Annotated in this window: 53 protein-coding genes, 1 tRNA gene and 1 riboswitch; of the genes, 19 read left to right on the top strand and 35 right to left on the bottom strand. The window is 72.8% G+C overall.

The window, feature by feature from the left end:
• Positions 1–237 (top strand): hypothetical protein (locus R7226_RS15075; RefSeq protein WP_318598003.1); only part of this gene is annotated, 237 nt, incomplete at its 5' end.
• Between the two features lie 3 nt (positions 238–240).
• Here R7226_RS15075 and R7226_RS15080 read toward each other — a convergent pair.
• Both R7226_RS15080 and R7226_RS15085 read right to left on the bottom strand, forming a co-directional pair.
• Positions 241–2,496, bottom strand: a complete 2,256-nt coding sequence (locus tag R7226_RS15080) for a DUF2357 domain-containing protein (protein WP_318598004.1) — start codon at positions 2,494–2,496, stop codon at positions 241–243.
• Positions 2,493–4,727 (bottom strand): MrcB family domain-containing protein, encoded by a 2,235-nt coding sequence (locus R7226_RS15085; protein ID WP_318598005.1) that lies wholly within the window; start codon positions 4,725–4,727, stop codon positions 2,493–2,495. The genes R7226_RS15080 and R7226_RS15085 overlap by 4 nt, the downstream gene beginning before the upstream one ends.
• Before the next feature lie 114 nt (positions 4,728–4,841).
• Here R7226_RS15085 and R7226_RS15090 point away from each other — a divergent pair, with 114 nt between their 5' ends.
• On the top strand, positions 4,842–6,446 hold the full coding sequence (locus R7226_RS15090; RefSeq protein WP_318598006.1) for a Na+/H+ antiporter: 1,605 nt from the start codon (positions 4,842–4,844) through the stop codon (positions 6,444–6,446).
• An 8-nt stretch (positions 6,447–6,454) separates the two neighbouring features.
• On the opposite strand, the gene R7226_RS15095 is transcribed toward R7226_RS15090, so the two are convergent.
• The 4 genes from R7226_RS15095 to R7226_RS15110 all read right to left on the bottom strand — a co-directional run bounded on the left by R7226_RS15095 (position 6,455) and on the right by R7226_RS15110 (position 11,264).
• Complete coding sequence (locus tag R7226_RS15095) at positions 6,455–6,658, bottom strand: hypothetical protein (protein ID WP_318598007.1); 204 nt, start codon at positions 6,656–6,658, stop codon at positions 6,455–6,457.
• A gap of 150 nt (positions 6,659–6,808) precedes the next feature.
• Positions 6,809–7,567: a hypothetical protein gene (locus tag R7226_RS15100; RefSeq protein ID WP_318598008.1), complete on the bottom strand. Its 759-nt coding sequence runs from the start codon at positions 7,565–7,567 to the stop codon at positions 6,809–6,811.
• Between the two features lie 321 nt (positions 7,568–7,888).
• Positions 7,889–7,961 (bottom strand) — tRNA-Thr (locus R7226_RS15105).
• Positions 7,962–8,021: 60 nt separating this feature from the next.
• Positions 8,022–11,264, bottom strand: coding sequence for a sensor domain-containing protein (locus R7226_RS15110; protein ID WP_318598009.1), 3,243 nt, complete (start codon positions 11,262–11,264; stop codon positions 8,022–8,024).
• Between the two features lie 156 nt (positions 11,265–11,420).
• Between R7226_RS15110 and R7226_RS15115 the strand changes: the two genes are divergently transcribed.
• The 3 genes from R7226_RS15115 to R7226_RS15125 all read left to right on the top strand — a co-directional run bounded on the left by R7226_RS15115 (position 11,421) and on the right by R7226_RS15125 (position 13,150).
• Positions 11,421–11,873, top strand: a complete 453-nt coding sequence (locus tag R7226_RS15115) for a MarR family winged helix-turn-helix transcriptional regulator (protein WP_318598010.1) — start codon at positions 11,421–11,423, stop codon at positions 11,871–11,873.
• Positions 11,874–11,972: 99 nt separating this feature from the next.
• Positions 11,973–12,899, top strand: a complete 927-nt coding sequence (locus R7226_RS15120) for a universal stress protein (RefSeq protein WP_318598011.1) — start codon at positions 11,973–11,975, stop codon at positions 12,897–12,899.
• Positions 12,896–13,150: a hypothetical protein gene (locus tag R7226_RS15125; protein WP_318598012.1), complete on the top strand. Its 255-nt coding sequence runs from the start codon at positions 12,896–12,898 to the stop codon at positions 13,148–13,150. The genes R7226_RS15120 and R7226_RS15125 overlap by 4 nt, the downstream gene beginning before the upstream one ends.
• Before the next feature lie 72 nt (positions 13,151–13,222).
• Here R7226_RS15125 and R7226_RS15130 read toward each other — a convergent pair whose 3' ends face one another.
• Positions 13,223–14,488, bottom strand: coding sequence for a cytochrome P450 (locus tag R7226_RS15130; protein WP_318598013.1), 1,266 nt, complete (start codon positions 14,486–14,488; stop codon positions 13,223–13,225).
• Between the two features lie 45 nt (positions 14,489–14,533).
• Between R7226_RS15130 and R7226_RS15135 the strand changes: the two genes are divergently transcribed.
• A complete protein-coding gene (locus R7226_RS15135) occupies positions 14,534–15,163 on the top strand; it encodes a TetR family transcriptional regulator (RefSeq protein WP_318598014.1) in 630 nt (209 codons plus the stop codon).
• A gap of 24 nt (positions 15,164–15,187) precedes the next feature.
• Here the strand turns inward: R7226_RS15135 and R7226_RS15140 are convergent, their stop codons facing one another.
• Together R7226_RS15140 and R7226_RS15145 are read right to left on the bottom strand one after the other, a co-directional pair.
• Positions 15,188–15,649: a MarR family winged helix-turn-helix transcriptional regulator gene (locus R7226_RS15140; protein ID WP_318598015.1), complete on the bottom strand. Its 462-nt coding sequence runs from the start codon at positions 15,647–15,649 to the stop codon at positions 15,188–15,190.
• 3 nt (positions 15,650–15,652) lie between these two features.
• Positions 15,653–17,092 carry an MFS transporter gene (locus tag R7226_RS15145; protein ID WP_318598016.1) on the bottom strand — a complete coding sequence of 480 codons (1,440 nt, stop codon included), beginning with the start codon at positions 17,090–17,092 and terminating at the stop codon, positions 15,653–15,655.
• A 187-nt stretch (positions 17,093–17,279) separates the two neighbouring features.
• Between R7226_RS15145 and R7226_RS15150 the strand changes: the two genes are divergently transcribed.
• Positions 17,280–18,128 carry a class I SAM-dependent methyltransferase gene (locus R7226_RS15150; RefSeq protein ID WP_318598017.1) on the top strand — a complete coding sequence of 283 codons (849 nt, stop codon included), beginning with the start codon at positions 17,280–17,282 and terminating at the stop codon, positions 18,126–18,128.
• 33 nt (positions 18,129–18,161) lie between these two features.
• Here the strand turns inward: R7226_RS15150 and R7226_RS15155 are convergent, their stop codons facing one another.
• Both R7226_RS15155 and R7226_RS15160 read right to left on the bottom strand, forming a co-directional pair.
• Positions 18,162–18,821 carry a response regulator transcription factor gene (locus R7226_RS15155; protein WP_318598018.1) on the bottom strand — a complete coding sequence of 220 codons (660 nt, stop codon included), beginning with the start codon at positions 18,819–18,821 and terminating at the stop codon, positions 18,162–18,164.
• Positions 18,818–19,885: a sensor histidine kinase gene (locus R7226_RS15160; RefSeq protein WP_318598019.1), complete on the bottom strand. Its 1,068-nt coding sequence runs from the start codon at positions 19,883–19,885 to the stop codon at positions 18,818–18,820. Before R7226_RS15160 ends, R7226_RS15155 begins: the two co-directional genes overlap by 4 nt.
• A gap of 122 nt (positions 19,886–20,007) precedes the next feature.
• Positions 20,008–20,067: riboswitch (guanidine-III (ykkC-III) riboswitch) on the top strand.
• A 40-nt stretch (positions 20,068–20,107) separates the two neighbouring features.
• On the opposite strand from R7226_RS15160, the gene sugE reads away from it, so the two are divergent.
• The 3 genes from sugE (at position 20,108) to R7226_RS15175 (ending at position 21,730) form a co-directional block, all read left to right on the top strand.
• Positions 20,108–20,428, top strand: a complete 321-nt coding sequence (gene sugE, locus R7226_RS15165) for a quaternary ammonium compound efflux SMR transporter SugE (RefSeq protein ID WP_318598020.1) — start codon at positions 20,108–20,110, stop codon at positions 20,426–20,428.
• Between the two features lie 39 nt (positions 20,429–20,467).
• Entirely contained in the window at positions 20,468–20,899 is a 432-nt protein-coding gene (locus R7226_RS15170) for a hypothetical protein (RefSeq protein ID WP_318598021.1), read from the top strand.
• A 150-nt stretch (positions 20,900–21,049) separates the two neighbouring features.
• Complete coding sequence (locus R7226_RS15175) at positions 21,050–21,730, top strand: hypothetical protein (RefSeq protein ID WP_318598022.1); 681 nt, start codon at positions 21,050–21,052, stop codon at positions 21,728–21,730.
• Positions 21,731–21,742: 12 nt separating this feature from the next.
• Here the strand turns inward: R7226_RS15175 and R7226_RS15180 are convergent, their stop codons facing one another.
• Entirely contained in the window at positions 21,743–22,747 is a 1,005-nt protein-coding gene (locus tag R7226_RS15180; RefSeq protein WP_318598023.1) for a hypothetical protein, read from the bottom strand.
• 82 nt (positions 22,748–22,829) lie between these two features.
• On the opposite strand from R7226_RS15180, the gene R7226_RS15185 reads away from it, so the two are divergent.
• Both R7226_RS15185 and R7226_RS15190 read left to right on the top strand, forming a co-directional pair.
• Positions 22,830–22,964 (top strand): hypothetical protein, encoded by a 135-nt coding sequence (locus tag R7226_RS15185; RefSeq protein ID WP_318598024.1) that lies wholly within the window; start codon positions 22,830–22,832, stop codon positions 22,962–22,964.
• A gap of 7 nt (positions 22,965–22,971) precedes the next feature.
• Positions 22,972–23,373, top strand: coding sequence for an aminoglycoside phosphotransferase family protein (locus tag R7226_RS15190; protein ID WP_318598025.1), 402 nt, complete (start codon positions 22,972–22,974; stop codon positions 23,371–23,373).
• Between the two features lie 88 nt (positions 23,374–23,461).
• On the opposite strand, the gene R7226_RS15195 is transcribed toward R7226_RS15190, so the two are convergent.
• The 3 genes from R7226_RS15195 to R7226_RS15205 all read right to left on the bottom strand — a co-directional run bounded on the left by R7226_RS15195 (position 23,462) and on the right by R7226_RS15205 (position 25,522).
• Complete coding sequence (locus tag R7226_RS15195) at positions 23,462–24,049, bottom strand: histidine phosphatase family protein (protein WP_318598026.1); 588 nt, start codon at positions 24,047–24,049, stop codon at positions 23,462–23,464.
• Positions 24,050–24,136: 87 nt separating this feature from the next.
• A complete protein-coding gene (locus tag R7226_RS15200) occupies positions 24,137–24,562 on the bottom strand; it encodes a VOC family protein (protein ID WP_318598028.1) in 426 nt (141 codons plus the stop codon).
• Between the two features lie 90 nt (positions 24,563–24,652).
• Positions 24,653–25,522, bottom strand: coding sequence for an AraC family transcriptional regulator (locus R7226_RS15205; protein WP_318598029.1), 870 nt, complete (start codon positions 25,520–25,522; stop codon positions 24,653–24,655).
• Between the two features lie 209 nt (positions 25,523–25,731).
• Here R7226_RS15205 and R7226_RS15210 point away from each other — a divergent pair, with 209 nt between their 5' ends.
• Positions 25,732–26,109, top strand: coding sequence for a hypothetical protein (locus R7226_RS15210; RefSeq protein WP_318598030.1), 378 nt, complete (start codon positions 25,732–25,734; stop codon positions 26,107–26,109).
• Positions 26,110–26,184: 75 nt separating this feature from the next.
• On the opposite strand, the gene R7226_RS15215 is transcribed toward R7226_RS15210, so the two are convergent.
• From R7226_RS15215 to R7226_RS15230, 4 genes are all read right to left on the bottom strand, one after another.
• A complete protein-coding gene (locus R7226_RS15215; RefSeq protein ID WP_318598031.1) occupies positions 26,185–28,923 on the bottom strand; it encodes an HtaA domain-containing protein in 2,739 nt (912 codons plus the stop codon).
• A 110-nt stretch (positions 28,924–29,033) separates the two neighbouring features.
• Positions 29,034–29,675: an HtaA domain-containing protein gene (locus R7226_RS15220; protein ID WP_318598032.1), complete on the bottom strand. Its 642-nt coding sequence runs from the start codon at positions 29,673–29,675 to the stop codon at positions 29,034–29,036.
• 242 nt (positions 29,676–29,917) lie between these two features.
• Positions 29,918–31,387 (bottom strand): glucose-6-phosphate dehydrogenase, encoded by a 1,470-nt coding sequence (gene zwf / locus R7226_RS15225; RefSeq protein ID WP_318598033.1) that lies wholly within the window; start codon positions 31,385–31,387, stop codon positions 29,918–29,920.
• Between the two features lie 19 nt (positions 31,388–31,406).
• On the bottom strand, positions 31,407–32,453 hold the full coding sequence (locus tag R7226_RS15230) for an LLM class flavin-dependent oxidoreductase (RefSeq protein WP_318598034.1): 1,047 nt from the start codon (positions 32,451–32,453) through the stop codon (positions 31,407–31,409).
• Between the two features lie 101 nt (positions 32,454–32,554).
• Here R7226_RS15230 and R7226_RS15235 point away from each other — a divergent pair, with 101 nt between their 5' ends.
• On the top strand, positions 32,555–33,472 hold the full coding sequence (locus tag R7226_RS15235) for a branched-chain amino acid transaminase (protein WP_318598035.1): 918 nt from the start codon (positions 32,555–32,557) through the stop codon (positions 33,470–33,472).
• 49 nt (positions 33,473–33,521) lie between these two features.
• Here R7226_RS15235 and R7226_RS15240 read toward each other — a convergent pair whose 3' ends face one another.
• Both R7226_RS15240 and R7226_RS15245 read right to left on the bottom strand, forming a co-directional pair.
• Entirely contained in the window at positions 33,522–34,922 is a 1,401-nt protein-coding gene (locus R7226_RS15240; RefSeq protein ID WP_318598037.1) for an aminotransferase-like domain-containing protein, read from the bottom strand.
• A gap of 2 nt (positions 34,923–34,924) precedes the next feature.
• On the bottom strand, positions 34,925–35,557 hold the full coding sequence (locus R7226_RS15245; protein WP_318598038.1) for a TetR/AcrR family transcriptional regulator: 633 nt from the start codon (positions 35,555–35,557) through the stop codon (positions 34,925–34,927).
• A gap of 175 nt (positions 35,558–35,732) precedes the next feature.
• Between R7226_RS15245 and R7226_RS15250 the strand changes: the two genes are divergently transcribed.
• Positions 35,733–37,514, top strand: coding sequence for a putative bifunctional diguanylate cyclase/phosphodiesterase (locus R7226_RS15250; RefSeq protein WP_318598039.1), 1,782 nt, complete (start codon positions 35,733–35,735; stop codon positions 37,512–37,514).
• Here the strand turns inward: R7226_RS15250 and R7226_RS15255 are convergent.
• Entirely contained in the window at positions 37,511–39,640 is a 2,130-nt protein-coding gene (locus tag R7226_RS15255) for an MMPL family transporter (RefSeq protein ID WP_318598040.1), read from the bottom strand. The genes R7226_RS15250 and R7226_RS15255 overlap by 4 nt on opposite strands.
• 78 nt (positions 39,641–39,718) lie before the next feature.
• On the opposite strand from R7226_RS15255, the gene R7226_RS15260 reads away from it, so the two are divergent.
• Entirely contained in the window at positions 39,719–40,333 is a 615-nt protein-coding gene (locus tag R7226_RS15260) for a TetR/AcrR family transcriptional regulator (protein ID WP_318598041.1), read from the top strand.
• A 35-nt stretch (positions 40,334–40,368) separates the two neighbouring features.
• A complete protein-coding gene (locus R7226_RS15265; RefSeq protein ID WP_318598042.1) occupies positions 40,369–41,478 on the top strand; it encodes a hypothetical protein in 1,110 nt (369 codons plus the stop codon).
• Here the strand turns inward: R7226_RS15265 and mnhG are convergent.
• From mnhG to ybaK, 8 genes are all read right to left on the bottom strand, one after another.
• Entirely contained in the window at positions 41,430–41,768 is a 339-nt protein-coding gene (mnhG, locus tag R7226_RS15270) for a monovalent cation/H(+) antiporter subunit G (RefSeq protein ID WP_318598043.1), read from the bottom strand. The two genes, R7226_RS15265 and mnhG, sit on opposite strands and share 49 nt — an antisense overlap.
• The gene (locus R7226_RS15275; RefSeq protein ID WP_318598044.1) at positions 41,765–42,034 is read right to left on the bottom strand and encodes a monovalent cation/H+ antiporter complex subunit F; all 270 of its coding nucleotides are present in this window, start codon (positions 42,032–42,034) and stop codon (positions 41,765–41,767) included. Before R7226_RS15275 ends, mnhG begins: the two co-directional genes overlap by 4 nt.
• Positions 42,035–42,047: 13 nt before the next feature.
• Positions 42,048–42,575: a Na+/H+ antiporter subunit E gene (locus R7226_RS15280; RefSeq protein WP_318598045.1), complete on the bottom strand. Its 528-nt coding sequence runs from the start codon at positions 42,573–42,575 to the stop codon at positions 42,048–42,050.
• On the bottom strand, positions 42,572–43,996 hold the full coding sequence (locus tag R7226_RS15285) for a complex I subunit 5 family protein (RefSeq protein WP_318598046.1): 1,425 nt from the start codon (positions 43,994–43,996) through the stop codon (positions 42,572–42,574). The genes R7226_RS15280 and R7226_RS15285 overlap by 4 nt, the downstream gene beginning before the upstream one ends.
• On the bottom strand, positions 43,993–44,403 hold the full coding sequence (locus R7226_RS15290) for a sodium:proton antiporter (RefSeq protein ID WP_318598047.1): 411 nt from the start codon (positions 44,401–44,403) through the stop codon (positions 43,993–43,995). Before R7226_RS15290 ends, R7226_RS15285 begins: the two co-directional genes overlap by 4 nt.
• Positions 44,400–44,864 carry an MnhB domain-containing protein gene (locus R7226_RS15295; RefSeq protein WP_318598049.1) on the bottom strand — a complete coding sequence of 155 codons (465 nt, stop codon included), beginning with the start codon at positions 44,862–44,864 and terminating at the stop codon, positions 44,400–44,402. The genes R7226_RS15290 and R7226_RS15295 overlap by 4 nt, the downstream gene beginning before the upstream one ends.
• A complete protein-coding gene (gene mbhE, locus R7226_RS15300) occupies positions 44,861–47,191 on the bottom strand; it encodes a hydrogen gas-evolving membrane-bound hydrogenase subunit E (RefSeq protein WP_318598050.1) in 2,331 nt (776 codons plus the stop codon). The genes R7226_RS15295 and mbhE overlap by 4 nt, the downstream gene beginning before the upstream one ends.
• A 73-nt stretch (positions 47,192–47,264) precedes the next feature.
• Complete coding sequence (gene ybaK / locus R7226_RS15305) at positions 47,265–47,732, bottom strand: Cys-tRNA(Pro) deacylase (RefSeq protein WP_318598051.1); 468 nt, start codon at positions 47,730–47,732, stop codon at positions 47,265–47,267.
• Between the two features lie 37 nt (positions 47,733–47,769).
• Here ybaK and R7226_RS15310 point away from each other — a divergent pair, with 37 nt between their 5' ends.
• A complete protein-coding gene (locus R7226_RS15310; protein ID WP_318598052.1) occupies positions 47,770–48,228 on the top strand; it encodes a hypothetical protein in 459 nt (152 codons plus the stop codon).
• Between the two features lie 83 nt (positions 48,229–48,311).
• The gene (locus R7226_RS15315; RefSeq protein WP_404827854.1) at positions 48,312–49,340 is read left to right on the top strand and encodes an LLM class F420-dependent oxidoreductase; all 1,029 of its coding nucleotides are present in this window, start codon (positions 48,312–48,314) and stop codon (positions 49,338–49,340) included.
• A 52-nt stretch (positions 49,341–49,392) separates the two neighbouring features.
• On the opposite strand, the gene R7226_RS15320 is transcribed toward R7226_RS15315, so the two are convergent.
• From R7226_RS15320 to R7226_RS15340, 5 genes are all read right to left on the bottom strand, one after another.
• Positions 49,393–49,734: a hypothetical protein gene (locus R7226_RS15320; protein WP_318598054.1), complete on the bottom strand. Its 342-nt coding sequence runs from the start codon at positions 49,732–49,734 to the stop codon at positions 49,393–49,395.
• On the bottom strand, positions 49,722–51,203 hold the full coding sequence (locus R7226_RS15325) for a GMC family oxidoreductase (RefSeq protein WP_318598055.1): 1,482 nt from the start codon (positions 51,201–51,203) through the stop codon (positions 49,722–49,724). The genes R7226_RS15320 and R7226_RS15325 overlap by 13 nt, the downstream gene beginning before the upstream one ends.
• A complete protein-coding gene (locus R7226_RS15330) occupies positions 51,200–51,526 on the bottom strand; it encodes a hypothetical protein (RefSeq protein ID WP_318598056.1) in 327 nt (108 codons plus the stop codon). Before R7226_RS15330 ends, R7226_RS15325 begins: the two co-directional genes overlap by 4 nt.
• A complete protein-coding gene (locus R7226_RS15335; protein WP_318598057.1) occupies positions 51,523–52,206 on the bottom strand; it encodes a FadR/GntR family transcriptional regulator in 684 nt (227 codons plus the stop codon). The genes R7226_RS15330 and R7226_RS15335 overlap by 4 nt, the downstream gene beginning before the upstream one ends.
• A 194-nt stretch (positions 52,207–52,400) precedes the next feature.
• On the bottom strand, positions 52,401–52,759 hold a 359-nt coding region (locus R7226_RS15340), incomplete at its 5' end, for a dihydrodipicolinate synthase family protein (protein WP_318598058.1).

Consider the following 52,759-nt stretch of genomic DNA (forward strand, 5'->3'; position numbering starts at 1 on the left):
CCGGCCGCGGCCGACGGCACGCCCGCGCCGGGTGCCGCGGGGGAGCGCGCCGCCGCGGCGCCGCGCCACGCGCCGGCCAGCGAGGTCGAGCTGACCGCCCGCACCGACCTCTCCGGCTGGCTCGACCGCCTGCTGCTGGCGGCCGGCGGCGCGCACTGGCTGAGACGTTCGCTGGAGCTGACGCTGCGGAATCTCGCATCGACGCTCGGCGATCCCGCGCCGGTCGAGCACCGTTAGGTCCTAATCCGGGTCGGCTGCGCGCAGCACTTCCAGCCAAGTAGTGCACGTCGGGCTCCCGAACAGATGTCTCCCATCGCGATGTGTCTCTTCGATGAGCCTTCTGATGTCGATGCGGCTGAGCCAGGTGGGCTGGTCGGGAAGCCGCTCGATCGCACAGCACAGGTAAGCGTCACCTCTCGGCTGCGGATAACCGCGACTTCTCATCGTCTCTCGGCTGACCGCCTGCCAGTGCGAGACGCGCCGGAACAACGCCGGAGGATGTCTCGCAGACCGACTGCCGTACAACAGCAGAAGTCTTGCGTCCAGTTCTATCGCCCCATCGGCGATCGCGCCGCGGCGTCTCCCCCCGCGAACGTTATAGAGACGCGCCTCCTCGATCCATCTCCGGTGTCTCTTGCCGCGCACATAACCGAGCAGCACAGCGCTGTCAGCCGGAGGTCGCTCGAGAAACTCGCTCGCAGACACCGAAGGAGGGACCGGCTGATCACTCCCGTACGTAACATCGCTCCAGTAGCGTGCCCGGTCGAGGCGGCTTGCACGGTCTGCGACGTGCTCGAACAGGTGGACGAGAAACTCGCGCAGCGCACGAGAGGCGTTTCTGGACCGGTCGGGAACGAGCGGGAACGCTCCCAACGACGGCAGAATCTCGCTCTCCGCAAAGCGATACTCGAGTCGGCCTCTGCCGGGAAAGAGCACGAAGGCGGCCGCGCTGTTTCGGATCCCGTCTCGATACGCGTGCATCTTCAGGAGGTCGGCTGCCACTGCGTCTTCTCTCGTTGACTTACCCCCTTCGCCTCCAGCAGAGCTCGACGCGTCAGACGCGTCGAGACGAACGCGATACTTGGCATCGAAATGCACCCACCATTCCCGTCGGGCGCCTCCGTCCTCCGTCATCGTGCGCAGCAGTAACGAGCAATCGGGATTCATCCGCCGAGTCCACGATCTGAACGTTGGAGACCTAGGCGTGAAGTAGCGGTTGAAGAAGAGCTCCGCTTCGATGACCCGGCCCTGCACAACGTGCTCGAATTTGAGCTGCGATCTCAGTCCGCGTTTGAGCTTCAGCGACATCTCCCCGTCGTCGGTCTGGAACAGCTCGCGGGTCCGCGGCTGCCCGCAGATGTCGCCGACCTGTTCTGCCAACTGCATGAAACACCAGTACTCATAGAGCGTGTCAACGTTTCGCTGAGAGACCACAAACGGGTCTTCAACCGTCATGTCGAGCCCGAGTGACGCCTCAATGATCGCCGCAGCCGCCGCGACCTGACGGTAGCCGTCGTGCTTGAGCAGCACCTGGTTTCCCTGTGGGAACGCGGCAAGCGACCCGACCTCTCGCAACGACGGGTGCGCGAGCAACTCGTCGAGCAGTTCGATGGCGCGAGCGACCTGGGACCGTCCGCGACGTGCGGGAGCTCTCCCCAGTCTCTGTCTTTCGATCGCCTCTCGCGTCGCGACTGCCAGTGCTCGCCAACGCTCGAGCACGAATCTGACGTACCGGTTGGGCACGTTGTCCGAGGTGCTTTCGCTCCGTTCGACGTACATGCCGCGCGGCACGGACGGAACGAGTGCTGACGCAGGCAGCGCAGTGCGTGGGCCAGGGCCGGCGAGGGACGTCCCCAGCCACGCGCCGCCTCGCATCGCCGTTCCTAACGCATGAGGCTCCAGCACCGATCGCCATGAGCGGTGAGGATGCGCGACGATCCGTCTCAGCGCCTCATAGAGATCGCGGTCAAAAAGGTGAAGGCTCAACAGCGCGAACTGCTGATAAAGCAGTTGGGGTTTGCGATCCGCAAGCGGCTTGTAGCGTCCGGCGCTCGGCGCGAATCCCTGGTGCAGAAGCTCGACGGCCACGTCAGCGATGTCTCGCTGCATCGCGAAGAACGCATCTGCGTCGAGTTTGCGCGGCCGCACCGTCAGGCCGGCTCGCGCGGTCCATCGCTCTCTGGCGAGTGTCCGTTCGACGGTGACCTCTACCTCCCCGACCGCCTGGCCCGTGTTCAGCCGTCCGGTAAGCCCGGTCTCGTCATCCGGATCGAACAGCTCCTCAGGACCCACGGAGAAGCCCACACCTTCCAGCTCGAGCTTGTAGCGGTATCTCGCGCCCTCTTCGACCTCGACAGCCGGCGCTGAGCGCACATGGCCGGGTGTTCCGCTGACGTCGAAGATCCTGTGGTTCGAGCGTGGTCGCGTCGAGATCACGAGCCTGCCAACTGACCGGCCCCGCCGATCAAGGAGTCGCAGGACCGCTGAATCGCTCATTCAGTGAAGCTGACGAATTGGTTGATACGAACCGCGGTGAGCATCCGACTGACCTTGGACGCCGTGAACTCGAGCTGAGCTGACTGGACACCGGACGACGCGAGTTCGAGTTCGTCGAATGAACGTGAGGGATCTTCGGCGAAGACGAGCAGCTTTTCGAGCAACGGCTCGACACGCGCACGAGCACCATGAATTCTCGGCAGGATCTTCAAGAGGACGATGTGATCGAGGGTGCGATCGATATCGGCGCCACCGATTTCGTGAAGCGCCGCGCCGAGCCGAAGACTCTCCCGAAACGCACGGTGACCAAATTCGTCACCGGTGTCTGCCAGCAGGCGGTGCAGCGTCTTCAACCGTTCGCTCAGCTCGTCGAGATACGCAGGCGGGTGATCGATGTGCCAGTCGTCGTCACGTGCGACAGAGAGGAGGCCGGCGGGCAGGTCGGGATCCGCTGCGGCCAGCCTGCGCGGTTTGCGACGGGTATGGTCGAGGTCGTCGGTCGCGGTCCGAATTTCGAAGGTGACGGCGCGATCGAGCACCTTGGGCGAGAACAGGTACGTCGTCTCGTCGACGTTCACCGTGCCGATCACGAACAAGTTCGACGGCAGCGGCAGCAGCGTGGTGACGCTGCCGCGCGGTCGCCACTCGTCCCCTTGCGCCCGCTCGAGGTCAGGGATGACGCCTTCGCGGGACTCCACTCCCGACAGGAAGTCGGAGAAGTACCGTTCCACATGGGCGAGGTTCATCTCATCGAGCAACAGCAGGTAGGGCTGTTCCGGCTCCCGCAACGCCGCCAGGATGAACTCGAGCGTCGCGGGCACAGCCCAAGCCGCACGACCGAGCCGGTCGCGCGACTGCAGCGCGTCCTGGTAGCCGAACAGCGCCTCCGGGCCGTTCCAGTCGGGCCGTACGGGCACCACCCGTGTTCGGCCGGGACCGAACCACTCACCGAGGCGCAGGGCGAGCTGGGTCTTTCCGCTCCCGGACAGTCCGGTCAAGATCACGAACGGCTTCGTGACCAGCGCCGCCAAGAGCGCGTGGATCCGATCGCCGCCGCCGGTCGGAACGTGGAGACCCGAGTTGTCGACGGCTACGCGGAAGGCGTCAGCGATCTCGTCGAGCTGCGGCAGGGTACGCACCCGCCTCGCTCTCGCGGCTGTTGACGGCATGTTCGGTTGGGACGCGCGAATCGGCGCTGACGCGAGCGCGAGCAACGGAGAGTCGTCATCGACGACAGCGACCGGACGGCTCTGCGCGATCGAGGAGCGGCGGAAGGCGTCCACCAACCGCTCCGAGATGCGCCCCTCGGAGAACTCGATGTCGTCCGCCGCCCCCACCTCTTCGAAGCGCACGCGGTATGGGTAGAGATCATCGGGCCAGAGAGGCGTTTGGTCCTCGAAGACCCCTGACGAGAGCCGCGCGAAGATCACACGTTGCAAGCCGTGCGGCAGCCACTCGTCAAGCTCTCTTCGCGGACTTCCACCCGTGTACCCGCTTCCGAACAGCAGCAGCGATCCGGCCGAGAGCTCTTCCAGGCCTTTCGGCCAGGTCTTCCAACCCCAGGTCTTCTGCTCTTGGCCGATGGTCAGATTCGGCAGCGCGTCCCGGCCGACATATACCGCTGCGATCGCACGCGTCTGATCGCGTTCGATGTGGCGATTGACAACGTCAAGAGCAGTCTTAAGGTCCTTCACCAACTCACCGTCCTGCGGCACCGAGCCTCGTTCGTAGAGCTTGAATGCCGCCGTCGCACGCTCGTACCGCCTGCCAAGTTGTGTGCTGGCGTGCAGGTCGAGTTGCTGATCGAGCACAAATCCGGCGGCGTCGAGCTCGCGCTTGCCGGCCTGCAGGAGCGCGTCAATCGTCCAATCGAGCTGTGCCGGGCCGTTTCCCGTTCTGGAGAGCGCGACCGTCGTACCTTGGGTCACGCAGAGCGCCACTGCGCTGCCATCGCCCCGGAACAACAGCGCGACGTACGCTCCATCTTGGGTGGTCTCAGTCTCACGCGGATCAAGAAACGTCACCCACGGGACGCCAGCCCAGTTCCCTCTCCCGATGGAACTGACGATCTTCAGCGGCGGCGAACGCATTGTGACCGGTCCCGATTCCGCCAGTGCCTGCTCAAGTCTCTGGAAGAGCTGTTTGATCGGTGGATTTCCACCGAACGTCCCCGTCGCAGCACGCGGGTAGTCGCCGAGGATCCGCTCAAGCAGCTCCTGGATTTCGCTCATCCGACAAACCCCGCACCGGCGGGACCGACGCCCGCACGATCCAGCCGATCACTGTGATTTTGCCCCATGATCGGCAGCATACGTTCCGGCGCGGCTGGCACATTGCCGCGCACGGTGCCGAGGCTGTCACAGCCCATCCGCGATGATCTGCCGATCCTCGACGCGATCCTCATCGGCCTCGGCGGCCTGCTGATCATCCTCGCCGTGCGGGTCGCCGCCGATCGCACCGGGATGCCGGCGGCGGTCCTCTTCGTGCTCACCGGGACGGTGCTGTCGGTGCTGCCCGGGCCGACCGACCACCTCGACCCCGACGTCGTGCTCGAGCTGCTGATCCCGCCGCTGCTGTTCGCCGCGGCGTTGAACGCGAGCCTGTTGCAGATCCGCTCCCACCTGCGGCTGATCGCGTCGCTGTCGATCGGGCTGGTGCTGGCGACGGCGGTCGCGGTCGGCGTGACGCTCGACCTGCTGGTGCCCGGCCTCGGCTTCGCGGCGGCGCTGGCGCTCGGCGCCGCGGTCGCGCCACCGGACCCGGTCGCCGCGCTCGCGATCGGGCGCCGCGCGCGGATGCCCGAGCGGCTGACGACGTTGATCGAAGGCGAGGGACTGCTGAACGACGCGACCGCGCTGACGCTCTACGGGATCGCCGTCTCGGCCGCGGTCGGCGGCGGCTTCGCGGCGCCGGAGGGCGTGGGTCGGTTCCTGTGGGCGGTCGCCGGCGGCGTCGCGGCCGGGCTGGCCGTCGCGTGGGCGGTGCGGCTCGTGCGCACGCGCGTCGAGGACCCGCTCGTTCAGAACGCGCTCTCGCTCGCGACGCCGTTCGGCGCCTTCGCGCTGGCGCAGTCGGCCGAGGCGTCCGGGGTGCTCGCCGTCGTCGTCGCCGGGCTGTGGGTCGGCCATCAGTCGTCGCGGATCGACACGAGCGAGACGCGCCTGCAGACACGTTCGGTCTGGCGGCTGATCGAGTTCCTGCTGGAGGGCTACGTCTTCCTGCTGATCGGGCAGCAGGCGCCGGAGGTCGTCGACGGCCTCGGCGAGTACGCGACCTCGACCGTCCTCGCGGCCGCGCTCGGCACCGTCGGCGTCGTGCTGCTCGTGCGGCCGCTGTGGCTGCTGTGGCTGCGGCGGATCACGCGCGTCTCCGATGGAACGACGCTGTCGCTGCGCGAGGTGGTCGCGCTCTCGTGGGCCGGCACGCGCGGCGTGATCACGCTCGCGACCGCGTTCGCGCTGCCGCTCGACTTCCCCGACCGTCACCTGCTGCTCTTCTGCGCCTACCTGGTCGTGCTCGTGACGCTCGTCGGCCAGGGGCTGACGTTCGCGCCGCTGCTGCGCTCGCTGAGGCTGAGAGCCGACGAGAACGAGGAGCGGCGCGTGCGCGCCGAGGCGAGGCTGGCGTCGATCGAGGCCGGCATCCAGCGGCTCGACGAGCTGCTCGCCGACGAGCGTGTCCCGCCCGACGTCGCCAGACGCCTCCGCCGCGCCTACATCTCGCGCCGCGACCGTGCCGCCGCGGGCCTGCGCTCGCTGACCGACGATGACGACGAGGCGCTCGACCGCGTCACCGCCGGCGTCGAGGCGCTCGGCAGGCTGCGACGCGAGATGATCGACGCCGAGCGCGACGAGCTGATCCGCTGGCGCGACGCCGGCCGCCTCCCGGACGCGAGCCTGCGCGTGCTCGAGCGCGAGCTCGACTACCAGGAGGGCTCGCTGCCGGGGTGAGGCGCGCGCTACGCCCGCGGCTCGCGCACGAAGACGACCTGCGCGGGGACGAGCGCGACGCGCGCGCCGTCGTGCTGCTGGGTGACCTCGGCGAGACCACCGGCGGCGGCCGCCGCGCGCAGTCGCTCGACGACCTCGTCGTACTGCTCGGCGACCATCAGCTTGACGCTGTCACCGGCGTTGGTCGCGGTCGTGTGGATCACTGCGCCCATCTCGCCGGCAACGCTACTACGCGCGATCAGGAGACGCCGAAGCGGAACTGGACGTGCAGTCGCGCCGACCCGGCCCGCCCGGTGTAGACGACGACGCGCCAGCGGCGACCGGTCGCAGGGCCGGATCACCATCGCGTCGCGCGGCTCAGTTCATCTGCGCAGCCGGAAGGCGAACGAGCTGCCCGTCCGTGTGCAGCCGACGCGCGCGACGGTCGCGCTGACCGTCCGGCGCGAGCAGCTCCAGCCCGGCGTGCTCCAGCGGGCGCCGCCGGCCGTGCCGGCGCGGATCGCGCGGCGCGCCGCGTCGCAGCCGACGCCGACCGTCTCGATCGCCGATATGCCTGCGCCCGCTCCGCGCGGCGAGCAGACCGACAGTGTCGGCGGGACCGCCCCCGAGCCGCGCACGCCGGCGGTTCGCGGCGAGACGGTCAGCTCGCCGTAATAGCCGGCGCCGGGCGTCTTGCCGTTGTCCCTCCACGACAGCCCCAGCAGACTGCTCGGCGAGACCGTGGCGGTCGTCGAGCGTGAGTAGTCGAAGGCGCAGCCGACGTTGCAGATCACCTTCACCTCGTAGCTCAACTCGCCGACGACCGGCCCGCCGCCCGCTCTGCGCACCTCCCAGACGACGCGCGCCCAGGTGTCGCCGAAAGGCGTGTTCTGCTGGTACTTGATCGGGACCGACGTCGTCAGCGGCGGGATCGTCGCGGCGCTCGCCGGGATGTCGGGCGCCTGGATCCAGCGGTCGACGTTCTTCGCGTGCGTCGTCTTGTACGTCAGCTCGTACTGCGTTGAGTTGTGCACCCTCATGCCGAGCAGCCAGACGCCGGCGGAGGCCGGCGCGGCGCAGAAGGCGAGCCCGACGGCAGCGGCGAGGGCGGCCGCAGCCGCGGCGAGGATCGGACGACGCATCTTGACTCCGTGGGTCGACGAGGACTTACCGAACATCCCTCGGTAAATCGGCACGGAGCGGCTCGCCGTTGAGCGAACGGACGGACGTACGAGCTACGGAGCGCCGCGCTTCAACAGGGGACGTTGGCGTAGAAGGAGACGCTGCGCTGCCCGTTGCGGCAGACCACCGTCAGCCCGCGACATCGCCTACGAGGCCGGCGACATCCGCTGTACTGGCTCACGGGGACGTGTCGTCCACTGGCAGACCGCCTCGTGAGCAGCTCGCTCCGTCACTCCCCCCGAAACGACGAAAGCCCCGCCGTGGCGGGGCTTTCGGAGAGAAGCCCTCTGACGGACTCGAACCGTCGACCCCTTCCTTACCATGGAAGTGCTCTACCAGCTGAGCTAAGAGGGCAGCGGATGCCAGCGTAGCGGACGGGGCCGTCCGCCGCATCGCCGAGCGGGCCGGAGCGGGTCAGCGCGTCGCGGCGGAGGCCCGCAGCAGCGCGGTCGCCTCGGCGGCCGCGAGCGGGCGCGCGAACTGGAAGCCCTGCGCCAGCGGGCAGTCGCGCTCGACGAGGAAGCGGCGCTGCGCGTCGCTGGTGACGCCCTCGGCGACCGTCACCATCCCGAGCGCCGCGCCCAGCTCGATGATCGCGGTGATCATCGACGCCGCCTGTCTGTCGTCGGGGACGCCGCGCAGGAACGACTGGTCGATCTTCAGCGTCTGCACCGGCACGTCGCGCAGCCGCACGAGCGAGGAGTGGCCGGCGCCGAAGTCGTCGATCGCGAGCCTCACGCCGAGCGCGTGCAGCGCCAGCACGACCGGGTTGGCGCGCTCGGCGTCGAGCATCGCGGCCGACTCGGTGATCTCCAGCGTCAGCGCCGTCGGGTCGAGCCCGTGCTCGGCCAGCGCCGCGCGCACCGTCGAGGGGAAGTCCGCTCTGCGCAGCTGGCGCGGCGAGACGTTGACGTGCACGTGGCTCGCGAGCCCGTCGGCGGACCAGGCACGCTGCTGGGCGCAGACCGCGTGCAGCACCCAGCCGCCGATCGCCTCGATCAGGCCGGCGTCCTCGGCCAGCGGGATGAACTCGTTCGGACCGACGACCCCGCGCTCGGCGTCCTGCCAGCGCACGAGCGCCTCGAAGGCGCGCAGCGAGCCGTCGGCCGGCGCGACGATCGGCTGGTAGTGGACGACGAAGTCCTCGCGCTGCAGCGCCCGTCGCAGCTTGCTCGTCAGCGACAGCCGCGCGAGCGTCTGGCGCGAGTCGCCGCCATAGCTGGCGATCCCGCCGCGGCCGGCCTGCTTGACCTCGTACATCGCGGCGTCGGCATGGCGCAGCAGCGTGTCGGCGTCGGCGGCGTCGTCGGGGTAGATCGAGATCCCGATCGAGGCGCCGACCTCGAACTCGGCGTCGGCGAGGTGGAACGGCTCCAGCAGCGCCGTCTCGACCTGCTTGGCGACCGCCTCGGCGCTGAGACGGGGATCCTGCGCGAGGTCGGTCAGCAGGATCAGGAACTCGTCGCCGCCCTGGCGCGCGATCAGGTCGCTGGAGCGCACGACCGTCTTCAGCCGCACCGCGATCCGCTTCAGCAGCTCGTCGCCCGCGGCGTGACCGAGGCTGTCGTTGACGGCCTTGAAGTCGTCGAGGTCGACGTACAGCAGCGCGACCGCGCTGCCGCCGCGGCGCGCCCGTGCCAGCGCCAGCGCGAGGTGCTCGTCGAGCAGCGCTCGGTTCGGCAGCCGCGTGAGCGAGTCGTGGTAGGCGAGGAAGGCGATCTGCTCCTGCGCGCGGCGCCGCTCGGTGACGTCGGTGAAGACCGACACGACCCCGTACGGCCGCGCCGCTCCCTCGCGGAAGATCGGGTGGCTGCTGACGGTCGCCCACACCTCCCAGCCGTCGTCGCGCTCGAAGTGGACGACTCTCTCAGGCTGCCGCAGGCCGCTCTCCAGCGCGCGTGCCGAGGTCGTGTTCTCTCTCGTGACCTCGGTGCCGTCCTCGAAGGTCATGCGGATCCCGCGCTCGACCAGCCTCCCCTCCTTCAGCTCCTCCTGCGAGCTGGCGCCGAAGATCCGCACCGCCGCGTCGTTGCAGCTGATCACGCGACCGTCGGGGCCGTAGATCAGCAGCCCCTCCTCGAGCGCCCCGATCACCGCGCGGCCGCGCTCCTCGCTCTCGGCCAGCGCCGCCTCCGCGATCCGCGTCGCGGTCACGTCGGTGATGATCCCCTGCGTCAGCCGCGGCCGCCCGTGCTCGTCGCGGATCACGGTGTCGTGCTCCCACACCCACACGACGCGCCCGTCGGCGGCGATCATGCGGTACTCGCAGTCGAACGCCTTCTCCTCGCGGAAGGCGTACCGCGTCTCGGCCATCACGCGGTCGAAGTCGTCAGGGTGGATCTGGTCCTCCCACAGCGTCGTCTCGCCGACCCAGGTCGCGGCCGGGAAGCCGAGCAGCGCTTCGATCTGCGGGCTGACGTAGACGAACGTGCCGAGCTCGTCCCACTCGGCGATGTAGGTGACGGCCGGGATCGTCTCGATCAGCGTGCGGTAGCGCGACTCGGTCTCGGCCAGCTCGACGGCGGCGCTGACGCGCGCGGTGACGTCGTGGAGGATCCCGATGTAGCGCCGCACGACGCCGTCCTCGTCGACGACCGGCATCAGGAAGATCTCGTTCCAGAACGGCGAGCCGTCGCGACGGTAGTTGCGCACCGTCACCCAGCACTCGTCGCCGGCGCGCAGCGCGGCACGCATCTCGGCGACCGCCTCGGCGTCGGTCTCCGCCCCCTGCAGCAGCGACAGGTTGCGGCCGAGCACCTCGTCGGAACGGAAGCCGGTCAGCTGCTCGAACGCCTCGTTGACGAAGGTCGCGGGCCAACCGCCCGCGCCGTCGGCGTCCGCGATCACGATGCCGTTGTTGGTCGCCGCGAGCGCCCGCTGGTGGAGGTCGAGCAGCGCCGCGCCGCGGCGGTAACGCAGGTGCAGCGCGACCTGGCCGGCGAGCGCGGCGACGTCGGCGACGAGCTGCAGGTCGGCCGGCGCCGTCGGCGGCAGGTGCAGCTCCAGCACGCCCTCGCAGGCGCCGCCGGCGACGAGCGGGATCGCCAGCGTCGCGCCCTCGACGACCGCCTCGCGCGCGGCGCAGGCGCGCGCGGCGACGTCGTGCGCCGGCTCGGAGGCCGTCGCGGTCCCGTGAGTGCGGCGGTCGCGCAGCTCGCCGCGCGCGGCCGCCTCCCAGGCGATCCCGCCGTGCGCGCTGAAGACCTCCGCCAGCACGCTGAGCGCGTCGCCGAGCAGCTCCTCCGGCGAGGGCTCGGTCGCGAGCCGGTCCGCGAGCGCGCGCTGCGCGTCGAGCAGCCTGCGCGCACGGCGCGCGGCGCGGCGGTCCTCAGAGCTGCGGCGCTCGCGCGCGACCGCGTCCGCGAGACGATGGCGCTCGGGCTCGTGCGCGACCGCTCTGTCGTCGGGGCGGTGGGCGTCGGGCGCCGTCAGCACGAGCGCGATGTCGGCGGCGCGCGCGGCGGCGAGCGCCGACTCGACGTCGGCCCGCTGCGCCTCGCCGTAGACGATCGCGTGGTAGCCGCCCTCGCCGAGCGCCGCGGTCAGGGCGTCGGGGTCGTGCAGCGTCACCGCCTCGATCGGCCCGCTCGCGCCCTGCAGGGCGTCGACGAGCTGAGAGGCGACGGTCGGGTCTCGATGGACGACGAGCGCGCGCACTGGAAGGGGGTGGTGAGGCGGCCCCGGGCAAGGTCCCGGGTACCGGTCACTCGTACGGGGTCTGACGCAATTCTCCTGCATGGAGAGTGGCGCAAAGCGGGCGGTCGCGCGGCGGTTGCGCCGTCGCGCCGGGGGCGGGGCCTACCATCCAGGACGATGACCGACGACCGCGACGCCGCCCTCGACGCGCTCAAGGACCAGCTGTCCGAGCTGCTCGCCGCGCAGCGACGGCTGCGCGGCCGTGACGCCGGGCAGCGCAAGGGCGGGCTCAGCTTCCCGCAGTATCGGCTCGTGCGCGAGCTGGCGAGAGCGCCCGGCGGCGAGCTGGCCGCCAGTCAGCTGGCCGCGGCCGCGGAGCTGTCGCCGCCGACCGTGACGCAGATGCTCGACCAGCTCGCGGCGTGCGGGATCGTCGAGCGGACGCGCTCGGAGAGAGACCGCCGCGTCGTCACCAACCGCCTCACCGACGAGGGCCGCCGGCGGCTGGAGGAGAAGGACGCCGCGCACGCGCAGAAGTGGCGCGAGACGTTCGCCGCGCTCGACCGCGACGAGCTGCTCGCCGGCGCCGCCGTGCTGGAGCGGCTGAGCCGCCTCTACGACGACCTCTGAGCGGCGCGCGGGCATCCGCTCGCGTGGGGTCGGGCACACTCTGAGCGAGCGTCTGCGCGTATCGTTGAGTCCAGCTCCCCCGACCGAGGAACCGCCCGCATGCCCAGCACGATCATCGTCGGATTCGACGGCCGCGACCACGCCTCCGACGCGCTCGCGCTGGGTCAGCTGCTCGCCCGCACGACCGGTGACAGGCTGCTCGTCGTCTGCGCCTACCCGGAGGATCCGCTCGGCCACGGCGGCGCGATCGCCGACATCGGCACCTCGGTCCGCCACGACGCCGAGGCGGCGATCGAGAAGGCGCGCGCGCAGGCCGGCGACGGCGGCGGCGTGACGATCGAGTTCCACGCGATCGCGGGCGCGAAGCCGTCACAGGTGCTGCACGACCTCGCCGAGGAGCGCGACGCGGCCGCGATCGTCGTCGGCGCCACCCACCACGGCGCCGCCGTGCGGCTGCTGACCGGCTCGACCCCCGAGCGCGTGCTCGACGGCTCGCCCTGCCCGGTCGCGGTCGCCCCGACCGGCTTCGCCGCCGCCAACGCCGACCACGCCACCAGCGGCACGCTCGGCGGCAGCGGCGGCAGCTCGCTGCAGGTCGCCGTCGCGTACGACGACTCGCCCGAGGCGGTCCACGCGCTCGACGCGGCCGCCGCCTTCGCGCGCCGCGCCGGCGGCAGACTGCGCGTCGTGACCGCGGTCAACAGCGCCGTCGGCCTCTACCCGCCGCTCGACCCGACCGCCTACGCCGAGATCGCCGACCTCGCGCGCGACGCCGCGCGCGAGCGGCTCGACGACGCCGTCGCGAAGCTCGAAGGCCTGACGGTCGACGCCGCCGTCGTCGACGGCGACCCGGCCAACGTGCTGCTGGAGGACTCCGAGCACGACGACCTGCTGTTCACCGGCTCCGGCGGCAAGGGCCCGTTCCGGCGCGTGCTGCTGGGCTCGGTCTCGACGACGCTGCTGCGCGAGGCCGCCTGCCCCGTCGTGATCGTGCCGCGCGGCAGCGGCGAGGCGGCGCCGTCATGAAGACGGCGCTGGTCGCGACGCGCTACGTGCTGCCCGCCGTCGTCGTGCTGGTCGGGCTCGTCTTCGTCGCGATCGATCCGGCCGGCAACTGGGAGGGCGCGGCCTGCCTGATCGGCGCCGGCCTGTCGATCTCGCTGCTCAACATCCTCCACCGCGTCGGCGTTGACGGCGACAGAGACCGCGACCGCGAGAGCGCTCAGCGCCGTTACTTCGACAAGCACGGGCACTGGCCGGACGAGCAGAGACGCTGAGCGAGCGGCCCCGCCACGCGAGTTCCCGCCCGCGGCGGTCCCACCACGCGCTGACGTGGAACTCGCAATGCGTCACCAGACGCACTCCATCCGCTTCACCGCATGGATGAAGCCGGGGGTGCGGAACAGCGCCGGCTCGCCGACCTCCAGCGTCGGGAGCGTGCGCAGCAGCTCGCCGAACAGCGCGCGCAGCTGCGTTCTCGCCAGCGACGAGCCGAGGCAGTAGTGCGGCCCGCCGCCGCCGAAGCCGAGGTGGTGGTTGGGATCGCGCGTGACGTCGAACGTCCACGGCCGCTCGAAGGCGCGCTCGTCGCGATTGCCCGAGTGGTAGAAGAGCAGCACCTTCTCGCCGGCCGGGATCTCGACGCCGTGCAGCTCGACCGGCCGTGTCGTCGTGCGGCGGAAGGTCAGCACCGGCGTCGCCCAGCGGACGAACTCCTCGACCGCGGTCGGCAGCCGGCCGTCGAGGTCGTCGAGCAGCAGCGCGCGCTGGTCGGGGTTGGTCGTGAGCGCGCGCATCGCGTGCGAGGTCGTGTGGCGCGTCGTGTCGTTGCCGGCGACCGCGAGCAGCACGAAGAAGGCGGCGATCTCGGCGTGCGTCAGCCGTTCGCCGTCGACCTCGGCCTGCACGAGCGCGGTCATCAGGTCGTCGCGCGGCCTGGCGGCGCGCTCGGCGGCGAGCGCGGTCGAGGTCTCCGTCAAGGTCCACAGCGCCTCGCCCAGCTTCTGCAGCGGCGGCACGTCTGACCAGCTGTCCTCGTCGAGCGCGGTCACGAGCACATCGGCCGCCTCGACGACGCGCTCGCGATCGGCCTCCGGCACGCCGACCATCTCCGAGATCGTCATCAGCGGCAGCCGCTTTGCGATCAGCTCGACGAAGTCGCCCCCGCCCCCGGCCTGCGCCGCCTCCTCCACGACGACGCGCGCGTTGGCCCGTATCCCCTCCTCTATCCGCGCGACCTGGCGCGGGCTGAAGGCGGCCGAGACGAGCTTGCGCAGCGACGTGTGGCGCGGCGCGTCCATCGCGAGGAAGGAGAGCGACGCCTCCAGCATCTCCGGCGGCGCGTCGCCGAACATCACGCCCTGGCCCGAGCAGAAGGTCTGCGGATCGCGCGAGACACGGCGGATGTCCTCGTGGCGGACGAGCGCCCAGAAGGGCCGGTCGTCGCGCTCGCCGATCCCGAGCATGTCCTCCGGCGCGGGGTGGCGCGAGAGCGGCCGCTCGCGCCGCAGCTCGGCGAAGACGACGTCGCGCTCCTCCGCCGGGAGCTGCCAGAAGTCGGCCGTTCCGATGCGGTTGTCCTCGACCGGCGGGGGCGCGGCGTTGGGCGGTGTCATGAGCCCGACGCTAAATCAGGAACCGTTGTGTGTCAACATTGAGGGATGCCCGTCGAACGCCCCTACCGCGGGATCCCCGCCGACGCGCGCGTCGCCGACCGCCGCGAGCGGCTGCTCGCGGCCGCCCGCGCCGAGATAGCCGCCGGCGGCGTCGCCGCGCTCAGCGTGCGCGCGATCTGCACGCGCGCCGGCCTCACGCGCCGCTACTTCTACGAGAGCTTCAGCGACCTCGACGCGCTGCTGCTGGCCGCCTTCGACGCGCTCCACGCCGAGATCGCCGACGCCGTCGTCGGCGCGCTCGCACAGGTGCGCGAGCAGCCGTTCGACGTGCGCGCCCGTGCCGCGATCGGCGCCGGGCTGGAGGTCGTCGTCGCCGAGCCGGCGAAGGCGCGGCTGCTGGTCGCCGCCGGCGGCGAGCACGGCGCACTGGCGGCCCGCCGCGCCGAGGCGGTCGACGCCTTCGCGACGCTCGTCGCCGCCGAGTTGCCCGGCCCGCCGGAGGCGCGCTCGCCGATCGCCGCGCGGATGGTCACCGGCGGTCTGATCGAGACCGTCGACGCGTGGCTGCGCGGCGTGGTGCCACTGGACGAGGAGGGCCTGATCGCCGAGGCGGCGCGGCTGGCGAGCGCGCTGGCGGGGGCAGCCGGAGGAGCAGCGGAGAGTTCTGGTCGCTGAGCGACCAAAACTCTCCGCTGCTCGCTAGATCTCGTCCATCAGCTGCGCGAGGCGGTGCAGCAGCCGGGTCGCCTCGCGGCGCTCGTCGTCGCTCAACGACGCGCTCGCTCGCACGAGGCCGGCGTGCAGGTACGACCAGCTCTCGTCGAGCACGCGGCGCCCCTCGTCGGTCAGCGAGACGAGCACGGCGCGGCGGTCTCTCACGCACTTGCGGCGCAGCACGAGACCGTCGCGCTCGAGCGTGTCGAGCATCCGCGTCGCGGTCGGCTTGGCGACCATCGCGGAATCGGCGAGCGCGCCGACCGTCAGCTCGGACTCGTGCAGCAGGCCGCTCAGCAGCAGCGCCTGCGGCAGCGACAGCGCGCCTTCGCCGTCACCGCACTTGCGCCGCGCCTTCGCGCGCTGCGACGCGCGCGAGAAGCGGCGCCACGCCTCGATGAACGCCTCGTGCCCGGCGGTGAGCGGGGTGGCGACCGCGACGGCCATCGCTCACGCCTCCGCTCCGACGAGCGCCGCGTGCTCGGCGGTCGCGCCGCTGGCGGCGGCGCGGCGGCGCGGGATCCGAGTCGCGATCAGGCCGGCGAGCAGGCCGGCGGCGCCGGCGATCAGGAACGCGAGCGTGAAGCCGCTGTCGCTGGAGGCGCCGGTCGAGGCGAGCACGTGGCTGGCGAGCACGGTGCCGGCGATCTGCGAGCCGATCGCGGCGCCGACGTTGCGCAGCAGCGTGTTGACCGCGGTCGCCTCGCCGGTCTGGTGCTGCGGCACGACCTCGATGATCAGGTTCGGCATCGCGGCGAAGGCGGCGCCGATGCCGGCGCCCTGGAGCGCGCCCCACAGCAGCAGCAGCGGTGCGCTGCCGTGCGCGGCGGCGTAGGCGAACAGCGCGACGCTCGTCATCAGCGCGCCGACGATCAGCGGGCCCTTCGAACCGTGGCGGGCGCCGAAGCGGCCGGAGAACGGCGCGGAGAACAGCATCAGCAGCGTCGAGGGCAGCATCAGCAGGCCGGCGACGGTCGCGTTGGTGCCGAGGCCGAAGCCGGTCGACTCGGGCAGCTGCGCCAGCTGCGGGACGAGCACGAAGCCGGCGAACATCGCGAAGCCGACGAAGATCGTGGCGACGTTGGTCAGCAGGACCGGCTTCAGCGCGAAGGTGCGGATGTTGACGAGCGGCTCCTTCTGGCGCAGCTCGAACCAGCCGAAGATCGCGAGCACGGCGAGGCCGACGAAGATCAGGCCGAGCGTTCTCGGATCGCCCCAGCCCCAGGCGCCGCCCTGGCTGACGCCGATCAGCGGCAGCGCGAGGCCGAACGCCAGCAGCGCCGCGCCGCCCCAGTCGATTCTCGCGGGGGTGCGGACGGGCGACTCGGGCACGATCAGCTCCGTCGCGACGATCGCGATCGCGGTGATCGCGAGGCCGAGCCAGAAGATCCAGTGCCACGTGGCGTGGTCGACGAGCAGGCCGCCGACGACGAGGCCGAAGCCGGCACCGACGCCCATGATCGAGCTGATCAGGCCGATGCCGCCGGCGACTCTCTCGCGCGGGAACTCGTCGCGCACGATCCCGAAGGCGAGCGGGAAGAGCCCGCCCGCGGCGCCCTGCACGATCCGCCCGACGACGAGCATGCCGATCGAGTTGGAGACGGCGCAGATCGCCGAGCCGATCCCGAACGCGATCAGCGTGATCACGAGCACCCGCTTCTTGCCGAAGATGTCGCCGAGACGACCGATCACGGCGGTCATCACGGAGGCGGCGACGAGGTAGGCCGTCAGCGTCCACGCGACGGCGGAGGTGGTGATGCCGAGCGAGTGCTGGATGTCGGGCATCGCCGGGGCGATCATCGTCTGCGAGAGGGCATAGGCGAGCACGCCGAGCGCGAGCACGGCGAGCGTCGTTCCAGGATTTCGGCGGGCGTTGTCTGCGGGTGGCACGGGCGGGGGCTCCGGGGGCTCGAAGTAATTCGTAGGTACCTAAGTATTAGCACGCTAACGACCCTTCGCAAGGCATCTGTGACGAGGCGCACGGAGCGGCGCCGACGCGGGCGGGCGGCGCTCGCGCGCGCCGTGCGGGGCGAGCGCCGCACGCGCCGGACGGCCGGCGCCTAGACTCGGCCGCGCCATGCCGAACGAGCTGCACGAGCGCAACCGCGCCTCCTGGAACGCCGCGACCGAGCGCCACCTGACGCACAGACGCGACCTGCCCGCGCGTCTGCGCACGGGCGCGCCGATCCTGTTCGCGGAGGAGCTCGAGCTGCTCGGCGACCTCGCCGGCCGGCGGCTCGCCCACCTGCAGTGCAACGACGGTGCCGACACGCTCGCGCTGGCGCGGCTCGGCGCCCGCGCGACCGGCGTCGACATCTCCGACGTGGCGATCGCGGCGGCGCGCGCGCACAGCGTCGCGAGCGGGATCGCGGCGAGCTTCGAGCGCGCCGACGTGCTCGACTGGAGCGCGGCCGCGACCGCGCGCGGCGTCAGCTTCGACGTCGTCTTCGCCTCCTACGGCGCGCTCCCCTGGATCGCCGACCTCGACGCCTGGATGCGCGCCGCGGCGGCGGTGCTGGCGCCGGGCGGCCGGCTGGTCGTCGTCGAGTTCCACCCGCAGCTGTACGTCTTCGAGGAGGGCTGGCGGATCGAGCGCTCCTACTTCGGCGCGCCCGGCGGCAACGTCTGGCAGGAAGGCGTCGAGGACTACGTCGGCTACACCGGCGGCGGCGCCGGCGAGGCGGCCGCGGCGGCGCGCGGCTGGGTCAACCCGCACCCCTGCGTCGAGTTCCAGTGGACGATCGGCGAGGTGATCGGCGGCGCGCTCGCGGCCGGCCTCGCGCTCGAGCGGTTCGCCGAGCATCCGCACTGCAACGGCTGGCAGCCGTTCCCCGACATGCGCGGCGACGAGCAGCGCCGCTTCCACCCGCCCGCGGGCAGAGAGCAGCCGCTGATGTTCTCGCTGGCGGCGCGCAAGCCGGGGTAGGCGCGGGCGGCGCGGCCGGGCGCGACGCGTGGCCTACGGCTGCACGAGCCCGCGGCGGATCGCATAGCGCGTCAGCTCGACGCGGTCGCGCATGTGCAGCTTGCCGAGGATGTTCGCGCGGTGGCGTTCGACGGTCCGTCTCGCGATCCCCAGCTCGAGCGCGATCTGGTCGTTGGTGTGCGCCTCGGCGATCAGCTTCAGCACCTGCAGCTCGCGCACGGTGAGCGGGTCCTCGGGCGCGTCCTCGCCGGCGCTGGCGCGCTCCAGGTAGTCGCGCACGAGCGCGGTGATCGCGGCCGGGTAGAGGAACGACTCGCCGCGCATCGCCGCGCGCACCGCCTCGACGAGGTCCCTGTCGGCCGCCGTCTTCAGCACGTAGCCCGAGGCGCCGGCCTTCAGCGCCTCGAACAGGTACTGCTCGTTGTCGTGCATCGACAGCATCAGGATCCGCAGGCGCGGCGCGCGGCGGCTCAGCTCGGCGGCCGCCTGCAGGCCGGTCAGCCGCGGCATCGCGACGTCGAGGATCGCGAGGTCGACGTCGTCGGCGGCGCCGCGCTCGACCGCCTCGGCGCCGTCGGCGACCTCCGCCACGACGCGCAGGTCGGGCTCGCCGTCGAGCACCAGCCGCAGCCCCGCGCGCACGACCGCGTGGTCGTCGGCGAGCAGGATGCGGGTGATCAGCGGGGTGCTCATCGCGCACCGTCCGCGCCGCCGTCTGCGTCATGCGCGCCGCGATCTGCATCGGGCGCGCCACGGTCTGCGTCGGACGCGCCGCGGTCTGCGCCATCTGAGCACGGCACCGTCAGCCGCACCGTCGTGCCCACCCCGGGCGCGCTGTCGAGCTGCAGCCGCGCGTTGACCAGCACTGCCCGCTCGCGCATGCCGCGGATCCCGCGCTCGCCGCCGCGCTCGACCGCCGCCGGGTCGAAGCCGGCGCCGCGGTCGCGCACCGTCAGCGTCACCGCCCCGGGCGGCTGCGCCTCCAGCCGCAGCTCGGCCGTCTCGGTGCCGGCGTGGCGCGCGACGTTCGTCAGCGCCTCCTGCGCGACGCGGTAGACGACCAGCTCCTCGTCGTCGCCGAGGCGTGGCAGCCCCGGGTCGATCTTGTGCGTCACGCGCACGCCGCTGTGACGGCCGCTCGCGGTCGCCAGCGAGACGAGCGCGCTGGCGATGCCGAGGTCGTCGAGCGCCTCCGGGCGCAGCCGGCGGGCGATCTCGCGCACCTCCTCCGCCGCGTGCCGGGCCAGCTCGCGCGCCTCCTCGACGTGCTCGCGCTGCTCGGCGCGGCCGGCGTCGGCGTCGCGCACCGCGCGCTCCAGCTGCAGCACGACGGCGGTCAGCGTCTGTCCGACCTCGTCGTGCAGCTCGCGCGCGATCCGGATCCGCTCGGCCTCCTGCGCGGAGAGCGCGTCGCGTGCGGAATCGCGCCGCTCGCGCTCCAGCCGCTCGATCATCTCGTTGATCGCGCGCGTGACGGCGGCGACGTGCGGGTCCGAGCCGCGCTCGCCCGCGACCCGCTCGCCCGGTCGCAACGGGTCGACGCCGCGCGCGAACGCGGCGAGCTGGTCCAGCGGCGCGAAGGCGCGCCGCAGCAGCAGCCAGTCGAGCACCAGCAGCACGAGCACCCCGAGCAGCAGGATCGCGATCTCCCAGGCGGTCGGGTCCTCGCTGACGGTCACGGGCGTGAGCACGAGCACGGCGACCGCCACGGCGAGCACGGCCGCGTTCGTCGCCAGCACACGCCAGATCAGCGGCATGCCCGTGAGCGTAGTGGTGCTTCGCATTTGGAAGTTCCACGGCGTCGCCCCGGCGGGCCATGCCGTGATGGGATCTTCCGCCACCCTGCGGGGCGTGCTACGCTAAACGCGACCGTGGTCTCACTTAGTCGATCCGGTCCCGGACGAGACGCGCCGTACCCGGTCAGCCAAGACGACGCGCATCAGCCTTGCCCCCCACACGTCCGCAGGAGCGCATCACTCATGCCCTGGCTCATTCTGTCCGCCGCCGCCATGCTCGAAGTCGCCTGGGCGATCGGCCTCAAGTACACCGACGGCTTCACCAAGCTCGCCCCCTCGATACCGACCGTCGCCGCGATGATCGCGTCGCTGCTGCTGCTCTCGCACGCCTCCAAGACGCTGCCGATCGGCACCGCCTACGGCGTCTGGGTCGGGATCGGCGCGGCCGGCGCCGCGACGCTCGGGATCTTCCTCTTCAACGAGCCGGCGAGCGTGGCGCGGATCTTCTTCCTCGCACTGCTGCTCGCGTCGGTCGTCGGGCTGAAGGTCACCTCCGGGCATTAGGATCCGGCGCCTCGACGCACCGATCCACGGAGGAACTCGATGTCACGCACCCGCTGGACGCTCGCCGCGGCGATCGCACTGCTCGCCTGCCTGCTCAGCACCGCGCCGGCCGGCGCGGCCAGAAAGGCGACGAGAGCGCAGACCGCCGCGCTCGCGAAGGCCGTCTTCGCGTCGCCGCTCGGCGGCGGCGACCCCGACTTCAAGGCGAGATACCGCGTGATCGACGCGAAGATCTCGACGATCAGCAGATCGTGGGCGACCGCGACCGTCGCGCCGAAGCCGAGATGGCAGGACAGCCTCCAGGGCGGCTACGTGATCGCCGTCCAGCCGGCCGGCACCAAGAGCTGGGTCGTCGTCGACTTCGGCAGCGCCGACGTCGGCTGCGGGATCGCGCCCAACAGCGTGATCGCCGACCTGCTCGGGATCAAGACGATCAAGTCCGTCTGCCCGACCGGGACCGGCGTCGAGTAGCGACGCACGGCTGGCGCGTCGCCGCTCGTTAGGCAGCGCGAGAAAAGGCCGCACGTTGCGGACGAGCCGGCCCCGTTGGGGCCGGTTCGGTCCGAAGCCCCGGTTAGGGTCTTCCTCCCGATGCTGGCCCCCGCCGAGATCATCCACACCGTGAGCGAGATCGAAGAGCTGCTCGCCTGCAACGACGGGCTGATCGGCGTCTCGACCGGCTACATGATCGGCGCGCGCGGCGACTGGCCGCGCCTGGCGGCCGCCGCCGAGGTGCTCTCCGACGACGTCGTCGAGCTGTCGGCGCTGAGCGCCCGCGAGCTGCCGAGCCTTCTCTCCTTCCTCGACAACGTCGCGGAGCTGCCGTTCCGCCACGTCTCGGTCCACGGCCCGTCGAAGGGCTGGGACGACGCCGCCGAGCCGCTCGCGCGGATGCTCGCCGAGCTGCCCGCGTCGGTCGAGGGGATCGTCATGCACCCGGAGACGCTCGGCGACGCCGGCGCCTTCGCCGCGCTCGGCAGCCGGCTGCGGCTGGAGAACATGGACCCGCGCAAGTCGGACGCGCGCACCGCGGCCGAGCTGGCCCCGTACTTCGAGCGACTGCCGCGAGCGCGCTTCTGCTTCGACATCGCGCACGCCCAGCTGCACGACCCCTCGATGGCGCTCGCGCACGAGCTGGTCGACGCCTTCGGCGACCGCCTCGCCGAGGTCCACGTCAGCTCGATCGAGCGCAGCGGCGCGCACGTCCCGCTGCGGCCGGAGGACGCCGAGGCGTTCCTGCCGGTGCTCGAACGGTGCACGGGTGTGCCGTGGGTGCTCGAAGCGCCGCTGCCTCCGCGCTGACGCTTTCCGGTCTCAGAAGATCGCGTAGTCCTGCGTCGTTCTGCGCAGCCCGTCGCCGAACAGCAGGCTGATCAGGCCGCGATCGATCGCGTGGCCGAGCTGGGTCACCTCGGCGAACCGCTCCGAGGCGTCGGCGGCTTCACGGCCGTCGATCGCGTGCAGCTCGGCGCGCACCTGCTCGTCGCCGATCAGCCGCAGGAAGCGATCGTAGGCGCCGAAGACGGCAGCGCCGGGGATCAGCGCCTCGTAGTGCAGGAAGGCGGCGGCGACGCGGTCGGCCGGCGGCAGCGCGAACTGCGCGGCGAGGAAGTCGGGGATCTGCCCGGCGGTCAGCTCGTGGCAGCGCAGCACCGGCAGCAGGCCGCTCGCGAACAGCAGCTTGCGCGAGGTGCGCAGCTTCGCATTGCGCAGCCCCCACCCCTCGCCGGCGCGCTGACGATCCTTCGCGACGAAGTCGACGCCGATCGTGCGCCAGTAGCGGACGAGGTCGTTGAGCAGGAAGCGCGGCGGGCGGAACTCCTTGACCGAGTCGCTCAGGTAGTCCTCGATCACGTCGCGACGAGTGCCTTCGAGCACCGCCGGATTGCAGGCCGCGACCGACTCCAGCATCAGCAGCATCCGCCGCGTCAGGTTGGTGTTGGAGTCGTCGTCGAGGCCGATTCTCTGGACGAGGTCGGCCGAGTAGACGACCTTCGCGAAGATCCCTTCGCGCCCTGGGCTGCTCGACCCCGACGGATCGGCGGCGAAGGCTCGCCCGACCGCCTCCGGCAGCGGCCGCGGCGGCGCGCTTCTCTTCGCCCCGCGCACGAGCACCATGTAGTCGTCGTCGGAGCGCGGCGTCAGCTCGCGGCGGCCCCACGAGCCCATCAGCACGACGGTCGCGTCGTCGTCGACGGCGAGCGCGGACAGCAGCTCGCGACGCCTCGCGATCCGCTCCGCCGTCCGTTCGCGGGCGCGCAGCAGCTCGGCGACGTCGGCGCCGGTCACCTGCTGGAGCTGCTCGAGCGAGCTGGCCATGGGGCGCTCATCCCATTCGAGCGCAACGGCGCCGATCCTGCCAAGCGCCGCCGCGACGGGCGCGCGGTGGTTTGATGGCGCGATGCTCGACGAGGCGATCCGCCGCCGCTTGACCGAGCGCTTCGGCGCCCGCGCGATGCCGTGGCTCGACGGACTGCCGGCGCGAGCCGCCGCGCTCGCCGCGCGCTGGCAGATGGCGCTCGCGTCGCGCCGCTGACGCTGCCATGCAGCGGGCGGTCCCGGCCGGCATGCTCGAGCGCGGTCACGCGCTGGCGCGCCAGCTCAGCGACGACCGCGCCGTCCCGCCCGCGCTCGTCCACGGCGACCTCCATCCCGGCAACGTGCTCGACGGCGGGAGCAGACGCGGCCTCGTCGCGATCGACCCGCGCCCGTGCGCCGGCGATCCGCTCTTCGACGCCGTCGACCTGACGCTGTGGGACGTGGACTCGGTCACCGCCGCGCACGCGCGCGTCGCCGCGGTCGCCTCGGAAGCCGGCGCCGACCGCGAGCGGCTGGCCGCGTGGTGCGCAGCGCTCGCGGGAATGGCGGCGGCGAGCCTCGCGACGCGCGCGAGCGGCACCGCGGCCCCAGCGCAGATCGCCGCGCTGCTCGCGCTCGCGGCGTGAGCAGCGCCGCGCGCGCACGAGTGCAGGTCTGCTGCTGCTGAACGACAGCAGAGCTGCAGTCGTCGCCGCGCGCGGCGGCTGGCGGCGCTCAGCTCGCCGCGGTCTCCGTCGCGCTCGGCGGCTTCTGCGCCTCGGCGGGGTCGCCGTCGAGCGGGACGAGCGCGCCGTTGGCGAGCGGCGCTCTGATCGGGCCGGGCTCGCCGCGCCGGCGCGCGAGCGCCATCCGCGCCGTGACGCCGTGACAGACGACCAGCGCCGGCTGCGGCCCCTGCTCGATCTCGGCGATCGCGGCCATCACGCGGTCGCCCTGCTGCTGAAAGGACTCGCCGCCCGGAAAGGCGAACGACTCATCGCCCGTCAGCCACGCGTCGAAGGCCGCGGCGTCCTCAGCCCGCACCTCCTCGAAGCTGCGATCGGTCCAGTCGCCGGTGTCGGTCTCCATCAGGCGGTCGTCGAAGCGGATCTCCAGCCCGGTGAGGGCGGCGACCGCCTCGGCCGTCTGACGAGCGCGTCTGAGCGGGCTGGCGTACAGCGCGACGAAGCCGTATGGCGCCGCGTTCTGCGCCAGCTCCTGCGCCTGCTGGAGGCCGGTCTCGTCGAGCGGGACGTCGCCCTGCCCCTGAAAGCGCCCCTCGTGGTTGTAAGGCGTGCGGCCGTGCCGTGCGAGATAGATCACCCGCCTCAGGCTACAACGGCGCCGCTCGCGGCTCGGGGCGGCGCCGCCGCGACGGCGCCGCACGCGGGGCGGCGCCGCCGCGACGGGCTACGCCGCGGGCACCTCCGGCACGTAGCTGCCGAACGTCCACAGGTTGCCCTCGGGGTCGCGCGCGGTGTAGTCGGTGCCGCCGTACTCCTTCTCCTCCAGCTCGAGCACGATCTCCGCCCCGGCCGCGCGCGCCCGCTCGCAGTGCTCGCGCACGCCGCCGTCGAGCGCGACGTACAGCATCGCTCTGCCGGGCGGATGGGAGATCCGCTCGTACGGTGTGCCGCTGCCGGCCGAGCCGCCCATCACGAGCTGACGCCCGAGCGCCAGCTCGCAGTGGCCGACATGGCCGTCCTCGCCGGCGACCACCATCAACGGCTCGAAGCCGAACGCCTCACACAGCCAGTCGATCGTTCTCCGCCCGTGCGCGAAGTTGAGGATCGGCACGATCGCCGGTGTCGTCATCGCCGTCTTCGTCGCGGCCATCTCGTCAGCCCTCCTGCTCGCGGGTTCGTGCCGACGACGCTACGCCCCTCGCCGCGTGCCGTCTTGGACGAACGTGACCCGCGGACCGCGTCAGGCGGCGAAGCCGGCGCCGTCGGGCAGGCGACGGGCGAAGAAGGCGCTCGGCGGGTCGCCGGCGAAGGCGCGGAAGTCGCGGTTGAGATGAGCCTGGTCGTAGTAGCCGCAGTGCAGCGCGATCTCGGCCAGGCGCGCGCCGTCGTCCTGCTGCAGCAGCCCGACGACGCGGTTGAAGCGAACGATCCGCGCGAGCGTCTTCGGCGGCAGGCCGAGCTGCTCGCGCATCTGCGCGACGAGATGCCGGCGACTGCAGCCCAGCTCCTGCGCGAGCGCGCCGATCGCCAGCCGGCCGCCGCTCTCCTCCAGCCGCCGCCACGCCCACGCGACCGACGGCAGCGGCGGCGGCGCGTCGGCCAGCCGCGCGCAGATCGCCACGTCGAGCAGCGCAAACCGCTCGCGCCAGCCGGGCGCGGTCGCGAGCCGCTCGACCAGCTCGCCCGCGGCGCGCTCGCCGAGCACGTCCTCCAGCGCGACGACGGCGTTGGCCAGCTCGCGCAGCGGCTGGCCGAGCACGCGGCGGGCGCCGAGCGGCGTGAAGTAGATCTCGACGCCACGGCTGAGGCCGTCGTGCTCGACGATCGCGTACTCGTCGTGGAGGCCGGCGACGAACGAGACGCGCCGGCGCCGCGTGCCGCCGTCGGGGTCGGCCGGGTCGAGCAGGTCGAACGGCAGCCCGAAGCTGACGATCACGGGGACCGCGCCGATCGGCATCTGGCGCCGGCGCAGCGGCAGCGGCGTGCGCTCGTCCCAGCCGACGTAGTGCTGCACGACGTCGCGCAGCAGCGGCGCCGGGCCGCGGTAGGCCATCTCCCAGGAGCCCAGCGGCGAGCTGTGTCGCGCGGTCTCGATCGCCGGCACCGGCATGCCGTCGAGCCTAGCGCGGAATGCACCGAAGGACGAAGCACTGTGGACCGCGACGCGCCGAGGGAGCGCGCCGCGGCCCCGAGCGGTTCGCTCCTCACGGCGCCCCGCCTCGTGCTTTGCCTGCCCTCTGCGGCGGCTGCCGACACACCAGCAGTCCGCGCACGCCATACAAACTAGACATTGTCAGTCGGGTTTACTAGGATTAGGTCATGGCAACCCAGACGAAGGTCCCCAACGACACGCAGCCGGCCCTCGACCTGCTGGCGGCGGTCTGGTGCCAACTGCAGGACGGCCGCGGCATCGTGGACGACCTCTCGGGTCGGCCGATCCGCGGGATCGAGCACTACGCCGATCTGCTCGACCTCGACAATCCGGTGCCGCTCTCGGCGATCCCGCACGAGCTGCCGGACCTGCCGTTGCCGCGTTACGCCGACCTCGAGGCGGAGACGCGCGAGCTGGTCGCGCGCGAGGGCGATCAGGCCAGCAGCGTCGACGCGGCGCGCACGCGCGAGCGCCTGATCAAGGCGACGGCGCTGATCGCGCGGCATGCGCTCGACATGCACACCGCGCGCAGCCGCGGCGCCTAGACCTGGCGCACGCGCGGCCGCGGCGGCGCGCGGCCGACCTCCTCGGAGGCCGGCCGCGCCGCCTTCCCCCTGGCGCTAGCGCGCCCCCTTCGGCTTCGATCTCGGCGCGGTCCCCCTCGCCACGCCAAGCGATCTCGGGACCGAGATCGTCACGGTGACCGTCTTTGCGACCCGTCTGCCGCCGGCGCGCAGCACGAGCGGGATCCGCAGCCGCACCGTGCGCCCGGCGAGCGCCCGCAGGTCGGCGTGGTCGAGCACCAACGCGACCGCTCCTCTGCGCCCGCTCGCGAGCTGCTTCGGCGCTCGCACCGCGATCACGACGCGTCTCGCTCTCCGCCCTCTGCCGAGCTTCAGCGTCACCGCTCTCGGCGCCCCGACCGTGCAGGCCGCCGTGCCGCAGCGGAGCGTCGCGGCGAGCACGCTGCCCGCTCTGCGCAGCGTCGCCCTGCCGCTGCCGCTGCCCGCGATCGACGGCGGCACGACGACCGGCTTTCTCGGCGGGACGAGCGGCGGCGGTCTCGGCGCGTCCGGCTGCCTCTCCCCCGGCACCGTCGGCTCGTCCGGCAGCTCGCCGAGCGAGCGCGGGATCGTGATCGTGACCGGGTCGACCTGCGCGCCGGCCGACAGGAAGGTGCCGTTGGCGAGCGCCTGCGCGGCGGTCGCGTTGATCTCGCCGGGCTCGGTTCTCCAGACGACGCGGCCAGGCGTCACCTGCGCCGGCTCCGCCAGTCCGAAGGTCGCCAGCGTCATCCGCACGTCGGTCGATCTGCCGCCGCCGAACGACGGGTCGACATCGAGGTCGAGCCGCGCCCGCACCGACACCGTGTCACCGACGATCACGAACCACGGGTCGCTCACCGCCAGCGTGAAGAAGTGGGTCGGGTAGCGGAAGGTGACGCGGCCCTGCGCGGCGATCGTCGCATCGCCGCCGTTGGTCGCGCTGGCGCCGACGAGTGACCAGCGCAGCGCGCGCGTCGGCAGAGGGTCGGTCCCGAGCTGCTTGAGGCGCGGATCGCAGCCGCCGTGGACGGTGTTCGGGTTGGCCTCGCAGATCGCTCCGCGGCTCGCCGATATCGGGACTGCCGGCTGCGCCGGATTGAAGCCGTTGGTGACGTAGCGGCGGAAGTTCTCGCGGAAGCCCCAGTCGACCTCGTCGTAGATCTGCGGCGCGGGCGGCTCCACCTCTCTGCTGCACGATCTCGGCACGTCGGCGAGCGGGATCGCGCGCACGAAGTTGCCGTTGCTCGTGACGCCGGTCGCCGCGCCGACGAGCAGGTGCTGGTCGCCCGAGCTGAATGATCCGCCGGCGGCGACCGCCGCGCCGAGGCCGGTGATCCGTCTGGCCCCGATCGCGCGCGCCCCGTCCTCGCAGGTCATTCTCGTCAACGAGAGGCTGCCCTCGGCCGCAGTGCGGCCGTAGACGACGTAGGCGGCGCCGGTCGAGGCGGCGCCGGTCAGCTCGCCGTCGAGCGGGTCATAGCCGGGCGCGCCGATCGAGAGGTCGTCGCGATCGTCGCCGTTGACGTCGCCGAGCGCGGCGATGGACGTGCCGAGCGCGTCGGTCGCCGTGATCAGCGGCGCGCCGTCGAGCGCGTAGCCGTCGTCACCGAGCGCGCCGAGGTCGACGGCCGTGCCGTCGCCGCGGCCGTAGACGACCCATGCGCTGCGGCGCACTCTGCCGTCGGGCGCGGGCAGTCTCGCGTTGTTGCCGAGGCCGATCGCGAGGTCGTCGAGACCGTCGCCGTTCGCGTCGCCCGCAGAGGCGACGGTCGCGCCGACGGTCGCGCCGGCGCGCGGCCCCCAGATCGGGAAGATCACGTCGCTGCCCGGGTCGTCCCAGTTCCTCACGTCGACCGTGCCGCGGGCGGCACCGCTGACGACGAAGGCGGCACCCGAGTCGGCGCCCCCCGGGCCGTCGAAGTCCGGCGCCCCCACGATCAGGTCCGGGATCCCGTCTCTGGCGCCGGCGGCGCCGCCGCCGAGGTCGCCGACGGCGGCGACGCGGGTGACCGCGTCGCCGGGCCCGCCGGTGACCGTCAGCAGCTCGTTGCCGGGCGTGTTGAGGTCGACCGGGTCGGTGCCGTCGCGGCCGGCGACGACCGCGACGGCGCCGCTGCCGACGCCGCCGGGCTCGGCTTCGGCGGTGCCGATCGCGAACTCCTCCTTGCCGTCGTCGTTCAGGTCGCCCAGTGCGGCGAGGTGGGTGCGGTAGAAGCCCGGCCCGGAGACGGTGAAGCCGTCCGTGCCGAGCGCGTCGACGGAGATCGGGGCATGCGCGCCGAGGTCGGCATCGCCGTGGATGACGTGCACCATCCCGCCGAGATCGCTCCCGATCACCGCGTCGTCGAGACCGTCGCCGTCGACATCGGCGCAGGCGACGACGCTGCCGACCATCCCCTCCGGCGCAGCGCTGGAGATCTCGACCGTGCCGGCGCTCGGCGGGTCGACCGAGGCGTTCGGGAGCCCGTACCTGCCGGCTCTGCGGGCTGAGTCGCCGAAGACGAGGTAGGCGCGGCCGTGGTAGGGCGCCCCCGGCGCGGACGCGTACGGCGCGCCGACGACGAGATCCGCTCTGCCGTCGCCGTCGAGGTTGCAGTCGCCGGCGACGGCGCTGCCGGCCCCCTCGCCGTCCGCACTTTCGGCGCCGACGGAGCTGTTGAGCCCGTCGAAGGTCAGTGAGGTCGCGTCGTAGGCGCCGAGGTCGAGCGGCAGCTCGGCGGCGGAGGCGGCGACGGGCGCGAGCAGCAGCGTCAGCAGCGCGCCGGAGAGCGCGAGCGTGCGACGGCGCGGCGGCGGGGGGACGGGATGCTTCATGGCGTCGGGCTTGCTCCTGTGCTTCGTGGGGGAAGGTCGTGAGCGGGCCGGGGGTGCGGCCCGCTCACGACGGCGGCCCTGGCAGGCCGCCGCCGGGTCGGTCCGCTCGGCTAGAGCGAGACCCACCAGTTGATCGATCCGAACGCATCGCCGACTCTGTAGGCGCCGTTGGTGCCGCCGTTGAAGATCAGCGCGCCATCGGTCGTCAGGGCCAGCGGCGCGTTGCTCCAGCTGTGTCTCAGCGGCCCGGTGGAGCCGGTGAAGGTGCCGGAGAGGTTCACGGTCGCTATCTGCGTCAGTCTGTAGCCGGTTAGCGTGCCGGTGGCGATGTCCTGGTAGTCGGCTAGCGCCCAGACCTGCGCGACAGTGCTCGTCGGCGACGTCGTCGTGACGTAGAAGTCGTCGAGCTTCACGGAGATCCCGTGCGAGGGGACCGTGTATTCGATCCCGCCGTCGAAGCCTGCGCGGCCGCTGCCGATGGAGGTCGACACGAGGTTGTACGTGGTCGACGTTAGCCCGCCGAGACCGGCGGTCAGGACGTTCGTCGTCGCGTTGACGGAGCCCGGCGAGATCGCTCTTATCGTGCCGCCGAATCTCGCGACGTACGTCACCCACGAGGGACGCGGTAGCAGCTCGAACGAGCCTCTGCTGACCACTGTGGCTTGAGCGGCGGCGGGGACGGCGGCCGTCATCGCGCCGAACGCGAGCACGGCGAGGAGCAGGCGCAGGGGCCTGCTGAATGACCGAAGCATCGGTCCTCCTGATTAGGTGAATTCAGGCCGCGCGCGTAGGGAACGGCTGCCCGCCCGGTCCGGTCGGCCCCTTTGATGAACGTTAGGGTTCCCTAACGAGAATGAGGGTAGCCTAACGGCGCCAGGGGCGCAACCAGGAATGCGGTCGAGCGGGCGACCGGTTTCAGGAGCCGCAGGAGCCGGCCGGCTGGCGCCATCCCGCTCGGCCGGCCTGCGCCCTGCTCAGCCGGCCTGCGTCCTGCTCAGCAGGGCTCGGCTTCGGGCAGCCGCCAGCCGCGCTTGCCGGCGAGCGCGATCGCCTCGTCGGGGCCCCACGAGCCGCGCCGGTAGGTCCGGATCGCGGGCGGGTCCTGCAGCAGCGGGTCGCTGATCTCCCACAGCCGCTCGATCTCCTGCGAGCTCGTGAAGAGCGTGTGGTCGCCGCGCATCACGTCGAGCACGAGCCGCTCGTACGCCTCCAGGCCGTTGCCCTCCTTGAAGGCGTCGGCGAAGTCGAGCGTCAGCGGCGCCGCACCCAGCTCCAGCGCCGGGCCGGGCACCTTCGCGCGCACGTCGACCGTTATCCGCGGCGTGTCTGCCAGCTCGAAGACCAGCTCGTTGGGGCGCTGGCAGTGGGCGAAGTCGCCGTCGTCGGCGAACATCCGCAGCGGCGGCTCCTTGAAGCCGATCGTGATCGAGCGGCGGCCCTCGGCCATCGCCTTGCCGGTCCGCAGCAGGAACGGCACGCCCTCCCAGCGCCACGTGTCGAGCTTGACCTCGATCGCGGCGAACGTCTCGACCTGCGAGTCCGGGTCAACCCCCTGCTCGCCGCGGTAGCCCTCGTACTGGCCGAGGATCACCTTGTCTCTACGCAGCGGGCGCATCGCGTCGAAGACCTTCGCCTTCTCCTGGTGCAGCGCCTTCGGCGTCAGTCTCACCGGCGGCTCCAGCGCGACGAAGCCGAGCAGCTGGAAGAGGTGGGTGACGACCATGTCGCGGAAGGCGCCGGTGCCCTCGTAGAAGTTCGCCCGCCCCTCGACGGTCAGCGTCTCCGGCACGTCGATCTGCACGTGCGAGATGTGGTTGCGGTTCCAGGCCGGCTCGAAGAGGCCGTTGGCGAAGCGGAAGGCGAGGATGTTCTGCGCCGCCTCCTTGCCGAGGAAGTGGTCGATGCGGAAGATCTGATCCTCCTCGACGACCTCGCGCAGGACGGCGTTCAGCTCGCGCGCGCTCGCCAGATCTGTCCCGAACGGCTTCTCCATGATCAGCCGCGCGCCGGCGACGAGACCGGTCGCGCCGAGCATCCGCACCATCGGCTTCATCGCCGACGGCGGCACCGACAGGTACAGCAGCCGCCGCGTCGCGTGGCCGATCGCCTGCTCGGCGCGGCGGACCGCCGCGGCCAGCTCCTCGCCGTCGCCGGCGCTGGAGGCGGTGAACGACAGCCGCTTGGCGAACGGCTCCCATATCTCCTCGCGCACGTCGCGGCGGCCGAACTCCTCCAGCGCCTCGCGCACCAGCTCGCGGAAGTCGTCGTCATCGCCCGGCGCGTTGCGGCCGGAGCCGATGATGCGGAACTCCTCCGGCATCAGCCCGGCGGCGAAGAGGTGGAACAGCCCGGGGAAGAGCTTTCGTTTCGCGAGGTCTCCGGTCGCCCCGAAGATGACGATGACGTGATCCTCCAGCGGCGGTGTCTTGCGGGTGGCGGGCGCGGGGGCGACGGTGGTGCTCATGATCGGGAATTCTCCCCTCTCAGCTCTGCATGGCAACACCCGGATGGGTGTGATTCGGGCTTGCGGAGAGACCGAACTGCTCCGCGATCAGCTCATAGGAGCGGCGACGCGCCGCGTGGTCGTGGGTGATCGTGATCACGACGACCTCGCCGGCGCCATATTCCTCGGCGACCTGCTCGATCCCCTCCCGCACTCTCGCGGGCGTGCCGACGATCGTGCGGCGACCGGCCGGCGCGCCGGCGATCTCGCTCCCCTGCGACTCGAGGAAGCGCACGGCGCGCTCGACGGTCGGGACTTCGATCAGCCGCCCCTGGCGCAGCATCGCCATCGCCATGCGGGCGCTGGTCGACAGCAGCTGCGCCTCCTCGTCGCTGTCGGCGGCGAGCGCCCAGACGCCGACGTTGACCTCCGGCGCCTCACTCCGCTTGCCCGACTGGAAGCGCTCGCGGTAGTCCTGCGCGATCGCGGCGCCGCGCGGGTTGATGAAGTCGGCGAACGAGTACGGCACGCCCAGCTCGGCGGCCCACAGCGCGCTCTGCGGCGAGGAGCCGAGCAGCCACACGTCGGGCCGCTGCGGGCGCCCCGGCAGCCACTTCGAATAGCGCGCGAACGGGTGGCCGCGCGGCAGGTCGTCCTCGAAATAGCCGAGCAGCTCGGCGAGCTGCTGCGGGAAGTCGTCGGGCGCGGCCTGGCGGCGGTCGCGCTGAAGCGCCAGCATCGTGTGGCCGTCGGAACCGGGCGCGCGGCCGATCCCGAGGTCGATCCGCCCCGGCGCGAGGCCGGCCAGCATCGAGAAGTTCTCGGCGACCTTGAGCGGGCTGTAGTGCGGCAGCATCACGCCGCCGGAGCCGACGCGGATCCGCTCGGTCGCGGCCGCGAGCGGCCCGATCAGGACCTCGGGGCTGGGGCTCGCGAGCATCGGGCCGCCGTGGTGCTCGGCGACCCAGTAGCGGTGGAAGCCGAGGCGGTCGGTCAGGCGCGCGAGGTCGAGCGTGTTGTGCAGCGCCTCCGAGCCGTTGGAGCCTTCGACGATCGGTGACTGGTCGAGGACGCTGATGCGGAGCATGCCAATGATTGTTGCACGTGCATAGATCTGCTCTGTGACGGCGGTCCACGACCGGCCCGTTGGACCGTTGGTGACCCGCCCCGCGCGCATACCGTCGTTCCATGCAACCGACCGAGCAGATCTGGATGAGCGGTCGCTTCGTGCCCTGGGCCGAGGCGAACGTGCACGTGCTGACCCACGGCCTCCACTACGGCACCGGGGTATTCGACAGCCTGCGCGCGTACGCGACCTCGTCCGGTCCCGTGCTCGTCCACCACCGCGCCCACCACGAGCGGCTGCGCGACTCGGCGAAGCTGTACGGGATGGAGCTGCCGTTCTCCGTCGACGAGCTGGTCGACGCGACGCGGACGCTGATCGCCTCGAGCGGGCTCGCCGAGTCGTACGTGCGCACGATCGCGTTCCGCGGCTCCGGCGCGATGGGCGTCTCGCCGAGAAACTCACCCGTCGAGGTCGCGATCGCGACGTGGGGCTGGGGCGCCTACCTCGGCGAGGAGGCGATGACGCGCGGCATCCGCGCGAAGATCTCCTCGTGGCGGCGGATCGGCCACGGCACCCACCTGCCGGGCGCGAAGGCGACCGCCCACTACCTCAACTCGGTGCTTGCGCGGGTCGAGGCGGAGGAGCTGGGCTTCGACGAGGCGATCCTGCTCGACGAGAACGGGCTGCTGGCGGAGGGCTCGGGCGAGAACCTCTTCCTCGTCAAGGACGGCGTGCTGCTGACGCCGCCTCTGTCGAGCGGCGCGCTCGGCGGGATCACGCGGCTGGCGGTCCTGGAGCTGGCCGGCGTGCTCGGCCTGCCGGTCGCCGAGCGGGCGCTGACGCGGGGAGAGCTGTACCTCGCCGACGAGCTGTTCATGACCGGCACCGCCGCCGAGATCACGCCGGTGCGCGAGGTCGACGGCCGGGCGATCGGAAGCGGTTCGCGCGGGCCGGTCACGCAGGCCGTGCAGACCGCCTACGACGACGCCGTCCACGGGCGCGATGAGCGCTTCGCCGGGTGGCTGGACGTCGTGCGCTGAGCGAACACCGTGAAGTTGCTGGTCTGTGGGACCAGCAACTTCACGGTGTTCAGGGGGCCAGCTCGGCCCAGGCCGCCGCCAACCGCTCCGCGCCCTTGGTCAACAGCGGCTCCGGGGCCGGGTAGGCGATGCGGATCGCGCTGACGCGCTCTCTGCCGGCGACGTGGGCGGAGCCGGCGGCGACGTCGACGCCGTGGCGGGCGGCGGCGGCCGTCAGCGCGTCGCCGTCGACGCCGGCATCGGGCGGCAGTTCCGCCCACAGCGACCAGCCGCCCTGCGGCCTGTCGATCCGCCACGCCGGGATCCGCGCGGCCAGCTCCCCGCGCAGGTGCTCCATCCGCGCGCGGGCCTGCTCGACCCGCGCGACGCGCAGCGTGTCGACGTCGCGCAGCAGCCGCAGCGCGGCGAGCTGACCGAGGATCCCGCTGCCGAGATCGCGCGCCGCCTTCAGCGCCGCCAGCCGCGCGATCGTCGCGCGCGGCCCGCACACCCAGCCGACGCGCAGCCCCGCCCACGCGAGCTTGTCGAGCGAGCCGACGCGCAGCACGCGCTCGGGCGCCAGCGCCCGCAGCGACGGCAGCGGGCCGTCGAAGCGCAGCTTGTCGAGCGCGGCGTCCTCGACCACCAGCAGGTCGTGACGGGCGGCCAGCTCCAGCAGCGCCGGGCGACGGCCGAGCGCGATCGAGCGGCCGGTCGGACTGTGGCAGCCGGGCATCAGGTAGAGCAGCGCGACGACCTGTCTGTCGAGCAGCGCGGCGAGCGCGTCGGCGCGCATGCCGGCGGCGTCGCCGGCGACCGTCAGCGGCCGGCCGCCGGCGCGCTCGAACAGCTCGAGCGCCCCCGGGTAGGTCGGCGCGTCGACGGCGACCGGCTGGCTGCGGCCGACGAACAGCGCCGTGATCAGGTTGAGCGCCTCGTGCGCGCCGGAGGTGATCAGGACCTCGTCGGCGCGCGCGTCGAGGCCGTCGCGCGTCAGCCGCTCCGCGATCGCCTCGCGCAGCGCCGGCATCCCCTGCGGGTCGTAGCCGTGCGGCTGGACGAGCTCGGCCGCCTCCCCCAGCTCGACGGCGATACCGGCGACCAGCTCGTCGAGCGGCGGCGCGGCGACGGCGAGGTCGACGCGCTCGGCGTCGGGCGCCAGCAGCCGGTGCAACTGCGGCAGCTGCGTGCCGGGCGCGCGGCCGCGCCGGCCGACTGACCGCACGACCGTCCCGGAGCGCTCGCGCGAGAGGACGAGGCGGCGCTCGCGCAGGCGCGCGTAGGCGTGCACGACGGTCGCGCGGCTGACGCCCAGCTCGCTCGCGAGCCGTCGCTCGGCCGGCAGCCGCACGCCATCGAGGCCGCCGCGCTCGATCACCGCGGCAAGCGCGTCGGCGAGCCGCTCGACGAGCGCGCCCGGCCGCTGCCGCCAGTCGCCGAGCTGCGCGGTCAGGCGCGTCAGCTCCGACATTTTCACGCTGCTCCGCCCGCGGGCGCGGCGGCGCCGGGCGAGACCGCTCCCACGAGCGCGCGCAACGCCGCCTCGTAGCGCGCGAACGGGATCCCGCGGCCGTCGCGCAGGTGCGTCACCAGCTCGCCGGCGAACGGCGCCAGCAGCAGGTCGGCGAGCAGCTCGGGGTCGGCGAGGTCGGGGCGCGCCTGCGCCAGCAGCAGCGCGACGTGCTGCTGCCAGGCGACGTAGGAGCCGGTCATGTAGCGGGCGCCCGGTCTGGAGATCTCCGAGGCGAGCAGCACGTGGCGATGGCGCTCGCAGAAGGCGGCCAGCGCGGTGACGAAGGCGGTCAGCCGCTGCTGCGGCGGGGCGCCGGGACCGAGCGGCGGCGGGCCGCTCAGCAGCGCCTCCTGCAGCTCGCGCTCACGTTCGCCGAGCAGCTGGTCGAGCAGCGTCGCCTTGTCGCCGAAGCGGCGGAAGACGGTCGCCTTGCCGACGCCGGCCGCGGCGGCGACCTCGGCCATCGTCACGTTGCCGACCCCGCGCGCGTCGAACAGCGCCTCGGCCGCGGCGAGGATGCGGCGGCGGTTGCGGGCGGCGTCGGCGCGCTCCGGCAGCGGCGCGCCGGCGATCGGAAGCGGAACCGGATCCATTGCGAACGAGTCTAAGCGGACCCCGTTCTCGCATCTATTTCGATCACGCCCGACCGCGAACGACCGCGTTTCTGAGCGCCCTCGCGCCACGACCGGTTTGAATCGGGATGAAATGGCACATCCACGGTTCAAGCGCCAGCGAAGTGGACCGATGTCTGAGGTCGTGATCCCCCTCGTGTTGCTCCTCGCACTCTCCGCGGCGGCGGCCATCGTGGTCGCGTTCCGGCTTCACAAGCGCGCCGTGCGCCGCGCCGAGGCCAACTTGCGGACGATCTTCGACACCGCTCCGATCGGCAACGCCGTCGTCGATCGCGAGGACCGCTTCGCCGACGCGAACCACGCGCTCGGCCAGATCGTCGGCTTCACGCCGAAGGAGCTGATCGGGCGGCCGCTGACGCAGCTCGTCCACCCCGAGGACGTCGCCGTCCTGCGCGAGGCGCTGGCGCAGCTGCGCGCCGGCGAGCGCGGCGGCCTGGAGACCGAGCTGCGCTGCGTCCACGCGACCGGCCAGGTCGTGCCGGCCGCCGTCCACGCCGCCGCGCTGCGCAGCCCCGACGGCCGCGGCGCGCGGGTGCTGCTGCAGGTGCTCGACATCACCGAGCGCAAGCGCGCGGAGGCCCACCTGCAGCACATGGCCGACCACGATCCGCTGACCGGGCTGCTGAACCGCCGCCGCTTCGAGCAGGAGCTGGAGCGCCACGTCGCGCAGGCGCAGCGCTACGGCAGCGAGGGCGCCGTCATCATGCTCGACGTCGACCGCTTCAAGCAGGTCAACGACGCCTACGGCCACTCGACCGGCGACCGCGTCATCACGAGCGTCGCGCGCGTCCTGCGGCGCCGCCTGCGCACGACCGACACGCTCGCCCGCCTCGGCGGCGACGAGTTCGCCGTGCTGCTGCCGAAGGCCGACCGCAGAGAGGCCGCGATAGTCGCGCGCAGACTGGTCGAGGCCGTCCGCGCGCAGGCCGACCCCGCCGGCGAGCGCGCCGAGGCGGTCACGATCTCCGTCGGCGTGACCGTGCTCGACGAGCACGGCGAGCTGACCGCCGAGGGCGCGATGGTCGACGCCGACCTGGCGATGTACGACGCGAAGGACGCCGGCGGCGACGGCTTCGCCTTCTTCGCCGCCGACGAGCACGCCGCCGCCCGCGCCCGCACGCGCACCACCTGGCGCGACCGGATCGTCGACGCGCTCGCGCACGACCGCTTCGCGCTCGTCGCCCAGCCGGTGCTCGACGCGCGCAGCGGAGCGACCGTCCAGCACGAGCTGCTGCTGCGCATGACCGGCCCGCACGGGACCCTGATCCCGCCGGCCGCCTTCCTCTCGATCGCAGAGCGCGACGGGCTGATCGTGGCGATCGACCAGTGGGTCGTGCGCAACGCGATCGCGCTGCTCGCCGAGCTGGAGCAGCGCGGTGCCGCAACCCGCCTGGAGATCAACATATCCGGCCGCTCGCTCGGCGACGCGACGCTGCTTGCGCTGATCGCCGGCGAGCTGCGCCGCACCGGCGTCGAGCCGAGCAACCTGCTGTTCGAGATCCCCGAGACGGCCGCCGTCGCCGACGTGCAGCTCGCACGCACCTTCGCCCAGCACGTGCAGGGTCTCGGCTGCCAGTTCGCGATCGACGACTTCGGCGCCGGCCTCGGCTCGCTCTACTACCTCAAGCACCTGCCGTTCGACGCGCTCAAGCTCGACGGCGAGCTGGTCGAGCACTGCGCCCGCAACCCCGCCGACCGCCTGCTCGTCGAGTCGGCCGTGAAGGTCGTCCACGGCCTCGGCCGCACCGCGATCGCCGAGCAGGTCGGCGACGCCGAGACCCACGCGCTGCTGCGCGAGCTGGGCGTCGACCTCGTGCAGGGCCACCACTTCGGCATGCCGCTGCCGCTCAGCGCCGCGTTCGGGATCCGCGAGCTGCCGAGAGCCGCCGCGCCAGCGCAGGATCTGCTGGCGGCTTAGCGGCGCTCGCCCTCGCCGCGCTCCCGCGCGAGGCGGGAGGGCCACCAGACGCGCGGGCCGACGTCGTGGACGAGCGCGGGGACGAGGACGGAGCGGACCAAGAGCGTGTCGAGCAGGACGCCGAACGCGACGACGGTGCCCAGCTCGGTCAGGACGACGAGCGGCAGCACCGCCAGCGCGGAGAAGGTGCCGGCGAGCACGACGCCGGCGCTGGTGATGACGCCGCCGGTGACCGCCAGCGCCGCCAGCACGCCGCGGCGGGTGCCGCGCCGCCGCGTCTCCTCGCGCGCCCGCGCCATCAGGAAGATCGTGTAGTCGATCCCGAGCGCGACGAGGAAGACGAAGGCCAGCAGCGGCAGCGCCGGATCGACCGCCGGCAGGTCGAGCACGTGCTCGAAGATCAGCACGCCTGCACCGAGCGCGGCGGCCGCGGAGAGCGCGGTCGCGGCGAGCAGCAGCAGCGGCGCCACGACCGCGCGCAGCAGCGCGACGAGCACGACGAAGACGACCAGCAGCGTCAGCGGCGGGATCACGAGGTTGTCGCGCTCGGCCGCCTCGCGCAGGTCGAACGACTGCGCCGTCTGACCGCCGACGAGCGCGCCGGGCGCGGCTTCGTGGACGAGCCCGCGCAGCCGCGGGATCGCCGCGACCGCCTCCTCCGAGAAGGGATCGCTCGCGAGCACGACGCTGATCTGCGTGCCCGGCTCGCCCTCCTCGACGCGCTGCACGCCGGCCGCGACGTCGTCCGGCGCGTCCTCGATCGCGGCTCTGACGGCGGCGGCATCGCCGCCGGCCGGCACGATCACGCTCGCGGGCGCCGACGACCCGGCCGGGAAGTGGTCGCCGAGCAGCGCCTGCCCCGCGACCGCCTCGGGGTTGCCGCGCAGCTGCTGCTCCTGCGTCAGCGAGGTGTCCATTCCCGTCAGGCCGAGCGCGAGCACGGCGAGGACGGCGGTCGCGCCGAGCCACAGCCGCCGCGGGCGGGCGGCGATGCGGCGGCCGAGCGCGTGCCAGGCGCGGTGGGCGCCGGGGTCGTCCGCGTCGTTGGCGGGCACGTCGGCGTCCGCGCGCGCGGCGCCCGCGACCACCTGCGGCACGTACGGCCAGAACGCTCGCCGCCCCGCGATCACGAGCGTCGCGGGCAGCACCGTGAGGCTGAGCACCAGCGCGAGCGCGACGCCGACCGCGCCGAGCGGGCCGATCGAGGCGGTCGAGTCGACGTCGGCGAGCACGAGCGTCAGCAGGCCGGCGATCACGGTCCCGCCGGAGGCGAGGATCGCCGGCGCGGCTCCCCTCAGCGCGGCGCGCATCGCGGCGCCCGCGTCCTCCTCGCGCCGCAGCTCCTCGCGGTAGCGCGCGACCAGCAGCAGCGCGTAGTCGGTCGCGGCGCCGAAGACGAGCACCGACAGGATCCCCGCGTTCTGGCCGTTGATCGTCAGCCCCGCCTCCCCCAGCAGCGCCGCCATCCCGCGGCTGGCGCCCTCGGTCAACAGCACGGTGAAGAACGGCACCAGCCAGAAGATCGGCGATCTGTAGATCACGATCAGCAGCACCAGCACGAGCAGGCCGGTGATCGCCAGCAGGCGCGTGTCGGCCCCGGCGAACACCTCCTTCAGGTCGGTCGTGAAGCCGGCCGGGCCGGTCACCGCCGTGGCGAGCCCGGCGGGCGAGCTGACGGCCAGCTCGTCCCGCAGCCGCGTGACCGCCTCCGCGACCGCGTCGCCGTCGGTCGCTCTCAGCGGGATCGCCAGCAGCGCCGCTGCGCCGTCGTCGGAGAAGGTCGCGGGCGGGAGCCTGTCGACCGCGAGCGGGAGGTCGAGCGCGCCCTCGCCGCCCCCGCCGGCCTGCTCGCGCAGCCGCGCGACCGCCTCTCGGTCGGTGGCCGTCAGCCCGCCCTCGCGCGCGACCACGACGACCGCCGGGCTGACGTCGCCGGAGGGGAACTGGCGCGCCGCCTCCAGCGCCGCGACCGACTCGGCCTCGCCGGGCAGGAAGTCGGCCGTGTCGCTCTTCTGGACCTCCTCCAGCTTGCCCGACTGCGAGGCGAGCCCGCCCGCGATCAGGATGCAGAGGAAGGTGACGAGGAACTTCGAGCGGCGGCCGGTGACGATCCGCTGGGCGAACATGACGGTGAAAAGGCTCCGACTGTCGAAATGGCAGTGACTGACATCTTACGCGTTGGTCCTACGCACTACCCTTCGCGCGTGGCCGCCACACGCCCGACGCTGCGTGACCGCAACAGAGCCCGCGCTCGCGCGGAGATCGTCGCCGCCGCGCGCCGCCTCTTCCTCACGTACGGCTATGCGCGCACCTCGGTCGAACAGGTCGCCGCCGAGGCCGGCGTCGCCCCGCGCACCGTCTTCCGCCACTTCCCGCGCAAGGAGGACCTCGTCTTCCACCGCCACGCGGAGGAGCTGGGCCGCTTCCGCCGCCTGCTCGCCGAGCAGCCGCCGCAACGGCCCGCGCTCGACGCGCTGGTCGACGCGCTGCTGGGACTGCTCGGCCCAGACGCCGGCGACACCGGCGACACGACCGGCGACCGCGGCGAGATGCTGAAGCTGCTCGAACGCGAGCCGGAGCTGCAGCGGCGCGACGAGGCGCTGATCGCCGACCATCACGCCGCCGTCGCCGACTTCCTGCGCGAGCGCGGCGCCGATCAGCAGCATGCCGAGCTGCTCGCCGGCGCCTTCATGGGCGCGATCGGATCGGCCCGCAAACTCGTGCACGTGCAGCCGCAGCGGCCGCCGCGCGAGCATCTCACGGCCGCGATCGAGCTGCTGCGCGGGCTCGACTGGCCCGCCGCGCCGATGCAGGACTGAAGCTCGCGCCCCGATCTGCCGATCTCCCGGCAGAGATGTCAGCCCCCTCCCGCCTCCAACGCCTCTCCGGCCCCCTCCTGCGCTCCAGCGACTTCGGCCCGCTGCACGAGACGCTGCTGATCACCGCCGTCGCGACCGTGCTGGTGATCCGCACGCAGCTGTGGCTGACGAACTACCCGCAGCTCGGCGGCCACGGGCTGCACATCGCCCACCTGCTGTGGGGCGGCCTCTTCATGCTCGTCGCGATCGGCCTCTCGGTGACCTTCCTCGGCCGGCCGGTCAAACGGCGCGTCGCGATCATCGGCGGCGTCGGCTTCGGCTTCTTCATCGACGAGCTGGGCAAGTTCGTCACGTCCGACAACAACTACTTCTACCAACCGGCCGCGGCGCTGATCTACCTGATCTTCGTCGGCCTCTTCCTGCTCGCGCGCTGGATCCAGAACCGCGGCCTGCTGACGCCGCGCGAGAGCCTCGCGAACGCGATCGAGCTGGCCGGCGAGGCGACCCGCCACCCGTTCGACGACCGCACCCGCGCCCGCGCGCTCGAGCTGCTCGACCGCTCCGATCCGGCCGACCCGCTGGTCGCGCCGGTGCGCCGGCTGCTGGAGGAGATCGAGACGATCCCGGCGCCGCCGCCGAGCCGCGTCGAGCGCCAAGTGCGGCGCGCCAGCGCGGCCGTCCACCGCTTCACCGCCCGCCCCTCCTTCCCCACCGTCCTGACATGCGTCTTCGCCGTCTGGGCGCTGCTGTCGTTCATCTCCGCCGCGGAGCTGGCGCTGGCGCTCGTCGTCGACCTCGGCGGCGCCCACCCCGGCTTCGTCGGCGACGGCTTCGGCAACCTCCACGTCGCCAACATCGCGAGCGTCACCGCCAGCTTCGTCGCCGGCGTGATGGTCGCGCGCGGGATCGTGCTCGTCCGCCGCGGCGGAATGGACGAGGCGGTGCGCTGGTTCGAGCGCGCGCTGCTCGTCTCGATCCTGATCGGCCGCGTCTTCGACTTCTACGAGTCGCAGTTCGGCGCCGTGATCGGGCTGCTCGTCGACCTGCTGTTGCTGTTCTTCGTGCGGCGGCTCGGGGCGCAGACCGCGGGCGGCGCTCAGCGCGCGGAGTCGTCGGCCGGCCCGCTGCCGGCGCCGGCCGTCTGAGCCTCGCGGTCGCGGCGGTAGGCCGCCTGCGCGATCGCGTGGGCGGCGACCGGCGTCGTCAGCAGCAGGAACAGCGCGACGACGACGGCGCGCGCGATCGTCGCGCCGTCGCGAGTGCCGATCGACGCGGCGAGGATCGCGACCGCGCCGAGCATCGACGCCTTGCTCGCCGCCTGCAGCCGCGTGTACAGCCCTCTCATCCGCACGACGCCGTAGACGGTGATCGCGGTCGTCGCGATCCCGAGCGCGATCAGCGCCACGCCGAGCACCTCGAGCACCGTCGCGATCACCGGAACGGCCCTCCGCCGCCGTCGGACTTGACGGCCGCCAGCGTCGCGACGAACGACAGCGCGGCGAGCGCCAGCGCCGCGTCGAGGTAGTAGGAGACCTCGCGCAGGTAGCTCAGCAGCGCCAGCAGCATCACGCAGATGACGGTCAGCAGGTCGAGCGCGACGATGCGCTCCAGCACGTCGCGAGCGCGCAGCAGCACGGCGGCGCCGACGGCCAGCATCGCGACGACGCAGACAAGCGCGACGACGATCACGATCTCGGGCATCGGAGGGCCTCCTTCACGGGATCACCTTTCGCTGGTAGCGCTCGTAGAAGTCGTGGTGGCGGGCGCGGATCGCCTCCGGGTCGCTCGCGTCGAGCGCGTGGATCACCAGCACGCCGCGCTCCTCGTCGACGTCGAGCACCAGCTCGCCGGGCGAGATCGTCGAGATGAAGGCCCACGCCGCGACGCCCTCTTCCGAGATCCCCTCCAGCTCGATCTCGACGATCCCGTCGTGCTCGACCTCGCGCACGCCGAGCGAGTACTGCGCGACCTCCCACGTGCCGCGCGTGATGTCGACGAGCACGGCACCCACCAGCGCGGGCAGCGCCAGCAGCGCGCGGTGCAGCGGCGGCCGCTGCAGCTCGCCGTCCGCGGTCCCGATCGTGCCGCCGCGCGCGACGCGCCGGCGCCAGCCCAGCTCCAGCATGATCGCGAGCACGAGTCCGACGAGCAGGTCGCCCCACGCGAGCGAGCTGAGCGTCAGCAGCCAGATCGCCAGCAGCACGACGATCGCGAGCAGGCGGAAGCCGAGACCGGTGGTCACCGTGGGGCTCCTCCGTGCAGGACGGCGGCGGCGTCGGCCGACAGCGACAGCAGCGGCTCCGGCCAGATCCCCAGCCCCAGCACGACGAGCGCGAGGACCACGCTCACCGCGCGCACGGCGACAGGGCTCGCCGGGTGCAGGTCGGCGGTCGCGTTGATCTGCGCCTCGTCGGTGCCGGCGTGGACGCGCCCACCGCGCCAGAACTCGTGCTGGTAGAGCTGGAAGGCGTAGACGAACGAGAGCGCGCCGCCGACGAACAGCAGCACGACGAGCGCGACGCTGCCGAGGTCGACGCCGCTGCGGAAGAGCGCGAGCTTGCCGAGGAAGCCGGCCGTCGGCGGCATCCCCGCCAGCGACAGCGCGCCGACCGCGAAGGCGGCCGCGACGAGCGCGCCGCGCAGCGCGCCCGACAGGAACAGCAGCGCCTTGGAGAGCGCGTTGAGGATCGCGTACAACACCGCCGCCGCCAGCCCGATCGGGCCGCCGACGCCGAGCGCGACGAGCACGTAGCCGGCCTGGCCGATCGCCGAGTAGGCGAGCATCTCCGCCGGGTCGCGGCGGCTGACCGCCAGCAGCGCGCCGTAGATCACCGACATCGAGCCGATCACGATCAGCACCGTCGAGCCCAGCTCCAGCTCGTTCGGCAGCAGCCCGGCGCCGAAGCGCAGCAGCCCGTACGCGCCGATGTTGGCGAGCGCGCCGGAGAGGATCGCGGCGACCGCCGGGCGCGTTCCGGCGTAGACGGCCGGCAGCCAGAAGTGGAACGGGAAGAGGCCGAGCTTGGTGCCGAAGGCGACGAAGAAGGTGACGGCGATCAGGATCGCGGCGTTCGGCTCGACGTCGGCCATCCGCGTCGCGACGTCCTCCATCGCGAGCGTGCCGGTGACGTGGTAGGTCGCCGCCACGGCGATCAGGAAGAGGAACGAGCCGACGAGGTTGACGACGGCGAAGATCAGCGCGGCGCCGAGCTGGTGGCGGTCGTCGCCATACGCGGTCAGCACGTAGGCGGCGATCATCGCCAGCTCGAAGAAGACGTAGAAGTTGAAGACGTCGCCGGTCAGGAAGAGGCCGGTGAGACCGGTCGCCAAGAGCACGACGAGCGCCGGGAAGGTGCGCGAGCGGACGCCGTCGAGCACCTCGTGGACGAGCGCGGCGAGCACGACGAACGACGACAGCAGCGCGAAGACGACGCCGAGCGCGTCGGCTCTGAGGACGATCCCGACGCCGCCCTCCCAGCCGCCCGTGACGATCGTGCGCGAGCCGTCGGGCAGCACCTGCACGGCCAGCACGACGAGCGCCGCGAGGTTCGCGACGAGGCCGCCGACGGCGACCCAGCCGAACAGCTTTCGTCTGCCGTCGGCGAGCAGCAGCAGGACGCCGACGACCCACGGCAGCAGCAGCGCGAGCGCGAGCGCGGTCACTGCTCCTCTCTCTCCTCGGGCGACTCGAGCCGCTCGTACATCTCCTCGAGCGACTGCTCCAGGTCGGCGGTGTGCTCGGCCTCGTCGCGCGCCAGCTCTCTGACCTCCAGCGAGCGCAGCGTCGCGCGCACGCGCGCGACGATCGCCAGCAGCAGCGCAGTCACCGCGAGGCCGATCACGATCGCCGTCAGCGCCATCGCCTGCACGAGCGGGTCGCTCGGCTGCTTGTCGCCGGTCGGCAGGATCGGGGCGTCGCCGCGCGTCAGCCCGGAGGCGATCACGACCAGCACCGCCGACTGCGAGATCAGCACCATCCCGGCGACGACGCGCACGAGGTCGTTCGTCAGCACGAGGAAGGCGCCGGCGCCGAAGACGATCGCGGCGGCGAGCGCGAAGATCAACGTCATCTGGCGGCCTCCGCTTCCGCGTCGGCTTCGGCTTCAAGCTCCGGCGGCTCGGCGAGGTGGTGGATCAGCGCGATCAAGGCGCCGCCGACGAGCATGAAGACGCCGACGTCGAACAGCACCGGCGTCATCAGCTCCAGTCTGCCGACGTGCGCGACTCTGTCGCCGGGGCCGGGCGCGTGGCTGAAGAGCGGGTCGCCGAACAGCAGCGGGAAGAAGCCCGAGGCGAGCGCGATCAGCAGCCCCGCGATCGCGACGCGCGGCGCGTGGCGCAGCAGCGGGATCTCCTCCTCGGTCCGTCTGGCGCCGAGCACGAGGTACTGCAGCGCGATCGCGAGCGTCACGACGACGGCGGCGCTGAAGCCGTCGCCGACGTCGACGTAGCCCTTCACGAGGATCGCCGCGGCGACGATGATCGACGGCGCCAGCAGCAGCCGCGCGACGGTCTCGGTGAGGATGCTCACCACGTCCTCCCGCGTCGCAGCAGCGCGATCACGCCGAAGACGGCGACCGCGATCACGGTGATCTCGACCATCGTGTCGAGGCCGCGGAAGTCGGCCAGGATCACCGTCACGACGTCGAGGCCGTGCGCCTCGGGCGTCAGTCTGACCTGCTCGTTGACGACCCGCTCGGTCGCGGCCGGCCGCGACAGCGACGCCCACACGACGAGGAAGGCGGCGGAGCCGGCGACCGCGCCGATCAGCGGGTCGCGCCAGCGGCGGCTCTCGTGCTGACGGCGGTGCGGTCTCGACGCGGCGCCTGCCAGCTCGCGTCTGGTCGGCCGCTCGCCGCGCGGCGCGTAGGCGACGATCGCGAGGAAGACGAGCGTCACGACCGTCTCGACGAGCACCGCGACGAGCGCGACGTCGGGCGCGCCGAGCAGCGCGTAGACGGTCGCGAGACCGAGGCCGACGACGGCGAGCGAGAGCACGATCGCGACGTGCTCGTGCGCGCTCGTGACGACGATCGCCGCGACCGCGACGAGCGCCAGCATCGCGACGACGAGCAGGTCGGTGCCGCTGATCGGGCCGACGCTGAAGGCGCCGGCCGTCGGCGTCGCGATGAAGCCGAGCGCGACGAGGATCCCGCCCGGCACGAGCACGGCGGCGACGCGGCTGCGGAGGTCGCGCACCTCGATGTCGTGGAAGGCGGTCGAGAGGTGGTTGAGGAAGTTGAGGCCGGACTCGTAGATGCGCGCGGGGCCGACGCGGTCGCCGGCGCGCGCGAGTGCCCGCGCCGCCCCGCCCCACGCGCGCGGCGTCGCCAGCAGCAGCGCGCCGAGCGCCCAGGCGCCGAGCGCCATCAGGTTCTCGGTGCGCGTGTCGAGGTGGTAGGCGACGTGCACCTCGGCGGGGTGGCCGAGCGTCGCGGCGGCGGCGTCGCTGGCCAGCTCGGCGAACGGCGCGGTGACCAAGCCGCCGACGAAGGCGAGCAGCGCGAGCACCGCGATCGGCGCGACGAGCAGCAGCGGCAGCGGGTCGAGCGGCTGGCTCGCGCCCTTCTCGCACGCTCTGCGCGGGCCGAGGAAGAGGCCGCTCCAGAAGCGCCACGTGTACGCGAAGGTGAGGCCGGCGGCGACCACGGCGGCGATCCCGAGCGCGGTCGAGCGACCGGCGGCGGCGTGGAAGAACAGCTCGTCCTTGAAGAAGCCGATCGTCAGCGGAAGCGCGGAGAGCGTCGCCGCCGCGACCGCGCTCGCGGCGGCCAGCGCGGGCAGCTCGCGCCACAGCCCGCTGACCTGCGAGAGCTTTCTGGCGCCGGTCGCCATCGTCACCGCGCCGGCGGTCAGGAACAGCGCCGACTTCGCGAGCGCGTGCGCCACGACGTAGAAGGCGGCGGCGCCGGCGCCCGCTCTGCCGCCGATCCCGTAGAGCGCGACGACGTAGCCGTACTGCGAGATCGTCGAGTAGGCGAGCACCTGCTTGAAGCCGTCGCGCGTGAGCGAGATCGCGCCGCCGATCGCGATCGAGAGGAGGCCGACGACGAGCAGCCCGTCGAGCACGACCTGGCTGACCTCGATCAGCTGGTAGACGCGGCCGATCACGAGCACGCCGGCGGCGACCATCGCGGCCGAGTGCAGGTAGGCGGAGACCGGCGTCGGCGCCGCCATCGCGCGCGGCAGCCAGAAGTGCAGCGGCACCTGCGCGGACTTCGTCAGCGCGGCGACGGCGATCAGCGCGGTCGCGACGGTCGTCGTCGTGCTGGCGGCGCCGCTCGCCTGCAGCGTGCGCGACAGCTCGGGGATCGAGAAGCTGCCGTGGTCGGCGTAGAGGATGACCGCGCCGATCAGCATCGCGACGGCGCCGATCCCGGTCACCAGCAGCGCCATCAGCGCGGCGAGGCGCGAGGCGCGCTCCTGACGGTCGAAGCCGATCAGGAAGTACGAGCAGACCGCCGTCATGTCGAACATCACGAACAGCAGGATCAGATCCTGGGCGGTGGCGAGGCCGACCATCGAGAGCGTGAAGAGGCCCATCCACGGCCAGAAGCGCCAGCGGTCGCGCGCGGGGCGGTGCTGGTGCTCCAGGTGCAGCGGCAGGTAGGCGGTGGCGTAGGCGAAGACGGCCGCGCCGACGCCGGTCGCCAGCAGCGCGTAGAGCGCGCCGAGGCCGTCGAAGCTGAAGTGCAGGCGCAGGTCCAGCTCGCTCGCCCACGAGACGTCGACGCTGCCGCCGCCGCTTCTCCACAGGATCAGGCTGGCCGCGAAGCCGGCGAGCGCGAGCAGCGCGACACCCCACGCGAGCGGGTCTCGCGCGGAGGCAGGGGCGGATGGGCGGGGCTGCTCTTGCAACGCCCTGCTGAACCTACCCCGCGCGGGCGACGGCGACCATGGCGTGCTGACGCCAGGGATGCAGGTGTGCCAGCTACGCCCCGCGGCGGATCGTCTTGACCTCTGCTCTCGTGAGCGTGACGAGGTCGGCCGGGGCCAGCTCGATCTCCAGCCCGCGGCGGCCGGCCGAGACGAAGATCGTCTCGAAGGCGAGCGCGGAGTCGTCGAGCAGCGTCGGCAGCGGGCGCCGCTGGCCGAGCGGCGAGATCCCGCCGGCGACGTAGCCGGTGACCTTCTCGGCGCGGTCGGTCGGCGCCATCGCGGCGCGCTTGCCGAGCGCGCGCAGGTCGAGCGTGTCGCCGGCTGGGACGATGCAGACGGTCAGCGTGCCGTCGCGGTCGACGACGAGCGTCTTGAAGACGCGCTCTTCGTCCAGCCCGAGCGCCTCGGCCGCCTCCAGCGCGTAGGAGTCGGCGGACGGGTCGTGCGTGTACTCGTGCAGTCTGTGGTCGACGCGCGCCTGCTGCGCCGCGCGCGTCGCCGGGGTCGCTCTGCCGGCCATGGGGCGAGCCTACCTCGCGGCGCGCTACCGTCGCGGGGTGATCCGACGCGTTCTCCCCCTGCTCGCGCTCGCGCTCGTCGTCGTGGTCGCCGGCTGCGGCGCGGGCGGATCCGGCGGATCCGGCAGCTCAACCGTCCCCGCCCACCCCGCCGACCTGCCGCCGACCCCGCGGGAGAGAGCGGCGGAGCGGGAGGCGGCGCAGCGGCCGCCGGCGCCGACCTGCCCGGCCGACGCCGGCAACTGCAAGACGGCGGCGGGGCGCGTGATCGCGCTGGAGTCGGTCGACCCCGACGGCGACGGCGACCTGCACCTGATCCTCGCGGGCGGCTCGATCACGATGCCGGGGATCAGCGTGCTCGACGTCAACAAGGACCTGCGGCCGAAGGTCGATCCGAAGATCGGCGACTGGGCGGCGGGCGCCGGGCCGGTCTATCCCGGCAGCCACCGCCAGAAGCAGATCCAGGTGACGGCCGTCGAGGTCTGGCCGCGGCGCTGAGACGCGACTGGCTACTCGGCCAGTCGCTGTCGAGTACGGTCCGGCGCGGCGATGACCACGAGGAGGGCACGATGGCGGGAGAGCTGAAGCTCGGACTCAACACCGGCTACTGGGCGGCGGGCCCGCCGCACGGCGTGGTCGAGTCGATCGCGGCCGCCGACGAGCTGGGCCTCGACTCGATCTGGACCGCCGAGGCGTACGGCTCCGACGGCCTCACCCCGCTGGCCTGGTGGGGCGCGCAGACGAGAAACGTCAAGCTCGGCACCGGCATCACGCAGATCTCCGCGCGCCAGCCGACGATGACCGCGATGTCGGCGATGACGCTCGACCACCTCTCCGGCGGCCGCTTCGTGCTCGGCCTCGGCGTCTCCGGCCCGCAGGTCGTCGAGGGCTGGTACGGGATGCCGTTCGAGAAGCCGCTCGCGCGCACGCGGGAGTACATCGGGATCCTCCGCGACGTCTGGGCGCGCGAGGCGCCGGTCACCAACGACGGCCCCTTCTACCCCCTGCCGCGGCCGGGCGGCACCGGCCTCGCGAAGCCGCTGAAGGCGTCGATCCACCCGCTGCGCAGAGAGATCCCGATCTACCTCGGCGCCGAGGGGCCGAAGAACATCGCGCTCGCCGCCGAGCTGTGCGACGGCTGGTTCGCGATGCTGTTCGCGCCCGAGCACGAGCAGATGTACCGCGACTCGCTCGACGAGGGCTTCGCGCGCGAGGGCGCGCGCCGCTCCTACGACGACTTCGAGGTCTGCGCGACCGTCCCGTTCATCGTCACCGACGACGTCGAGCAGGCCGCCGACGCGCTGCGCCCCTTCTACGCCCTCTACTTCGGCGGGATGGGCGCGAAGGGCAGAAACTTCCACGCCAACGTGGCGATCCGGATGGGCTACGAGGCGATGGTCGACGAGGTGCAGGAGTTGTACCTGTCGGGCAAGAAGGCCGAGGCCGGCGCCGCGATCCCGCGCGAGCTGATCGAGGCGCTGTCGCTGATCGGTCCGAGAGACAAGATCAAGCACGACCTCGAGGCGTGGCGCGAGTCGATCGTGACGACGCTGCTGATCGCCGGCGACGCCGCGACCGTGCGGACGGCCGCGGAGCTGGTGCTGGGTTAGGGGCGCGCGCGGCGCTGGCGCGCGGGCGGCGCGGCGCGGCGCGGCGCGGCGCTCAGGCGCTGCGTCGGCGCATCCCGAGCGCCAGCCAGAGCGGGTAGGTGGCGAAGATCGCGGCGGCGACGAGATGGGTCGGCCGCCCGACCGCCGTCTCGTCGATTCTCAGCACGCCGGAGTTGAGCATCCAGTCGCGCCCGCTGCGGGCGCGGCAGAGCTTCCAGACCGGGGTCGTCCAGCGCTGATCGCGGTAGAGGCCGATCGAGACGCCCCAGAAGAGCGCCATCGCGGCGACGCCGACGGCGGCGTCTCTCTTCGCGTCCGCCGGCTGATCGCTGGTGAGCGCGCGGTAGGTCTTGCCGCCCGCGTACAGCAGCGCGGGATCGATCAGGAACGACATGCGGCCTCCTCGGTGGTGGGCTCTGCGGTCGGCACGGAGCGATCGAGCAGCGCGAAGGCGAGCCGCGTCGCGAGCGCCATGATCGTCAGCTGCGGATTGACGCCGAGCGCGCTCGGCACGACCGCGCCGTCAGCGACGTGGAGCCCCTCGACGCCGTGCACGCGCAGGTCGCCGTCGACGACGCCGAGCGCCGGGTCGCGATGGGCGCGCGCGGTGCCGAGCGGGTGGAACGCCATCAGCTTGAGGTCGCGCGGGCGGGCGTCGTGCGGCCGGCGGCCGGAGGGCAGCGGCAGGTAGACCTCGCGCGCGCCGGCGGCGAGGAACAGCTGCTCGAGCTTCGCGAGGCCGCTGCGGACCTTGGCGAGGTCGGCGGCGCCGAGGTCGTAGCGGATCAGCGGCCGGCCCGCGACGACGTGGACGCGACCGCGCGAGCTGTCGCTGACCATCAGCCCGAACTGCGCGAGGTTGCGGTAGCGCGCCATCGCCTCAGCGTGTCTGCGGCCGCTGAGCGGCAGCGCGGCGGCGGCGTACGCGGGCGGCCCCGCGACCCCTTCGAAGACGATCCCCTCGTCGGCGAACTCGTCGACGTAGAAGCTCTGCGGCACGCCTCTGACCATGTCGACGACCTCGTCCATCAGCGCGAAGCCGGCGGTCGCGGGATGCAGCGAGAGGTTGCGCCCGAGCTGCCCGGAGCCGCCGCCGATCCCGCTGCGCGCCAGCAGCAGCGGCGTGTGGATCGTGCCGCAGGCGACGACGACGCGGTCGGCGTCGACGGTGAGGGTGCGGGGGCGAGTCGCGCCGATGCGCGCCTCCACCCGCCGTACGCGGCCGTCCTCCACGACGATCCGCCGCACGTCGGCATGCGTGACCACTCTCCCTCCCGCGGCCTCCAGGCGCGGCACATACGTACTGCCTGTATCCCGCTTCGCGCCGGTCGGGCAACCGAAGGCGCATACACCCGAGCCCACACATCCCTCGGCATTTCGCCGCAGATATCCGTGCGACCAGCCGAGTGCGGCGGCACCGCGGCGCGCGACCTCGGCGTTGCGGCCGGCCAGCTCCGGCGTCACCTCCGCGATCGAGAGCGCCTGCTCGACGCGCGCGAAGGCCGGTGCGAGCGCGGCGGCGTCGAGGCCGTCGAGACCGAACTCGCGCACCCAGCGGTCGAGCACGCGCGGCGGGGTGCGGAAGCAGGTGCCTGAGTTGACGAGCGTCGTGCCGCCGAGGCCGCGGCCGAGCGGCAGCAGGATCGGCGGTGAGCCGAGCGTCACCGTCTGCCCGCCGTCGCGGTAGAGCCGCGCGAGCATCTCCGGCGGGTGCGCGGTGAAGTCGGCGGGGTCGTGGCGGGCGCCCTGCTCCAGCAGCACGACCCGCGCGCCGCCCTCCGCCAGCTCGGCCGCGACGACCGCGCCGCCCGCACCCGCGCCGATCACGCAGACGTCAGCGACGAGCGACGTGCCGCGGCTCACGCGCGCCGCTCCCGCAGCGCCCGCCCGCGTGCGACCACGGCGTCGGGATCCCAGCCGAGCGTGTCCGCCGCGCGCTGGTCGTCATACCGCAGCAGCGCGAGCGTCGCATGCGCGACCTGGTCGGCCGCCGGCAGGTGCGCCAGCAGCTGCGCGCCGCGCGGCCGCCGCTTGAGCGCCAGCAGCAGCCGCAGGCCGTTGCGCTGCAGCGGCGGCGCGGCGCGCAGGAAGCGCTCGCGCGCGGCGAGCGCGCGGGACTCCGGCGCTGGCTCGGCGACGACGACGCCCGCCCCGACGACTGGCGCCTTCCCGTCGGGCGTGCTCATGCCCCGCCCGCCATCCGCCGCTCCTGCGCGGCGGCCAGCTCGGCGACCGCGGCGGCCGCTCCGTCGCCGTCGCCGCTCTCAACCGCGGCGGCGACGCGCGCGTACAGCGGCAGCAGCTCGCCACGATCGGCGACGAGCGCGGCGAAGGCGTCGGCGTGCGGCAGGTACAGCTCGCGCACCGAGTTCATGATCAGCTGGAAGACGAGGTTGCCGGCCGCCTCGACGAGCGCGGCCATGAACGACCAGTCGGCCAGCAGCGCGGTCGCGTCGTCGGGGGCGGTCGCGAGCGCGTCGGCCAGCTCGGCAAGCGTGCGCGCCTGCGTCTCCGTCCGCCGCTGCGCCGCCAGCCGCGCCGCCTCCGCGAGCAGCAGCCGGCGCGCCTCGAACAGCGCGGCGCCGACGGCGGGGTCGGCGCTGCCGGCGCCCAGCAGCGTGAGCGCGTCGAGGCCGCCCGAGCGGCGCCAGTCGCGCACGTGCGTGCCGCTGCCGTGACGTGTCTCGACCAGCCGCAGCTGCTCCAGCCGCCCCAGCGCCTCGCGCACCGTCGCCATGTTCACGCCGAGGTCGGCGGCGAGCGCGCGCTGCGTCGGCAGCTGCTCGCCGGGCGCGTAGCGGCCGCCGAGGATCGCCTGCTGCAGCTGCGCGAAGACCTGGTCGGGCACCGACGTCCGCTCGATCATCGTTCCAGTGTCCCAGTGTTCCGAACAATTGGCAAGGCGGAAGCGGGCAGGCGCGAGCCGGCGGGCGCGAGCGGGCGGGCGGGTGGGCCTTCGCGCCGTGCGTCACGGAGGAGTGGCGCTTTGTTCATCGTGGGGATGAACAAAGCGCCGGTCATGCGGCGCGGGCAGGTGCCGGGATCAGCGCGGCCGCGCCGTCAGCGCTCGGCGGCGAAGCGCGCGGCGTGGCGCTCGCCCGCGACCGCGACCGCGACGCGCGAGGAGACGCCGAGCTTGCCGAAGACGTTGCGCAGGTGGGTCTCGCCGGCGCGAGCGAGCGCGGCCTCCGCCGGCTCGACGCGCGCGAGCACGTCAGCTGCCCGCGCCACCGCGTCCTCGCTCGCGCGCACGAGCGGGAGCCGCACGTCGGCGGTCGCGATCAGCCCCTGCGCGTGCAGCGCCGCCTTGATCACGGCCGGGTTGGGCTCGGCGAACAGCGCCCGCACCAGCGGCGCCAGCGCGCGCGCCTCGGCGCGCGCGGCCGCCAGCTCGCCACGCCGCGCGGCGGCCACCAGCG

The sequence above is a fragment of the Conexibacter stalactiti genome, from assembly GCF_033542075.1.
GTDB classification, from domain to species: domain Bacteria; phylum Actinomycetota; class Thermoleophilia; order Solirubrobacterales; family Solirubrobacteraceae; genus Conexibacter; species Conexibacter stalactiti.

What these genes read in the sequence shown, in the direction of transcription:
- R7226_RS15080 (WP_318598004.1), bottom strand. Translation starts at nt 2,496, where the DNA reads ATGAGCGATTCAGCGGTCCTGCGACTCCTTGATCGGCGGGGCCGGTCA.
- R7226_RS15085 (WP_318598005.1), bottom strand. Translation starts at nt 4,727, where the DNA reads ATGAGCGAAATCCAGGAGCTGCTTGAGCGGATCCTCGGCGACTACCCG.
- R7226_RS15095 (WP_318598007.1), bottom strand. Translation starts at nt 6,658, where the DNA reads ATGGGCGCAGTGATCCACACGACCGCGACCAACGCCGGTGACAGCGTC.
- R7226_RS15100 (WP_318598008.1), bottom strand. Translation starts at nt 7,567, where the DNA reads ATGCGTCGTCCGATCCTCGCCGCGGCTGCGGCCGCCCTCGCCGCTGCC.
- R7226_RS15115 (WP_318598010.1), top strand. Translation starts at nt 11,421, where the DNA reads ATGACCGACGACCGCGACGCCGCCCTCGACGCGCTCAAGGACCAGCTG.
- R7226_RS15120 (WP_318598011.1), top strand. Translation starts at nt 11,973, where the DNA reads ATGCCCAGCACGATCATCGTCGGATTCGACGGCCGCGACCACGCCTCC.
- R7226_RS15125 (WP_318598012.1), top strand. Translation starts at nt 12,896, where the DNA reads ATGAAGACGGCGCTGGTCGCGACGCGCTACGTGCTGCCCGCCGTCGTC.
- R7226_RS15130 (WP_318598013.1), bottom strand. Translation starts at nt 14,488, where the DNA reads ATGACACCGCCCAACGCCGCGCCCCCGCCGGTCGAGGACAACCGCATC.
- R7226_RS15135 (WP_318598014.1), top strand. Translation starts at nt 14,534, where the DNA reads ATGCCCGTCGAACGCCCCTACCGCGGGATCCCCGCCGACGCGCGCGTC.
- R7226_RS15140 (WP_318598015.1), bottom strand. Translation starts at nt 15,649, where the DNA reads ATGGCCGTCGCGGTCGCCACCCCGCTCACCGCCGGGCACGAGGCGTTC.
- R7226_RS15150 (WP_318598017.1), top strand. Translation starts at nt 17,280, where the DNA reads ATGCCGAACGAGCTGCACGAGCGCAACCGCGCCTCCTGGAACGCCGCG.
- R7226_RS15155 (WP_318598018.1), bottom strand. Translation starts at nt 18,821, where the DNA reads ATGAGCACCCCGCTGATCACCCGCATCCTGCTCGCCGACGACCACGCG.
- R7226_RS15160 (WP_318598019.1), bottom strand. Translation starts at nt 19,885, where the DNA reads ATGCCGCTGATCTGGCGTGTGCTGGCGACGAACGCGGCCGTGCTCGCC.
- sugE (WP_318598020.1), top strand. Translation starts at nt 20,108, where the DNA reads ATGCCCTGGCTCATTCTGTCCGCCGCCGCCATGCTCGAAGTCGCCTGG.
- R7226_RS15170 (WP_318598021.1), top strand. Translation starts at nt 20,468, where the DNA reads ATGTCACGCACCCGCTGGACGCTCGCCGCGGCGATCGCACTGCTCGCC.
- R7226_RS15180 (WP_318598023.1), bottom strand. Translation starts at nt 22,747, where the DNA reads ATGGCCAGCTCGCTCGAGCAGCTCCAGCAGGTGACCGGCGCCGACGTC.
- R7226_RS15185 (WP_318598024.1), top strand. Translation starts at nt 22,830, where the DNA reads ATGCTCGACGAGGCGATCCGCCGCCGCTTGACCGAGCGCTTCGGCGCC.
- R7226_RS15190 (WP_318598025.1), top strand. Translation starts at nt 22,972, where the DNA reads ATGCAGCGGGCGGTCCCGGCCGGCATGCTCGAGCGCGGTCACGCGCTG.
- R7226_RS15200 (WP_318598028.1), bottom strand. Translation starts at nt 24,562, where the DNA reads ATGGCCGCGACGAAGACGGCGATGACGACACCGGCGATCGTGCCGATC.
- R7226_RS15205 (WP_318598029.1), bottom strand. Translation starts at nt 25,522, where the DNA reads ATGCCGGTGCCGGCGATCGAGACCGCGCGACACAGCTCGCCGCTGGGC.
- R7226_RS15210 (WP_318598030.1), top strand. Translation starts at nt 25,732, where the DNA reads ATGGCAACCCAGACGAAGGTCCCCAACGACACGCAGCCGGCCCTCGAC.
- R7226_RS15215 (WP_318598031.1), bottom strand. Translation starts at nt 28,923, where the DNA reads ATGAAGCATCCCGTCCCCCCGCCGCCGCGCCGTCGCACGCTCGCGCTC.
- R7226_RS15220 (WP_318598032.1), bottom strand. Translation starts at nt 29,675, where the DNA reads ATGCTTCGGTCATTCAGCAGGCCCCTGCGCCTGCTCCTCGCCGTGCTC.
- zwf (WP_318598033.1), bottom strand. Translation starts at nt 31,387, where the DNA reads ATGAGCACCACCGTCGCCCCCGCGCCCGCCACCCGCAAGACACCGCCG.
- R7226_RS15230 (WP_318598034.1), bottom strand. Translation starts at nt 32,453, where the DNA reads ATGCTCCGCATCAGCGTCCTCGACCAGTCACCGATCGTCGAAGGCTCC.
- R7226_RS15235 (WP_318598035.1), top strand. Translation starts at nt 32,555, where the DNA reads ATGCAACCGACCGAGCAGATCTGGATGAGCGGTCGCTTCGTGCCCTGG.
- R7226_RS15240 (WP_318598037.1), bottom strand. Translation starts at nt 34,922, where the DNA reads ATGTCGGAGCTGACGCGCCTGACCGCGCAGCTCGGCGACTGGCGGCAG.
- R7226_RS15245 (WP_318598038.1), bottom strand. Translation starts at nt 35,557, where the DNA reads ATGGATCCGGTTCCGCTTCCGATCGCCGGCGCGCCGCTGCCGGAGCGC.
- R7226_RS15255 (WP_318598040.1), bottom strand. Translation starts at nt 39,640, where the DNA reads ATGTTCGCCCAGCGGATCGTCACCGGCCGCCGCTCGAAGTTCCTCGTC.
- R7226_RS15265 (WP_318598042.1), top strand. Translation starts at nt 40,369, where the DNA reads ATGTCAGCCCCCTCCCGCCTCCAACGCCTCTCCGGCCCCCTCCTGCGC.
- R7226_RS15275 (WP_318598044.1), bottom strand. Translation starts at nt 42,034, where the DNA reads ATGCCCGAGATCGTGATCGTCGTCGCGCTTGTCTGCGTCGTCGCGATG.
- R7226_RS15290 (WP_318598047.1), bottom strand. Translation starts at nt 44,403, where the DNA reads ATGACGTTGATCTTCGCGCTCGCCGCCGCGATCGTCTTCGGCGCCGGC.
- ybaK (WP_318598051.1), bottom strand. Translation starts at nt 47,732, where the DNA reads ATGGCCGGCAGAGCGACCCCGGCGACGCGCGCGGCGCAGCAGGCGCGC.
- R7226_RS15320 (WP_318598054.1), bottom strand. Translation starts at nt 49,734, where the DNA reads ATGTCGTTCCTGATCGATCCCGCGCTGCTGTACGCGGGCGGCAAGACC.
- R7226_RS15330 (WP_318598056.1), bottom strand. Translation starts at nt 51,526, where the DNA reads ATGAGCACGCCCGACGGGAAGGCGCCAGTCGTCGGGGCGGGCGTCGTC.
- R7226_RS15335 (WP_318598057.1), bottom strand. Translation starts at nt 52,206, where the DNA reads ATGATCGAGCGGACGTCGGTGCCCGACCAGGTCTTCGCGCAGCTGCAG.